Raw genomic sequence first — 57671 nt, 5'->3', positions numbered from 1 at the left:
ACTACATGAAGAGAGCGAACAGGGAGTAGGGAATAGCGAGTAGCCAGACGAAGATGGCCGATCGCTCGTCGGCAGAATCGGTAGTGCTTCCGCCTCTGGCGATCAGCGATCTGCGATCTGCGATAAGCCCCTCTCCTCCGGCTACTCGCTATTCCCTATTCCCTATTCGCCATTCCCCGTTCCCCAGCCGATAACAACGATAGTGCGGAATTGCAGGACGAGAGGCCGGCAGAATCTGCCGGTGGGCCATGCGGGAGAGGGATGCCTGCAAATGTATAAGCGGTACTGGTCACTCGCCGAACGACCTTTTCAGCGGACGCTCGATCGAGCGTGGTTCGTGAGCGGACCGACCGCCGACGAAGCGCTGTCGCGGCTGCTGTTTCTGGTCGAAGAGTCGCGCCGTTGCGGGCTTCTGGTCGGTGCGGCCGGGACCGGAAAAACCTGCCTGCTCGCCATGCTGCAGGATCGCGCCCGACGGATGGGGCGGCTGGTCGTCGGACTGAATTGCGCGGGAATGGACCGGGACGAACTGCTCGGGCAGTTGACCGATGCGCTCAGCCTGCCCGCCGCGGGGACGGACGGCGCGGGCCAGCTCTGGCGGATGCTGCAGCTGGACCTCGAAGGCCGCACCTTGACCGGTCCGCCGCTGGTCCTGTTACTCGACCAGTTCGATCAGGCTTCGCCCGGTTGCGAACTGATCGCCACGCGGTTGTTCTCGCTGGCGGAATCCCTGCCGGCGCCGCTGTGCATCATCGCCGCCGCCCGTCAGACGCAAGTCTCGAACCCCGCCGCCAGACTCGAAGAGTTCAGCGAACTGCGGATCGAACTGGGGCCGTGGACGCCGGCGGAGTGCAGCGAGTACATTCAGGAAACATTGCGGCGAGCCGGCGCCAGCCGGGACGTCTTTACCGCACCGGCGCTGTTTCGCGTCTGGGTCCAGTCGCGGGGAATCCCCGCGCGGGTCGCCCGGCTGTGCGATTTCGCTCTGCTCGCGGCGATGGACCACGAGCTGTCGCTGGTCGACTGCGACGTCGTCGATGCAGCGGCGATCGAGCTGGGGATCGCCGTGCCGGGGACAGGTGACGTGCAGCCGCTCGCGCGGCGGGCGTGAAGAGCGCGTACCCTGAGCCGAATTTCCACAGGGCCGACTCCCGCTTGCCGAATTGTGATTCAATGTGCAGGACGATGGGTGGCCGGGGCAGGAGCGTCTTCGCGATGCCCCGGAAATCCAGCTCCAGAGTTTCCTTGCGGCCCAGCTAACTGTTTTTGACCCCGGCAGGGGTCAAAAACAGTTAGCTGGGGGTTGAGGAGCGGAGCGACGACACCCCCGGAACGCGGCCCGATACGACGAGCCGACCCCGGACGGGGTCGCACATGCGTGTCTCGTCGAGTTCGCGAATCCTCCTGCGACCCCTCCGGAGTCGAAGAGCAACCGCAACTCTTCAACTCCGCAAGGGGCGGACCAATGTCGCCCAGCGGCGTAAGCTCTGGGCGACGAGTTTTTTGGCCTGTTTCGCCAACGACGTAAGCGACGATCCGGGAACGGTTTCCGAAAACACACGCACGGAGACCAGTGCCTTTGCAACCGTTGGCCCTGCCAAGAGTTGCGGAGACATGGGGCAAGACAAACGGTCCAGCCCCGGCCACCCGCCGCCAGAACGGGACGTGGACGATCGAGGACACGGAAGTCGGGCATGCGCTCCCTGCGTCAGGCCCACATGCGGCCGATCCGTTTGCGGATGTCGGCGGTCGTGACGTCCGAGACGGGACCAGTGGCGCCCTGATCGACTTTCTGCGGGCGCGCGATCACGCATTCCCAGTCGGCGATCAGCTCCTCGGGGAGGAAGCGGGTCCGCTGTGAGAACGAGTGCCGGTCACTCCGGTGGCGGGAGTGGAAGTAGTAGCGCTGCGGGTGGCAGACCGTCAGCCAGGTCTTTGCCCGGGTGAGGGCCACGTAGAACAACCGGCGTTCTTCTTCGATCTCCGCGGGCGATTCCGTCGCCATGTCCGACGGGATGTTGCCGTCGGCGGCGTGCAGCACGAAGACCGATTCCCACTCCAGCCCCTTCGCCGAGTGGATCGTGCTCAGCGTCAGATAGTCTTCGTCGAGCAGCGGATCGGCGGCGAAGTCCTGCGTCGACGACGGCGGATCGAGCGTCAGGTCGTTGAGAAAGACTGACCGGCTCTCGAAGCGCGACGCGAGCTGCTCGATCTGTTCGAGATCGCGCAGCCGGGCAGGGGCGTCGTCGTACTTCTGCTCGACGATCGGGGCGTAGAACGACCGGACGTGGTGGACTTCGACCTGCAGTTCGAGCTTTTTGCCCCCTTGGCCGGAAAGTATCCGAAGCAACGCCAGAAAGAGCGGCCAATGCAATGTCGTGGCCGCGGGCGGTTTAAAGCCGGCCCACGCGGTGAAATTCCCCTGGCTGGCCTGCAGGTCGTCGACGAGCTGCGAGGCTTTCTTGTGTCCGATGCCGGGCAGGAGGAGCAGGATGCGCAGGGCCGAGACGCTGTCGCGCGGGTTCTCCGCCAGTCGCAGAAAAGCGACCAGATCCTTCACGTGGGCGGCTTCCACGAATTTCAGCCCGCCGTACTTGTGAAAGAGGATATTCCGCCGGGCGAGTTCGACTTCGAGCGACAGGCTGTGATGCGAGGCGCGGAACAGGACCGCCTGCTTTTTGAGATCCAGCCCGGCTTCGCGATGGGCGAGGACCTGCTCGATGACGTACTCGGTCTGTTCGGTTTCGTCGAGACAGGTCACGAGTTTCGGCTTTGCGCCTTCGTTGCGCTGGGACCAGAGGGTCTTGCGGTGGCCTTCGGATGCCAGCGCAATCACGTGATTGGTTGCCTGCAGAATCGGCTGCGTGCTGCGGTAGTTCTGTTCGAGCGGGACGACGGCGACGCCGTCGAACTGCTGCGGAAAGTCGAGGATGTTGCGGACCGTCGCGGCGCGGAACGAATAGATCGACTGAGCGTCGTCGCCGACGACGGTCAGGCCTTCGCCGGTCGGGCAGAGACCGCGGACGATTTCCGACTGCAGCGTGTTGGTGTCCTGGTACTCGTCGACGAGGACGCAGTCGAACTTCTGTCGGACGATGTCGCCGCAGCCAGGTTCGGTCATCAGGGCGTGCCAGAAGAGGAGCAGATCGTCGTAATCGAGGACCTGCTGGCTCTCTTTGCGCTCGGTGAAGGCCTGGAACAGTTTCTTGAGGCCGCCGACCTGCTCGACCACCCATGGAAAGGCGTCCTTGACGACGTCTTCGATCGGCTTCTGCATATTGACGCAGCGGCTGTAAATGTCGAGACAGGTCCCTTTGAGGGGAAACCGCTTGTCGGTCTTGGCGAGCTCCAACTCTGCCCGAATCGCGCTCAACAGGTCCTCGGCGTCGCTGCGGTCGAGGATGGTGAACTCCGGCGAAAGGCCGATCATCTTGCCGTGCATGCGCAGGAGACGCGTGGCGACGGCGTGAAAGGTGCCGCCCCAGACATCGCGACCGACGACGCGGTGATGCAGCGACCCGGTCCGCTGCATCCGCAGCAGCAGGGCATCCACCCGGCGGATCATTTCCGCCGCGGCCCGGCGAGTAAAGGTGAGTAGCAGAATCCGGCCAGGGTCAATGCCGGTGGCGATCAGCGACGCGACTCGATGGGCCAGCGTCGTCGTTTTGCCGGTGCCGGCCCCGGCGATGATCAGCAGGGGACTGCGGCCGTGCTGCGCGGCGGCCCGCTGCTGCGGATTCAGATCCGCCAGCAACTGGTCGAGAACGGCAGGATCGGCGACGGTCATCCCTGACATGCGAGGCTCCGGAGAGAGAAACAGCCATCATGCCGACTCGCGGAGGGAATCGCCAGTTTCGGGGCCGGCTTGTACAGGTGCGCCCGATTTCACGCGACGGCGCAACGATAAGAAATGTCGAATGACGAAGCCGGAATGTCGAACGGAAGCGGGCTGATCGCGGATCGTCGGAACAGAGGCCGCAAGTGAAGTCTCATCTGGTCTGGCGATACGCGATCAGCGATATGCGATCAGCCGTCCTCCTCTGGCTATTCGCTATTCACTACTCCCTGTTCGCTTCCTTCGCTTCCCCACCCGGAATCGAGTTGCATCCGCGACTCAACTCCCGCACGCTGTGAGCGAATCAGGAAACGATCCCGCCACACGGAGTTTGTCCGGATGAATCGAGCACTCTACGTCGGCTTTGGCCTGGTCCTCGGGCTCTGCAGTTGGGCGAAGGGCCAGACGACCGAAACCGATCGCACTCAAGAATTCCCGGCCTTCATCAAAGCTCAGGCCGCTGCCTTGAGGGCAGCGGATCAACCGCCGACAACGGCCGAAGACTGGGCTTCGCGAAAGGCGAAGCTTCGCGAAAGTCTCCTCGCCGCTTGGGGCGGATTTCCCGCCGAGGCCTGTCCGCTGGAGCCGCGGAAACTCGGCGAGCTGAAGCGGGACGGATATCGCGTCGAGAAACTTGTTTTCCAGACGCTGCCGGGTTTGTGGATGACGGCTCTGGCCTACGTGCCGGATGGTCCGGGGCCGTTCCCGGCGATCCTGCAGGTCCACGGACACTGGAGCGGCGCCAAGCAGGACCCCGTCGTGCAGGCCCGCTGTATCGGAGCCGCGAAACACGGATTCTTCGTCCTGGCCGTCGACGCCCTCGGCGCCGGCGAGCGGGGAATCCAGAAGCCGCTCGGCGAGTACCACGGCGAAATGGTCGCCGCGACGCTGTTTCCCACAGGCCGGCCGCTGTCGGGCCTGCAGGTCTATGAAAACATGCGGGCGGTGGACTATCTGCAGTCGCGACCCGAAGTGATTGCGTCGAAGATCGGCATCACCGGCGCCAGCGGCGGCGGGAATCAGACGATGTACGCCGGGGCGTTCGACGAACGTTTCGGGGCCGTCGTGCCGGTTTGCTCGGTCGGCAACTACCAGGCGTATCTGGGGGCCGCCTGCTGCATGTGCGAGGTTGTGCCGGGGGCTTTAGAGTCCACGGAAGAAGCCGGCGTTCTGGGGCTCGTCGCCCCGCGCGGGCTGATGGTGATCAACGCGACCCGGGACGCGCCGCAGTTCTCGGTGGCCGAGGCGCAGAAGTCGATCACTGGCGCCACGCCGACCTTCGCTCTGCTGGAACGTCCGGAGCAGATCAAACACGCCATTTTCGAATCCCCGCACGACTACAACAAAGCCATGCGCGAAGCGATGTACGGCTGGATGACAAAGCAGCTCAAAGGAGTCGGAGCCGGCGAGCCACTCCCGGAACCCGACCTCAAGACCGAAGACCCCGAAACGATCCGCTGCTTCCCCGGAGACGCACGCCCCGACGACTGGCTGACGCTCCCCCAGTTTGCGGCTGCCGAAGGCCGCCGGCTCGTCGCGGCGATCGAGCCGGTGGCGTCGGCCGAAGCCTGGAAGCAGAGACGAACCGAACTCCGCGAACGACTCATCGGGAAGGTCCTGGGAGGCTTCCCGGAATCCTCCGACCTGAAGGCCCAGACCGTCGAGACCGCGGCCGGCGCGACCGAAGTGACCTTCCAGCCCGAACCGGGCATCACGCTCACGGCCCGCAAGGAAGGCCCCGGAACCCGGCCCGCCGTCTGGATTCTGCTCGATCTGGACGGGGCGGAATCGATGCGGCAGCGACCGTTCTACAACCGGTTAAAAACCAGCGGGGCCACCGTGGTCACGCTCGATCTACGGGCGACGGGGGCTCTCGCCCGGCCCGGCGACAAAATCGGTCGAGCGCCGGACCACAATACGGCGGAGTGGGCTCTCTGGATCGGCCGGCCCCTGCTCGGACAGTGGACGTACGATGTCCGCCGGCTGATCGACGCCCTCGGCAGTCCGGATCGCGTCCGCATTGCGGGTTTCGGACCCGCAGGACTCGTCGCTCTCTGCGATGCCGCGACCGACGACCGGATCAAAACCGTGACGACCTCCGACTCGCTCGTCAGCTACATTGACGATGGCCCGTACGAAGGGCAGCGCCTGGGAACCATCGCCCCCGGAATCCTGCGCGATGTCGGCGACATTCCGCACCTGGCGGCTCTGGTCGCGCCCCGCCCACTGGCGATCGCGGGCGGGATGACCGGCGGGAACCACCCGGTCCACGGTGCGCCGCTGCACGACGCCTACGCCGAAACGCGGAAAGTCTACGAACTGCTCGGGGCGACCGAGGGACTGCGGTTCTTTGGTGAAGCCGTGGAATCGCTCCGCCGAAATCAGCCGGTCAGATCCAGGTAGAGCGTCGATGGCGCACATCGGGCAGGAAATCTGGCGCATTTTGGGAAAGTGCGCCCCCGGCAGGCTGGATTTCCTTTCCCCAATGTGCGAAACAAATCGAAGGTTGGCGATGTGAAATTTGCGTAAGCTGGCTGCCGGCGACGCGAACGCGCCACCCCACTCCACCTGGGACAAACTGCCTTCGAAGGAATTCTCGATGACGTTGGTGCTGGGCTTGCGACGGGCCGCCTGTGCCGTATTGAGTTTCTGCTTCCTGTTGATCGGCAACTCAATTTCTCAAGCGGGCGAAGCCGATCTGGTCCTCCCGCAAGTCCGCACCGCAACCATCGACGCCCTGGGCGTCAGTCTCTCAGGCCAGGTGCTGTTATTTGGCGGGCTGCTGGTCTGCGCGGGAGGAGCCGCGTTCGGCCTGTGGCAGGCCCGCCGCCTCATGCAGCTCCCGACGCACGGCTCCATGCGCGAAGTTTCGGAGCTGATCTACACCACCTGCAAAACGTACCTGCTGACGCAGGCCCGGCTGCTGGCGATCCTCGAAGTCCTCATCGGCGCGGTGATCTTCATCTATTACTACGCCTTCGTGGGCCTGCCGCTCCCGACCGTGGCGATGATCCTCTTCTGGTCGGTCGTCGGCATCCTGGGCTCCTTCGGCGTCGCCTGGTTCGGCATGCGGATCAACACCTACGCCAACTCGCGCGCCGCCTTCGCCGCACTGCGCGGCAAACCCCTCCCCGTGCTGCAGATCCCCCTCCAGGCCGGTATGAGCATCGGCCTGCTCCTGATCAGCGTCGAACTGGCCCTCATGCTGATCATCCTCCTGTTCGTCCCCCCCGATAAAGCCGGCCCCTGCTTCCTCGGCTTCGCGGTCGGCGAATCGCTGGGCGCCAGCGTCCTCCGGATCTGCGGCGGCATCTTCACCAAAATTGCCGACATCGGCGCCGACCTCATGAAAATTGTCTTCAAAATCAAAGAAGACGACGCCCGCAACCCCGGCGTCATCGCCGACTGCGTCGGCGACAACGCCGGCGACAGCGTCGGCCCCACCGCCGACGGCTTCGAAACCTACGGCGTCACGGGCGTCGCGCTGATTACCTTCATCGCCCTGGCCATGACCGCCAACCCCGCCCTCCAGGCCACGCTGCTCATCTGGCTGTTCGTCATGCGCGCCATGATGATCGTCACCTCCCTCGGGTCCTACCTCGCCAACGAACGCTGGGCCACCCGGCAATTCGGCGCCGTCGACAAAATGGACTTCGAACACCCCCTCCACCGCCTCGTGGTGCTCACCTCCGCGGTCTCCGTCGTCGTCACCTACGTCATGTCGTACGTCCTCCTGGGAAGCCTCGAGGGCGCCTCGGCGGGCCTCTGGTGGAAACTGTCGACCATCATCAGTTGCGGCACCGTCGCCGGAGCGCTGATCCCCGTCCTGACCATGGTCTTCACCAGCCTCAGCAGCAAACACGTCGAAGAAATCGTCAGCAGCTCCGAACAGGGGGGAGCCTCGCTGACGATCCTCTCCGGCCTGGTCGCCGGCAACTTCGGCGCGTTCTGGACCGGAATGTCGATCGCCGGCCTGATGGGCGCCGCCTGGGCCATCGGCACGCTGATTCCCCCCGAACTGATGTCCGGCTACCAGTCGGTCTTTGCCTTCGGACTCGTCGCGTTCGGCTTCCTGGGGATGGGGCCGGTGACGATCGCGGTCGACTCCTACGGCCCCGTGACCGACAACGCTCAATCGGTCTTCGAACTCTCCATGATCGAATCGTCCCCGGGCATCAGCTCCGAAGTCCAGCGCGACTATGGATTCGAACCCCGCTTCGAGCACGCCAAAGATTTCCTCGAAGAAAACGACGGCGCCGGCAACACCTTCAAAGCGACCGCCAAACCCGTGCTGATCGGCACCGCCGTCGTCGGCGCCACGACGATGATCTTCTCGCTGGTCCTGATGCTCACCGGCGGCCACCCGGACGCCATGCAGCGACTCGCCATCACCGACCCCATGGTGCTGCTCGGCTTCCTGTGCGGCGGCGCCGTCGTCTACTGGTTCACCGGAGCCTCGACCCAGGCCGTCACCACCGGGGCCTACCGCGCCGTCGAATACATCAAGAAGCATATCCGACTGGATGTCGACGGCCCGGCGAAAGCCTCCGTCGAAGACAGCCAAAAAGTCGTGCAGATCTGCACCGAGTACGCTCAGACCGGCATGTTCAACATCTTCTGCGCGATCTGCCTGCTGACGCTCGGCTTCGCGTTCCTCGATTCGTATCTCTTCATCGCCTATCTGATGTCGATCGCGGTCTTCGGACTGTTCCAGGCGGTCTTCATGGCCAACGCCGGTGGCGCCTGGGACAACGCCAAAAAACTGGTCGAAGTCCGCTACAAGATGAAGGGGACGCCGCTGCACGACGCCGTGGTCGTCGGCGATACCGTGGGCGATCCGTTCAAGGACACCAGCTCGGTCTCGCTGAACCCGATCATCAAATTCACGACGCTGTTCGGGATTCTCGCCGTCGAACTGGCCGTCAAGATCAACCAGCCGACGCTGACCCCCGTCCTCGGAGCCGCCTTCCTCGCCGGCGCGTTCTACTTCGTCTGGCGCTCGTTCTACAAGATGCGGATCGTCGCTGCGGCGGAATGAAGTCAGTCCGGTGAATGTCGAGTCTGGGTAGGGTGAGTCGAGTCTTCGAGGCTCACCGTCAATCAAGGCAGTAGTGGTGAGCCTCGCGGACTCGACTCACCCTACATCCGAGCAAGCGTGAAGTACAGTGACGGGTGGCCGGGGCAGGAGCGTCTTCGCGATGCCCCGGTCTGGGCCGCTCAGCCAGACCGGGTCTCCGATGCCTCTACAGCCCATCGCCGCCGAATGCGGCAACCACGTCTAACCCATCTCGGAGTCGGCAGGCTACGCCTTCTGAGAGCAGGCGTGGCAGTGGCCTTTCAGAAGCACTTCCGTCACGTCGCCGATCCGCGACCAGCTCTTTTGCATCGTCTTGGGAACGTCGACTTCTTGCAGGCAGGTCACGCTGCCGCAGTCGACGCAGACGAAGTGCGGGTGATGGCCCCGATCGGGATGCGCCTGATCCCGCAGCTCGAAACGCCAGACGTGGTCTCCCAGTTCGGTGCGGGTGACCAGACCGGCGTCGACCAGATCCGTCAGATTCCGGAAGACGGTGGCTTTGTCGAACCCCAGCGGCACCAGTTCTTCCGCGACTTCGGCATGGCTGACGGGCGACGTGGCGCGCTGCAGGCGGCGGACCACCGCCAGCCGGGCCGCCGTCGTCCGCAGGCCGACCCCGCCCAGCAGGGCTCGGATCTGGGGGACCTGATCGATTTCGTTCTGTGGATTGCCGCCCATGGTGTCCCGCCGTCTTGCACGTGAGTTCGTCGGAAAGCGAAGGATTGCTCCCCAATCGAACCGTGACACTGAATGATAGCACCCCTGCAACTGCAGGTGCAATCGGGTCCGGCCGGCAATAGCCGGCAGGGCGGCGCCGTCGGCAATTGCCGGTCCGCCGGTGTTGACGCCAGGAGAACTCCTCCTCGATGGAAACGCCTGCCCGCGAAATCCCCGTACGATGGACGCCCGCGTCTGTCGTGATCGCAAGCGGCATGGCTCGTCCTACGCCGTCGAAGAACGAATGACGTCCATCATACTCGTACATCGGAGGCCTCTCCGCCAAACCTCGGTCTGACGCCGAAGAACTCCCCGGTCGCGGCCTTCCCACAATGATCGTCCGCCCGCACCCGCCCGCAGACGGCCAGTCCACCGGCCTCTGGACGAGCGAACCGGTCTGACCCCATCCGCCGCCAGCGGTCTTCACTCAGGAGGGACTTTCCCCCCCTGACAGTGGGGAATTCCCTGATTTTTTATTTGAATGTGGTTGGCCGCTAAGGTTACGATTCCCTTCTCTTTCGAAACCGCCGGTTTCTCGGCTTCGACTCCGTCGTTCTCCATTACTCTCCATGGATTCTCCAGGAAGCGCACCATGCTGACACTCCGTCGACCGAATCGTCCCTCGCCGTCGCGTCAACCGCGCGGCTTCACGCTGATTGAGCTCCTGGTGGTGATCGCCATCATCGCCATTCTCATCGCGCTGCTCCTCCCCGCCGTCCAGCAGGCGCGCGAAGCCGCCCGCCGGACGCAGTGCCGCAACAACCTGAAGCAGATGGGCCTGGCCCTCCACAATCACGAGTCGACATACGGCTCGATGCCGGCCTGGCAGAAGATCATTGCGACGGTCGATTATCCGACGCCGCCAAATCCGTATGGATCTGGCACGACGCAGCGAACCACGATGGGGACGCTGTTTCACCTGCTGCCGTTCATGGATCAGGCCGCGATCTACAACATGTTTGATCTGAAGCGATCGTATGTCGATCCCCGCAATATGCCGCCGGCCTACGGAACTCTCAGCATTGACGCCACGAAATCCATTCCGGGGTTTGTCTGCCCTTCCACCCCCGGCGGACTCCTGAGCGACTATGGTCCCTATTTCACTTCCGTTGGATTGCCGCTTGGCCCGATGATCATGCCCCGGACTGACTACGTTCCGCTCCGCGGACTCCACAGCAGCTTCGCCGTTTGCGCCGGCATGCCGAGCACGACGACGCACAACGCCATGCTGGGACTTCCCGATAAAGATCCGGATACCGATCCGGCTGGCAAGAAGTCGACGATCAAGTTCGCAGAGGTGACGGACGGACTCTCCACGACGCTCTGCTTCGTCGAACTGGCCGGCAAGCAGAATCTCTACTTCCGCGGCAAGGCGCTGCCGAACCAGACCTGGGGGCCGCCTCAGGGGAACGTTGCGTTGAATGTATTCTACGGAGACGTCAACGTCGCCCGTCACCTCCGGGGTTACAGCGGCGCCGACATCGCTAACCCGACGCAGGCCGGGTGCTCGGCAATCAATGTGATTAACGAGAATAACTTGTATTCGTTCCACGTTGGCGGCGCTCATGCGCTGCGGGGCGACGGATCCGTGGTGTTCCTCTCGGAAAACATGTCCGCCGCAGTCCTGGCAGCCATCGTTTCCCGCGATGGCGGTGAAGCTCTGGGGATCGACTGACAGGCTCCCCGCGGCGTCCGCTCGCTGCCATCGCCGGAACTCGGCCACGGGTCGTCGCGCCCCCCCCCCGTTCAGGCTCGATGGCAGCAGAATCGCTCGCCCCGGCTGCCGCACTATCTCTGGCTCCGCAGAGTGAGACGTTGAAACGATAACGATATCGACGCTTTCTTCCGCGGACCCATTTGTTCTTGCGAGAATCGCCCCGCATCCGGAAAGACTCCTATGCTTCATTGGTTTCTCGCGGGCCGCTGCTGCCGGGCCAGCGCCGTTGTCGTCGCCCTCCTCCTGACCGGAGGATGCTCCGCCGGAAAACCCGTTGTCCCCGTGACGGGGAGCGTGATGGTCGACGGGAAGCCGGCCGACGGAGCGACCATTCTCTTCTTCCCAAAAGACGACCCGGCCGGCGTGACGGCGTCAGGCGCCGTTGACCCGGATGGCAAGTTTGCCCTGGTCTCGGCCCTTGAAAAAGGCGTCGCCGTCGGAAGCTACGATGTGACCGTCGTCTGGCCGGATCCCTCCGTGCAGCCGACCCAGCAGCAAATCATGATGGGCAATGCCGAACCCGGCCCGGATCTGCTCAAAGGAAAGTACGTCGTGCGTGGAAAGTCCGGGCTGCAGGCGGAGATCACCGCCAGCACCAAGGAACTCCCTGCGTTTGAGTTGAAAACAGAGTAGTCGACGGCATCGGCCCGTCGCCACAGCCTCAACACCTGACTGGATTCTCCACGCATGAAATGCTTCTGCTCTCGAATTGTGCCGGTCGCAGCGGTCCTGCTCCTGCTGAGCGCCGCGCGGACTTGGGCCGAATCCCCCGCCCCCTCGATGGACGTCCCCAAAGCCATCTTCAACTACATGGAACGCCCCGAACCGGAGTTCCGCTGGGAGAACCTCGGCGAGAAAAAGTTCCCCGGTCTCGGCGTCGTCCAGCATCTGAAGCTCACCTCGCAAACCTGGCAGAATCTCACCTGGCAGCACGACCTGATGGTCTACGAGCCCGAGGGGCTGAAGATCACCGATCACATGCTCCTGTTCGTGACCGGAGGCGCAATCGGCAAGGAGCCCAAGGAAGGTGACATCCAGCAGGGACTCCTCCTGGCGAAACTGTGCGGCGCCCGCGTCGCCACGATCCACCAGGTCCCCAACCAGCCCCTGTTCGGCGATCGCTTCGAAGACGACCTGATCACCGAGACGTGGCTCAAGTATCTCGCCACCGGCGACGAAACCTGGCCCCTGCTCTTCCCGATGGTCAAAAGCGCCGTCAAAGCCATGGACGCCCTCCAGCAGTTCGCCGAACAGGACCGGAAGACGAAAGTCACCGGCTTCGTCATCACGGGAGCTTCCAAACGCGGCTGGACGAGCTGGCTCACCCCCGTCGTCGATCCACGGATCGTCGGCACCGCGCCGATCGTCATCGACACGCTCAACTTCCCGGCGCAGATGAAGTATCAGAAGGAAACCTGGGGCGCCTACAGCGAGCAGATCGCCGACTACACCAGCAAAGGACTGGTCAAGGAAGAAACCGAGCCGAAGACCGAGCGCGAAGACCGGCTCTGGCACATGATGGATCCTTACACCTACCGCAAGCAGCTCACGCTCCCCAAACTGCTGATCGTCGGGACCAACGACCGCTACTGGACGGTCGACGCCATGCGGATGTACTACGACGACCTCGTCGGCCCGCGGGCCGTGCTGGCCGCTCCGAACGTCGGCCACAACCTCGGAGACCGGAAAGCCTTCGCCCTGACGACGCTGGCCGTCTTCTTCCGTCACGCCGCCACCGGCCGGCCGCTGCCGGGAGTGACCTGGAAATTCGACAAGACCCCGGCGGAAGTCCGGCTGGACGTCGTCGCCGATCAGATGCCGGTCAACGTGCGACACTGGTCGGCGGAATCGCCTTCGTTCGACTTCCGCGAATCGAAGTGGTCTCCCACGGAGGTCGAGACGCCCACTCCAAAATTCCACGTGCTGCGGGCGATTCCCGCCGGCAAGAACGTGGCCACCTTCGTCGAACTGGAATACGAGCACGACGGCACGGTCTACTCGCTGACGACGCAGGTCTTCAGAAACTGAGCGATTCGTCGTCGACTGACAATGATGAAACGCCCCGCGTGGCACGCCGCGCGGGGTGTTTTCGTGTTCGACAGGGGTACGAGCCGAGTGACACGCCCGGAGGCTTTGCGGTGGGCGTGGCCTTCGACCAGTGTTGAAGACACGCCCTTCGAAGACTCAGAGCGTGCCACCCGATAGGATTCGAGGGCGCCACCACTCGCGTTGGTGCAAGGTTGGGACACGTGAAGGAGCGATCAGATGAAAGTCGGAATCGTCGGCAGCGGACTGGTCGGTTCGACCGCAGCATATGCACTCGTCATGCAGGGCGTCGGCCGCGAAGTCGTCCTGGTCGATCGGAATGCCTGTCGGGCAGACGCGGAAGCCGACGATCTGTTTCATGCCGTTCCGTTTTCGCATCCGCTCACGGTCCGGAGCGGCGACTATGACGCGCTGGCCGACAGCCGGGTCGTCATCATTTCCGCGGGAGTGAACCAGCAGCCCGGCGAAACCCGGCTGCAACTGCTGGAGCGGAACGCGGCCGTCTTTTCCGAAGTCGTGCCCGCCATTCTGAGGTACGCCCCCGAGGCGGTTCTGGTCGTCGCGACCAATCCCGTCGACGTGATGACGCACCTGACGGCCCATTTCGCCGGCAAGCTGGGCGTGCCGGCGCATCGCGTCATCGGTTCCGGGACGACGCTCGACACCGCCCGGTTCCGTACGCTGCTGGGAACGCATCTGGGAGTCGACTCGCATCACATCCACGGATACGTCATCGGCGAGCACGGCGATTCTGAAGTGCTGACGTGGTCGCTCACCGCAGTCGCCGGACTGCGACTCGACGAGTTCTGCCGGGTCCGTGGCATGACGCTCTCGGCCGAACAGCGGGCCAATGTCGATCAACGCGTCCGCCGGGCCGCCTACCACATCATTCAAGGGAAAGGCGCCACCTACTACGGCATCGGCAGCGCCCTGGCGCGCATCGTCGATGTGGTGCTGCACAATCAGCGGGCGGTCCTGACCGTCTGCTCGCCGACGGCGGAAGTCGCGGGCGTCCAGGACGTCACGCTCTCGTTGCCGCGGATCGTCGGCGGCCAGGGACTGATCGCCTCCATGCCGCTGACGCTGGACGACGCCGAGCAGGCCGCCCTGCAACGCAGCGCGGGCATCCTCCGCGAGGCCATCACGTCCCTGAAGCTGTGACCTGACAGAATCTGGTTCCCAGGCTCCGCCTGGGAACCCTCCACAGCGAGGCTCCGCCTCGCTCTTCGTTCGCGGCGGCGGACGCTATTGGCCGCGATGCAGAGCATCGCAAGAGGGCGTTCCCAGGCTCCGCCTGGGAACGAGTTCAAACATTAGACACAGTCAGCCCCCGTCCTGAGCCCCGAAAGGGGCGACGGGTTGTAGCCACGGGTGAAACGGAGTCCGCCGCCAGGCGGACGGAGTGCAACCCGTGGGCTCTACGCCGTACGATGCCCGCATGCGAGATTCCGGCCTGCAGCCCCGTTTTTCGGTGACACGGACGACGGCCGTCTTCGCGGTCGTGCTGGCCGGCGTCTTTGTCTACGGCGCCTGGCGCCCCCTGTGGCATACCGATCTCTGGGGTCACCTCGCCTACGGCCGACTGATCTGGGAAACCGGCGCCTTACCGAAAACGGAACCCCTGCTGCCGCTCGCCACAAATGTTCCCTTCATCGACACCGCCTGGCTGAGCCAGATCGTGGGTTACGCCGTCGAACGGTGGGAAGGCGTCGCCGGTCTGCAAATGCTGTTCGGCGGTCTGCTGACGTCGATTAGCGCCGCATGGCTGGCCCTGGCTCACCGGCGCGTCCGGGACTGGCGCTGGGGCATCGCCGGACTGTTGATCTACCTCTGGCTCGACTGGTTTCATCTCTACGTGATCCGACCGCAACTCGCGGGAACGGCCTGTTACGTCGTGCTGCTGTGGCGATTAACGGCGCGTCGCTCATCGCACCGGGACGGGTTCGGGATTCCGCTGCTGTTCGCGTTGTGGGCGAATCTGCACGGCTCGTTCCTGCTGGGACTGGCGCTGATCGCCGTGTTTCTGACGGGACGCTCCGTCGACATTCTCCGTCGAACTCGCTCGCCGATGGCCGTCCGTCACGATCGACGGGTGCGAACGCTGATTCTCTGGCTGGCGCTGGCGGCGGCCGGTTCGGCGATCAATCCCTACGGCCCCGCCCTCATCCCCGAAGTGCTCAACGTCGCACGATGTCCGAATCTGGCGGATCTGACGGAGTGGCAGCCGCTCGAACTGCAGTCGCAGCCAGGACGTTCCTTTGCAGCGGCGGCCATCGGTTTGCTCGTCCTGTCTGGCGTCACACCCCGTCGGATTCAGACCTGGGAAGGACTGTTGCTCGTCGGCCTGGCCCTGGGCGGGCTGTCGAGTGCGCGACTGCTGACCTGGTGGTCGCCCGCCGCCGCGTATCTGCTGATTCTGCACGCTCGGGCGACGTGGCGGAAATTCCGGCGGAAGCCGTACGAGGCCACTGCAGTACCCCGACGTCTCATCTGGACCGGAATCGTTTGCGTCGCCGTGGTTTCTGCGCTGGCGGCGAGCCCGCTCGGGCGGAGCCCGACAGCCGGGAAATCGGAGGTCAGCAACTCCGTCTCGTCCTTCACTCCCGTGAGTGCGACGGAATTCCTGCGCGAGCGACCGCCGGCGGGGCTGGTCTTCAACACCTACGAGTGGGGCGACTACCTGCTCTGGGCGGGTCCTCCCGGTCTGCAGGTGTTTGTGAACTCGCACGCCCACCTGATTCCGCCGGAAATCTGGCGCGACTACCTGCGCATGCTCCGGCAGGACGCGGGCTGGCGGGAACTGCTGGATCTCTACGACATCAACACCGTCGTCGTCGATCCCCTCAATCGCGGAGCCCTGATCGACAGCCTGCGCAACGATCCGGTCTGGCGCGTGGACTTCGAGGACCGCGTCGCAGTCATCCTCACCCGACGCTGAAAACACCGAAACCCGCGTCGACGCTGACGTCGACGCGGGTTCTGCAATTTCTCAAGTCGTCGTCCGCGGACGGTCTACTTCATGAAGAAGTCGGACGGCCCCTTGTGGGTGTAGTACGGGTAGGTGACCATCCCGGCGGGCACCTGGCTGGAGGGGTAGACGTAATTGTTGTCGTACCCCTTGTAGCGATACGTGTTGTAGTGGTGCGGCAGTCCGGTGCAGCCCGCGTTGCCGCAGGGGCAGTTCCCCTGACCGGAGACCTGGTACTGCGGATTCACCGGCGGGTGACCCGGGCGGTAGTAATCTTCGTGACCGCCGTAGTACCCGTTGCCGTAGCCGAAGCTATGGTTCTGCACGCCGTTGTACATGCGGAAGTCGTTATGCTTGCCCGGATGGCGCGGGCGTTCCCCATAGCCCGGAGCCGTGCCGATGATCGGGCCGGTCCCTTCGTCGACATAGACGGACGGTCCGCTGGACATTGCCGGGTCCGGCGTCTGTGCGCGGAAGATCTTCGGCAGCCCGGCCGTGGCCGTGTTCGCAGTGAAGGCCACGAGCGCCACCAGTCCCAAGGTCATCTTCTGCATCATCGGAATTCCCTCTCTCGCCCGCGTCTGGGCATCCTGCCCGGCGGTGCCGTGCACCATGAGGCCATCGCTTGCAGTTCTGTATCGACCGAATGCCGGTTAAAATGCGGACAATCCCTACAAAACGCAGCCGCGGATCGCACGGAGCGGATGATCGTCCTTGCAGAAACTGCCCAATCGCGATAAATTCTCGCGCTGTCGGACTGCACGTGTTGCGCCAGTTTTGGCTGTAACCTCTTATGCCTGCAGTTCTTGAACGTAACCTCCGTCCAAGGGAGTATGGGGAGTGTTCGTCGCGGCGTCTTCACGGTGTTTTTCAGATCTGCCATTCGGGGAAGCCTGCCAGGCTCTCACCGATCTCGAATACGACAAGTTCGAGGTCTGGATGTCCGAGAGCAGTCAGCACCTGAAGCCCTCGGAAGTGGTCGGGAATGCCGACCGCTTTATCGCCCAGCTTCGGGACGTCACCCGGCTCAGCCCCATTGCTCTGTGCCTGGGAGAAGATGTCTCCCAGGAAGTCTTCGAGGGGCTCTGTAAGCTGAGCAAAAACATCAAAGTTGCCCAGATTACCCTGCCTGCCGCCGAGCTGGGGACACCCTTTAACGAAGAGATTGACCGGCTGCGGAAGCGGCTGGCCGCCTCAAACGTGGCCGGCATCCGCCTGTCGCTGAAGACCGAGACAGGGCGTCTGACCGAAGACCCGCGAACCGCCGTGGAAATCTGCCAGGCCGTCCCCGGTCTGGGGCTGACGCTGGACCTCAGCCACTACATCGCCGGCAAGTTCGCCAACCAGCGGTACGAACAGGTCTACCCCTATGCCTATCACGTGCATCTCCGCGACTCGTCGCGGACCGATCTGCAGGTGCCGGTGGGTCTGGGCGAAATCGACTACGGCAAAGTGATCGCTCAATTGAAGCGCTGCGACTACAGCCGGGCGCTGTCGGTCGAGATCCTGCCGGAACTGCTGAAGGATTCAGACCGTTCGCTGGAGATGCGGAAGATCCGCATGCTGCTCGAGACGTTGCTGTAATCTGTCTGCGAGTTTCAGGCCCTTCACAAACAAAACGCCCGGGATTTCTCCCGGGCGTCGTCGTTGCTGGCAGTTGCCGGCGGAAATTATCGGCCGAAGTCCGTCGGATTGCCGAACAGACCCCCGCCGCCGTTTCCGCCCGTTCCGCCCCGGAGCGGCTCTTTCCGCTTCCGTTCGTACGGCACGACCGGCTCTTCTTCTTTCGGCTTCTCGCTCTCCGGCTTCTCTTTGAGCGCCTTGAGCGACAGGCTGATCCGCTGCCGGTCCGGAGCCACTTCGAGCACCTGCACCTGCACGTCCTGGCCCACGGTCAGCACGTCCGTCACCTTCTTGACCCGCCGGTGGTCCAGTTCGCTGATGTGAACCAGACCTTCGACTCCCGGTTCGAGCTCGATGAAAGCCCCGAAATCGGTCGCGCGGGAGACCTTGCCGGTCACCGTCCGCCCGACGGGGTACTTGTCGACGGCGCTGACCCAGGGGTTCTGGGCAAGCTGCCGCATGCCGAGGCCGATCTTCTCCTTCTCGCGGTCGAGGGAGAGGATCACCACGTCGACCTGCTGCCCCTCCTGTACGGCTTCGGACGGATGCTTGATCCGGGTCCAGCTCATCTCGCCGACGTGCAGAAATCCATCCACGCCGCCGAGGTCGATGAACGCGCCGTAGTCCTTGATCGTTTTCACGCGGCCCGGAAGCTGTTGTCCGACTTCCACCTTCTCCCAGAATCCCTGGGCCAGCTCTTTTCGCTCGGCGATGACGATCGCCCGGCGGCTGACGACGAGGTTCCGCTTGGCGGGGTTGACCTCGGTGATGAGGACGGTGAGCTTCTGCCCGACATAGGCATCCAGCGACGACACGAAGCCGACGTCGACCTGGCTGGCCGGCAGGAACCCGCGGAGGTTGCTGATGGTGACTTCGAGGCCGCCCTTGTTGGTGCGGTTGGCGAGGCACTCGACGATCTGGCCGACGGCCAGGTCTTCCCAGTTCCCCTTCGGACGACGGGTGGTCTTGGGCAGGTTGACCAGGATGACGCCGTTTTCCGGGTCGAACTTCTCGACGTGGACGAGGAACTCCTCGCCGACGCTGGGATGCTTCCCGCTGGGAAACTGCCGCAGGGGCAGCACTCCCGGGACGCGGAAGCCGACCTCGCAGAAAACATCCTCGGCGGTGACGCTCTGGACCTTCGCCTTGAGGCGCGTTCCCGGTTCGAGCTGGTCTTCCGACTGGGGCAGCGGGACAGCGTCTCGATCGCCGGCTGTTCCGGGCTCGGGGACGACGGGAACGGGAGCCGAAAGTTCGCCGGCCATGGCAGCCTCAAGTTCGGCCTCCAGCGACGCTTCCAGCTCGACCTTTTCCTCGGGCAGGGCGACGGGGCCGGAGGCCACCGTCGCCGACATCGGCATGGAGGACATCGCGTCCGCAGCGTCAGAGATTGCCGCTCCGGCGGCGTCGGCCGGGGGAGGCGCTGCGGGGGTCGTGCCCGCAAACATTGCCACCGGGCGGGGTGCGTTTTCTTGAGTGGGGTTGAGCTGAACCTTGCGTTTCGGGACTTCTTCGTCTTCCGCAGGAGCCGCGGCGACCGGTTCGCCTTCGGCGGGGGCCGAAGATTCGGGTCCCGGAGAAGCTTCCAAAGCGGGAGCGGCCGGGGCCGCTGCTTCCACAACGGGAGCTGTTTCCGCAGCGGGCGCAATGGCTTCCGGAGAGGACTGGGGCTCGGAGGAAAGGGTCTCGTCGGACGGCACCGCCTGTTCGCCGTTCATCTTCGCTGCATCCTTCACCGGGGGGCTCAGAGGTTCCGCAATTCGCTCTTGTGACGGAAGTGGTCGTTCGGGCCGTCAAAGACATCGGGAACCCGGGCATCGGACTTCCCCGAACGTGCCCGTCAGATTACTCAACCTCTTTACGGAATGCCACCTTCCGGCGACTCCCCGGCCAATGCCGTTTCAGGTTTCCCGATCACGGGTTTGCGGCGATCCGCGGACTGTGCGAAACTTCGTCGGTCAGGAGCGGATTTCTCACTCTCACGGCGGGGGGCGACGCATGGGCCGGACCAGTGCAGATCGAGCGATTTTCGGTCTTCTGGTCGGTTTTCTGGCTCTGTGGCATTCTACGGTCGTTGCAGATGAAGGTCTGAAGGGCGTCGCCTGTCGATCGGTCCATCTGGGCTTCGATGCTCCCGCGGGCACGGCGTTCTACAACGAAGTCACGATCGAGAAGTCGGCCCCGGGCTCGTTCTTCATGGTCTGCGGGTGGGATCAGGGATACTTCGGCCTCCAGGAACTGGCGGACGGTAAGAAACTGGCGATTTTTTCCGTCTGGGATTCCGAAAACAACGATCCGCAGGCGACGCCGGAAGAACGCCGGGTGCAGGTGGTCTACAACGATCCCGCCGTCCGGGCCGGGCGCTTTGGCAACGAAGGGAGCGGCGGACAGTCGTTCTTTCCGTTCGACTGGCAGACGGGCGTGACGTATCGCTGTCTGCTGACCAGCCGCATCGATGCTGCTCGGACGGAATACTCCGGGTTCCTGTACCTGCCCAAAGAGGAGACGTGGCGGCGGCTGGTGACGTTCTCGGCGCCAAACGGCGGCAAGCCATTGCGGGGCTGCTACTGTTTTCTCGAAGATTTCCGCCGGAACCGGGTCTCGGCGACGCAAATCCGCGAAGCTCGATTTGGCAACGGCTGGGTCCGCAGCACGAATGGAAACTGGCTGGCGATCGGGCGGGCTCGGTTTACGGCCGACGCCAACCCGGTCCTCAACATCGACGCCGGGCTGCGGCAAGAGGGATTTTTCCTCGCCACTGGGGGCGAGACGGTCAACAGCGGTGCGAAGCTGAAGGACTGGATCGAGCTGACAGAATCGGCTGACGAACGTCGGCTCCCCGCCGATCTCCCCGTGCTTCCCCGCTGAGCCAGCGGGTCCCCCTCCTGTTCACGGTCTGTTCGGTCCGTGCGTTTGCGATTCGCCTTCGTGTTCGGTCCGCACCTCCTTCCGGAAGTTGTGAACGTGTTTCTCACGGAACTGCTGGTCGTCTATACGGTTTCCGCGCTGGTGGTCTTCGCGTTTCATCGCTTTCGCGTGCCGTCGGTTGTCGGGCTGCTGGTTTCGGGAGTGCTGGTTGGTCCGCATGGGCTGAAGCTTGTCAGCGACCTGGAAGACGTGCACCTGCTCGCCGAGACCGGCGTGGTCGTGCTGCTGTTTACGGTCGGGCTGGAGTTCTCGCTCGGCAGGCTGCTGGCGATGTCTCGACTGATGCTGCAGATCGGTGCGCCGCAGGTGCTGGGGTGCGCGGCGGTTTCGGTGGCGGCCACCTGGTGGTATCTCGGGTCGCTCAATTCGGCCATCTTCGCCGGCATGCTGGTGGCGATGTCGAGCACCGCTGTCGTGTTCAAGCTGCTGGCGGACCGGGGCGAGATGGAATCGCCGCACGGCCGGGTGGCGGCAGCGGTTCTGCTCTTCCAGGATCTGCTGGTGGTGGTCTGCATGCTGATGATTCCGCTGCTCGCCGACGGCGCCGCGAATGTCGTCGGCGCATTGGGAAGCCTGTTGCTCGGCCTGGCGACCGTCGCCGGGATCCTGATCGCCGGTCGCACTCTGATTCCCGGACTGCTGCACCAGATCGTGCGGACGCGGAATCGCGAGCTGTTTCTGATTGCGATCTTCGTGGTCTGCATCGGCACGGCGACGCTGACGGCCTGGGCGGGGCTGTCCCTGGCGCTGGGGGCGTTTCTGGCGGGACTGTTGCTGGCGGAGTCTGAATACGGACATCAGACGCTGGCGGAGGTCCTGCCGTTTCGCGATACGCTGAGCAGTCTGTTTTTTGTGTCGGTCGGGATGCTGCTCGACGTGCGCTTCATGCTGGCCAATCTGGCGCTCGTGGTGCTCACGGTGCTGGCGCTGGTGGTTCTCAAGTTTGTCTGCGTCGCTCTGCCGACGAAACTGCTGGGTTACCCGTTGCGAACCGCCTGGCTGGCGGGGCTGGCGCTGGCGCAGGTGGGGGAATTCTCCTTCGTCCTGGCGGTGCGGGGGCTGGAGGCCGAATTGCTCGAACCCGGCGACTACCAGATCTTTCTGTCGGCGGCCGTGCTGACAATGGGGCTGACGCCGTTTTTGATCAATTCGGGCGCGCGAACCTGGAGCTGGCTGCAGACCTGGTGGGGCGAAGAGGCCGTCAAACAGGCCGAAGCCGCCCAGCTTGCCGATCAAGCGGGCCATCCGCACCTCCAGGACCATGTCGTGATCGCCGGCTACGGACTCAACGGCCGGAACCTGGCCCGCGTCCTCAACGAAACCGGCATCGAGTACGTGGTGCTGGAGATGAACCCCGAAACCGTCCGCCAGCGTCGCAAGACCGGCGAACACGTCCTCTACGGCGACTGCACGCGGACGGCGGTGCTGGAGCATGCCGGCATCGGCTCGGCCCGGGCGTATGTCGTGGTCGTCTCCGATCCGACGTCCATCCGGCAGACCGTCGCGCTGGCCCGGAAACTTCGTCCGGATCTGCGGATCATCGTCCGGACGCGATTTCTGACCGAGGTGGACGAGCTGCGGAAGCTGGGCGCCTCGGAGATTATCCCGGAAGATTTCGAAACGTCCGTCGAGATCTTTTCCCGGGTGCTGCGGGAATATGAAGTCCCCGGCAACGTCATCAGCCGGCTGACCTCTCAGATCCGGGCCGGGCAGTATCAGATTCTGCGCAGCGAGCGGCTGGGTCGGGATCTGTCGCCCCTGGCGACGGACCTGTTCGCGACGTCCGAACTGGAAACCGCCGTACTGTCGGCCGACTCCCCGCTGGCCGGGCGAACGCTGGCGGAAAGCGGCCTGCGGACGAAGACCGGCGCATCGATCGTGGCGGTGCGACGGGGTTCGGAGACGCACGCTAATCCCCCTGCAGATCTCCCGCTGGCCGCGGGCGACACACTGGTCCTGTTCGGTTCGCCGGAACAGTTGCAGGCGGCGCTGGAGGTCATTACCAGCAAGCTGTAGGGCAGGCTCCCGCCTGCCGGGTTGTGGTCGCTGGCCGTCGAACCCGTTGGCCCGTGCAACGGACTCGCCGAGTGCATGTCAACGCAGCATTCCGAGCATCAGCCTGTTTGCCCGCGATGCTTCCCGTCTCCCGTCACGTAACCCGCACCGACTTAACCACGGGTGGCGATCTGCTAAACTCAAAACTGCGATCACCGCCCCGTTGCGAGATTTTCCACCCCATGCCCCAGCTCCCCGCAAATCCTATTCTCGTCCTCGGCGGCGGCGTCCACGGCGTCGGCGTGGCCCGCGAGCTCGTGCATCAGGGACTTCCGGTCTGCCTCGTCGAGGCGCACGATCTGGCCGGCGGGGCGACCGCCAAGTCCTCCCGGCTGATTCACGGCGGGCTGCGGTATCTCGAATACGGCGACGTCGGACTCGTGCGGGAATCGCTTCGCGAGCGGCAGCAGATGCTCGATACCGCACCCCATTTCGTCCGGCCGCTCGAACTCTTTATCCCTGTCCGGCAGTCGTGGTCGGGACTGGTCCATGCCGCGGCGGGGTTCGTCGGACTGACGCGGACCGCCATCGGTTCGTGGCTGGGCCCCCGGCCCGAACGGGGGTTCTGGCCCGTCCGGCTGGGGCTGACCATGTACGACTGGCTGGCCGGCCGAGACCAGTTGCCCCCGAGCCGGGCAGCAGCGGTCGGCACGCCCGATGTCCCGCGGGTTAACCCGCAGCGCTTTCAGCAGTTGCTGGCCTATTACGACTCGCAAATGCCGTTTCCCGAGCGGTTTGTCGTGGCGCTGCTGGCCGACGCCGAGGCGACCGCCCGCGCTCAGGGGACCGACCTGACGGTCTTCACACACGCCTCGCTGCAGGCGATCGGGGATTCGTTACGGATTTCCGATCAGGCGACCGGCGACGAACTGCGAGTGATTCGGCCGTCCGCGATCGTCAATACGACCGGCGCCTGGGGCGATGCGACGCTCGGTCGGCTGACCGGGCAGCCGACGTCCTACTTCGGCGGGACGAAGGGGAGCCACTTCGTTAGCTGGAATCCGCAACTGGTCGCTGCTGTCGGGCCGCATGGCGTTTATGCCGAAGCGGGGGACGGCCGGCTGGTGTTCATCCTGCCGCTGGGCGACGCGGTCCTCGTCGGCACAACCGACGAGACCTTCGCGGGCGATCCAGGGACGGCGGTCGCCACAGAGGCCGAACTGTCCTACCTCCGCGGACTGGTCGAAGAAGTGATGGGGGTGACTCTGACGGCCGAGGACATCACGCTGCACTACAGCGGCGTGCGGCCGCTGCCCAGGGCCGACGAGTCGAGCAACGCCGCCGTCTCGCGCGAACACTTCATTCGCGACGACGTCTGGGCGGGAGTGCCGCTCTGGACGCTGGTGGGTGGGAAGCTGACGACGTGGCGACCGGTGGCGGAACAGCTTGCGGATCGCGTTCTCGAACGGCTCGCCCTGCCGCGACAGGCCTCGCTGGCGGACCTGCCGATTCCGGGGGCCGAGGACTACGCCGCTCTGCAACCCGATCCCGTTGCGACGCTGACCCGCGAACTGTCGCCGCTGGGAGTTTCTGCGGAAGAAGTCGCCGCCCTGTGGCCGCTCTTCGGTTCCCGGCTGCGCGCGGTCTTGCGTGATGCGGGCGATGATCGGACTCCCGTGGCCGGGACGGCGTTGTCTCGCGCCGTCGTCCGCTGGATGATTCGGCACGAACATGTGCAGACGCTGGAGGATCTGGTCGAACGCCGGCTGCTGCTGGTGTTCGGTCGGGAACTGACTCGTGCGACGCTGGTGGATCTGGCGGCCCTGCTGGTCGAGTGCGATCGGCTCTCGGCCGAGGAAGCGGACGCTGCCGTCGAGGAGACCGTCACGCGTCTGCGACTGCACTTCGGCCGTCGATTTGCGTAGGGTACGACTGGACGACGCACCTGCTCGAATCGAGCGAATTCCAATGTCGAGCCTCGCGGCTCGCCTTAGAGCTCGCGCAGCGCCCGGTAGTATCGGCCGATATCCTCGGGCGTGAGGACGTACAGGTCGATCGAACCGCCGATAGTCGTCACGGGCTCGAAGAACCGGAAGTAGCCGAATTCTTCGATGCCCGTCGGGCGGAATTTCCCCTCGGCGTCCCGCAGCACGTGCGGCCGACCCATGACGTAATTCACGCTGACGGCGTAGTAGCCCGGCTCGGGCGTCCGCCCCGGCGGCGGGCCACCCGGCAGCCCGGCCCAGGCGGGCGGTAACGCTCCGAAATACGCCACGCGGACGTCTTTCCAGCCGCGCCGGCGGACTTCGTCCCGCACGGCGAACAGGTCCTGTCCCCAGTCCAGGTTGGAGTCAATCAGCCACCAACGCCCGCCGGTGGTTCCGCCGGCAAGCTCGTTGAACGACGCCAGTTCGTGCGGATGATCCCTCAGACTGGCCAGCGCCCAGACGAGACAGACCACGGCGAGTCGCTGTCTCCAGGGTTTGACCGATTTCCAATCGGAGAATGCGGCGGCAGCCAGCAGAAACAGCGATGGAATCGCCGGCAGGACGTAGCGGACGCCGAGCTGATTTCGCGAGAGACTGGCCAGGCCGACGATCAGCACAACCGGAACCACGCCGAGGAACCAGACTGCCCGCGGAAAGGGTCGATGTCTGCGCAGCGTGAGGAGGCCGAGGAGCAGCAGTCCCCAGAGTCCGAGGGGCAGCTTTACCAGCAGCCCGAGCAGGTAGTAGGACCGGAAGCCGTCGAGGCTCCATTGTCCGAGCAGATAAACCGGCTGCGGCTGGTCCATGAATTTCAGCAACGTGTCGAGACCCTGCACATAGGCCGCAGGGAGCGGAGACGGCAGTACGCCGACATGGCGGCCGATCCAAACGCCGGGCGTGCTGACCAGCGACAGATGGACCAGCGATTGGCCGAGCCCCTGGAAGCCATAGCCGGTCGCGATCATCCCCCAGGCGGCGGCCAGAACCAGGCCCAGCCAGCCGGCACGTCGTATGAGATCGCCGCGAGACACGCCCCAGAGGCGGACGGCCGGATGGAGGAGCCAGAGCGCCAGAACCAGCGGCCCCAGCAGCAGGGCGGTGTACTTGGTGAGCTGGGCCAGTCCGAGGACGGCGCCCAGCAGCAGGGCGCGAACTGCGCCGGGGCGATCGAGGAAACGGAGCGCAGCCACGGCCGTCGCCACAAAGCCGCAGGTGACGGGGATATCGTGTGAGACCAGCGCCGCGTGGCCCAGCACGAGGGGGTTGAAACACCACATTGCGCAGGCGGCCAGAGCCGGGCCGTCGCCGAGAACGCGGCGGACGAGCGCCGTGAGCAGCAGCGCCGTCGCGATCGACCAGGCCGCCGCCATCAGCCGGCCGAGGAAATACCAGCGGGGAGCGGTCTCCGGGTTCGCCTGCCAGAAGGCGTCGCCATAGTCGATGGCATCATCGGCCTGTGACAAGTCGCCGGAGGGCGCTCCAGCCATAACCAGCGGCAGTGCCGCCCACAGGCGGGGCAGGGGAGGGTTGATCGGGTCGGCGTCCCAGGCCCCGGTTCGCCAGAGCGCGACGCCGATCGGCAGATGCCAGTACTCGTCGTGCGTCGTCGCCCACCGGCGGGCGCAGTCCGCCAGCAGCAACGTATGCGCGATCACGCAAATCGCGACCAGCCCTGCGAAGCGCCGGGAACGGCGAGGAGAAACGGTATCCGACACGTGCGGCCTGCTCCCCTGGAGTGTGTCGACGATTCTGTTCAATCCGGCGACTATGGTACGATTCCAGCCGACGGTTCATACCATTGCCAGGTCTCCTTTTCTCAGAAAGTCCGCCGCCGATGACGTCGCGCATTTCTCACTGGCCCTGGGCTGGTTTCGCCGCACTCGTTCTGCTCGCGGGCTGTGCGAAGCCGCCGGAAAAGGACGTTCCAGTTTCGACGGCGCCGGCGAAAAGTGGCGGAAGCGCCGCTCCGGTCGGCGAAGTCGTCCAGGTGAAGTTCGAAACGACGAAGGGGGACTTCGTCGTCGAAGTGCATCCCGAGTGGGCGCCGCTCGGGGCCGAGCGCTTTCTGGACCTCGTTCGCAACGGTTTCTACGACGGCTGCAAGTTCTTCCGCGTGGTTCCGGGGTTCGTCGTGCAGTGGGGCATCAATGGGGATCCGGAAGTCCAGGCGAAGTGGCGGGACGCGGGGATCGACGACGAGCCGGTCAAGCAGTCCAACACGCGCGGCATGATGACCTTCGCCAAGGGAGGCCCGAACTCCCGAACCAGCCAGGTTTTCATCAGTTTCGGCGACAACTCGCGGCTCGACGCCATGGGCTTCCCGGCGTTTGCGAAGGTGGTCTCCGGCATGGAAGTTGTCGAGCAGATCAACGCCGAGTACGGCGAATCCCCCAATCAGCAATCGATTCAATACGAGGGGAACCGCTACCTCGAAGCCAGTTTCCCGCGACTCGACGGGATCGTGAAAGCGACGATTCTGGAGTCGAAATCGGACAAGGGGCCGGTCGTCGATGACGAGCCGAAAGCTCCGGAAGGCGGGGAAGCGCAGTAACAGAGCTGAGGATGTGTTCCGGCAGTCGATGTGACGTCGGCGTGCGATCTCGCTCTTCTGCGGGCTCGAAGAATCGCCCGGCCATCGTCTCTGCAAGTCAGCGGCGCTATTTTGCCGGATTGAGACGATGGCTCCGGTGAGAAATCGTGCACGGGCACCGGCGCCTTGAGGACCTTCAAGCGGCTTCAGCCGTTCAGGCGAAGCCGAGGGAGGCGGGGCAGTTGGCTTCGGCGGCGATCTGGGCCTGCTGCTCGGCGAGGACCCGTTTGATGTGGCGATGGCAGGCCATGCAGCCGCCGCCGGCCCCGCAGGCTTGGGTGACGCCGCGAACGGTCTCGGCGTTGGAGACCGCGACGGCTTCGCGGACCTCCCCTTCGGTGACGCGGAGGCAGCGGCAGAGGTACTGCGGTTTGCTGTTGGTGAAGCCGAGTTGCATGGGTGGGACCAGCAGGGCGGCGGCCGGGGAGGGATTGAGACTGAGTCTCAACGTCAATCGATTTTACGCATCGAGAGATGCCGTTACAAGAGGCTGTCTTGATTTTTTTCCGACTGACCCGCAGTGTGACCGTTACGAATGTTGCCACCGGGTCCGGAGCTGCGGGCCGACGCGGCGGAGAATCGTCGTAACGCCTTTCCTCAGGAGAACTTCCCCGTGACGAGACTGCTGCTGACGACCTTCTGCGTGCTCGCTGCCGGAGTTGGCGTTCGGGCCGACGGGCCGGCCGACAACCAGTTTGAGAATGTCCGCCGGATTCCCAAAGTCGGGGTCGAGGTCTCCGATGCGGATCGGAAGGAACTGGAGGAGGGGCTGGCGAAGCTGGCCGCCAAGCTGGTGCAGCTCGAAAAGCTGCTGGAGATTGGCAAGGGACGCCCGACGTCTCCGAAATCCATGGATGACTCCACGCCGACGGTGATGGAAGACCCCATCGCCGACGACCTGTACGCCGACGTGGCGATCTACCACCGGGCGGTCGATCAGGCGCTGCGGTTCCGGGAGTTCTTCGACGCGAAGGAAATTCCGGTCGGCAAGAAGCTGCTGCAGACGGGACTGGAGCGGGCGGACCTGCTGCTGGAGCAGAAGCACCCCTGGACCGAGCAGAAGGGGCTGGTGGTCCGCGGCTACATTTCGAAACTCGACGGGACGCCGCAGCCGTATGGCGTGGTGATTCCGGAGTCGTACCAGATCGACGGCGACGTCACTCACCGGTGCGACCTGTGGTTCCACGGACGGGGCGAGACGCTGAGCGAGCTGAACTTCATTCAGCAGCGGGCGACGCAGGTGGGACAGATTTCGCCGGCGGACACGATCGTGCTGCATCCGTACGGGCGGTACTGCAACGCCGCCAAGCTGGCGGGCGAAGTCGATGCGCTGGAGGCCCTGGACGCGGTCGAGCGGAACTATCGCATCAACATGGGCAAGCTGGCGGTGCGGGGCTTCTCGATGGGGGGGGCGAGCGCGTGGCAGTTCGCGGTGCACTATCCGGCGATGTGGTTTGCGGCGAATCCGGGGGCGGGGTTCTCGGAGACGCCCGAGTTTCTGAAGGTCTTTCAGAACGAGACGCTGCAGCCGAGCTGGTTCGAGCAGAAGTTGTGGCACATGTACGACTGCACGGACTATGCGGCGAACTTCCACAACCTGCACGTGATCGCCTACAGCGGGGAGATCGACAAGCAGAAGCAGGCGGCGGACATCATGGCCGCGGCGATGAAGAAGGAAGGGCTGGAGCTGCAGCACATCATCGGCCCGATGGCGGCGCACAAGATTCTGCCGGAATCGCAGACGATCATCGAAGAGCAACTGGCGAAGTGGGCCGGGGAGGGTTCGCACGCTCTGCCGCAGAAGCTGGAATTCGTGACCTACTCGCTGAAATACAACACGAGCCACTGGGTGCAACTGCTGGGACTGAAGGAACACTGGGAGCAGGCGCGGATCAAGATCGAGCGGACGGGACCCGGCAGGCTGAAGGGGACGACGCAGAACATCACGGCGCTGGCGGTTGGCTATCCGGCGCCGGCGGACAGCGATGAGCTGGATCGGCCGGTGACGCTGGAGCTGGATGGTCAGACGGTGATGCTGCAATACGGCGAAGGGTGGCCGGTGGTCCGGCTGGTCGACGGCAAGTGGCAGGCGGCGGGGCGGCGGCGGGACTTCCTGGCGGACGAATCGGCGGGGCTGCAGAAGCGGCCGGGGCTGCAGGGTCCGATCGACGATGCGCTGATGGACTCATTCCTGTTTGTCCGTCCGTCGAACTACTGCCGGCACAAGGCGGTCGACACGTGGGTGCATGCAGAGATGCAGCATGCGGTGATGCACTGGCGGCAGCAGATGCGGGGGGATGCCCGGGTGAAGGACGACAAGGACCTGACCGACGAAGACATCGCCAATCACAATCTGATTTTGTGGGGGGACGCCCAGGCCAACAGCGTGCTGGCGAAGATTGTCGACAAGCTGCCGATCCGCTGGAGCGCGAAGGAGATCACGGCGGGGGACCGCCGGTGGGATGCGGCGCAGCACGCGGTGATCGCGGTCTATCCGAATCCGCTGAATCCGAAGAAGTACGTGGTGCTCAACAGCAGCTTTACGTATCGCGAGTACGACTATCTGAATAACGCCCGGCAGGTGCCGAAGCTCCCGGACTGGGCGATCGTGGACATTCGGACGAAGCCGAACAGCCGGTTCCCGGGGAAGATCGTGGATGCAGACTTCTTCGACGAGCAGTGGAAGCTGAAGCCGCCGCACGGGAAGTAAAGCCTGCGGAGGAAGAAAATCTCTCGCAAAGGCGCAAAACGGAACGCAGAGACGCCAGAACGAAAAAATGTCGAATGTCGAAGGTGGAAAGTCGAAAGAGGGCCAAGTGACCAGTGACGGAAAGAAGCCGCGGCTTGCGGCTCTAAATCACAGGCCACGAATCTGAGGCGCGCCGTCTGTTCTCCGTGGACGAACCCCGACATCTTCGAAGACCCTCACCCTGGCCCTCTCCCGCTGAAGACAGCGGGAGAGGGGACAAGACGAACAGACGCGTTGTTTCAGAATCGATGCCGGTGATTTGGCGACTGACAACTGACGACGGACGACTGGCCACTGACAACACTCCGGCGATGAGCGATCCGCGATAAGCGATCAGCTCTTCCTTCCGGCTATTCGCTACTCCCTGTTCGCTATTCGCTAATTTCCGATTTGCCTTGTTGGACGAGTTATGCGCAAGTACGTGGTGATGGGTGCTCAGGGTTGCGGCAAGGGGACGCAGGCGAAGCTGCTGAAGCAGGACTACAACCTGGTCCATATCAGCGTGGGAGACATTTTCCGCTGGCATATTCAGTCGCATACGAAGCTGGGGGCGCGGGTCAAGCGGCTGATCGCCGACGGCCATCTGGCGCCGGACGACATCGTCGAGGACATCATCCGCCAGCGGCTGGAGCAGCACGACTGGAATTATGGGTTCATCCTGGACGGCTTTCCGCGGAACAAGACTCAGGCGCAGTTCTTCCTGGAAAGCTACGACATCGACGCGGTGATCCATATCGACGTGCCGGATGAAGTGGTGTTCGAGCGGGTGCTGGCCCGGCGGCTGTGCAGTCAGTGCGGGCTGGACTACAACCTGATTTACCATCGCCCGGCGGTGGAAGACACGTGCGACGTGTGCGGCGGGAAGCTGCGGATGCGGGACGACGACACGGAAGGGGGCCTGCGGGCGCGGCTGAACGACTATCGGACGAAGACGGAGCCGGTGCTGGAGCTGTTCGGTCGGAAGGAGCTGGTGATCCAGGTCGACGGCCGGCTGGCGGCGGCGGAGATCCAGAGGGAGATCCGGTCCAAGCTGAATCTGCCGGCGCCTGTCGCGAAGAGTTGAGAGCTGAGAGTTGAGTGTTGAGAGGGAAGACGAGAAAGGGATTGTCGAGACGGAAGTCAAGAGACAAGACCCGGACAAGACGTTGTGGCGCCATCTTCGCAACTGACAACTGACAACTGACCAATCACCAATCTCGTCTGCTCAGTCCGTCACGAAGAACTGTTTGAGGTCGCGGATGACGAGTCGGGCGCGGTGCTGGAAGACGTCGGGGCTGCCGGCCCGTCCGACGGGGCGGACTTTGTAGACGAGATTTGAGCGTCTGGAGGCGGAGGCTCCGCGATCCTGGACGACCGCCCCCAGGAGGAGCTCCAGGTCGACGGGCTGTCGATCGGGCGACTTGCCCCAGCCGCCGAGCAGGTTGCGGCGTCCGATGCGGAGCCGGACGGATTCGGAGGTGACGCGTTTGATGCGGGCGCCGTGTTCGTCGATGAAGCCGCGGAGCTTGTGGACGATCATGTCGAAGGTGATGACGGCCACAAAGGCGCCGGTGTAGACGAAGGGTTCGGAATTGTTGCGGTCGGCTGCGGCGTCGAGGTCCTCGGACTGCCAATCGGCGGCGGTCAGGCGGCTGGAGCGGTCGCGACCGTCGGCTTTCGCGACGAGGAGGGCCCGGGCGGCGCGGCGAAAGAGGGATTCGGCGGAGTCGCCCGGTTCGACTTCCGCGATGCCGACGGAGACGGTTATGCGGAGCTGGTCGATGTCGGCGAGCGCGGAGCGGCGGATGACGTCGCGAACGCGTTCGGCCTGCTCCCAGGCCTGCTGCAGATCGTGGCCGGGGCAAAGGAGGACGAACTCTTCGCCGCCGTAGCGGCCGACGGTCGTCCCGGAGCCGGCTTCGCGCTGGAGGAGCCGGGCGAGGGCGACGAGGACCTGGTCGCCGACGTTGTGCCCGTGGGTTTCATTGATGCTGCGGAAGAAGTCGGGGTCGATGATGATGGTGCTGAAGATCTGCGAGGGATCGCGCTGGTATCGGGCGACGAGGTCGGTGAGTCGGATTTCGAGTTCGCCGCGATTGGCGACGGAGGTCAGGGCGTCGCGGCTGGCGGCGACGCGTTGATCGCGGAGTTCGAGGGGGTGCTGGCCGCTGCGGTTCTGGATGTCGCGGAAGATTTCGGTAATGCCGCGGAGCTGTCCGGCGGCGTCGAAGACGGGGAGGCACTGGACTTCCGCGGAGACGATCTCGCCGTCGGTGCGTTTGAGATGCATGACGCCGGTCGCGGCGACGCCGGTTTCGAGGACGCGGTAGGCGAGGGACTGGGTTTCGCGGAGTTCGACGCCGTTCTCGTTGCAGTAGCCGAGGAGATCGACGGACCAGGGTTGTCCCAGGGCGGCGGTCGCCGGGCGGCGGAGGAGTCGTTCGAGGCCGCGGTTCCAGACGATGACCTGGAGGCTGGAGTCGACGAGGGAGAAGCCGTCGTAGAGGCTTTCCAGGACGTGGAGGTAGCTGAAGATGCGGCAGAGGGAGTTGGCTTCGAGGGCTTGTTCGGAGGTGAGGGTGGCGGCCTGGGTGATGGCTTCTTCGGCGAAGTAGCCGACGTCGACGAGGGGGGCGCCGTCCTGTTTGAGCCAGCGGGCGAGGGCGTCGACGATAGTGCCATCGTAACGCCGGCCGGCGTGCTTCTGCAGATACTCCAGGATCTGGGGATGCGGAAGCGCGGCGCGGAAGGGCTGGTCGAAGCCGAGGGATTCGTAGGCGTCGGCGACGCTCAGAATCCGGGCGCCGAGGTGGAGCTCCTGGGGTTGAGCGACGTGTCCGTCGGGATCGGTGAGGTAGGCGTGCTGGGACTGTCCGATCATCTCCAGGACCTCGGGGGCGACGCGGCAGGCCTGGAGGACGTCGAGGCTGACGTTGTAGTGGAGAGCCAGGATTTCGCGTTCTTCGCGGGAGAGGCTGGCGGGCTTGAAGAGGATGTTGTCGGGGACGCCGAGCTTGCCGATGTCATGGAGCAGCGCGGCGACTTCGAGGAGTTTGAGCAGTCGCCCGTCCCAACCGAGATACCTGGCGAGGCCGGCGGCGAGAATGGAAACGCGGCGGCTGTGCCGGACGGTGTCGAGGTCGCGGTAACGGAGGGCGGAGAGAAGGCTTCTGAGGATTGGTCGCTGAATGGCGCCGTAGAGGGGGTCGTCGTGACCGGGCTGGGATTTGCCGAGTGCGGCGAGGTCAAGGAGGCCGAGGAGGCAGCGCGTGGATTCGAAGTCGCGACGGCTGCGGACCGGGCCTGCCCCGAGATGCGAAGGCTGCAGATCGGACGAATGCGAAGCGACGGACATTGCGGGCCTGCCAGGGTTTGCGTGTGGATTGGCCCCCAGACGCTCAGGTTGCAAAAAGACAACGACGGCAGGGAAAACCTAGCTCACGGGGGCCGGCTGTCCAAAGACTCCTCGCGGCGGAGGAGCCAGAAGGCCGCGGGGCGCGGGGGCGCGGGCGCCGATTGCAGGGGTTGTGCGGGGCGGGGAGCCCGGCGGATGGAAGAGGCAATGCAAAATGAAAAGTGAAAAATGCAAAGTGCAAAATCGAAGAGAGAGAGGGGGGGGGATGCAGGAGGGACGCGAGATCGCTGCGTAGAGCAGTGATGGAGTTCCTACTGCGCCGCGCGACTTCGAGAGTCAGTGGAGGAGGGCGAACTCGTTGGAGTTCAGCAGCGCCCAGAAGAGGTCTTCGTAGGCCTCGGTGCTGCGCGGGCCGGGTCGACTGGCGCGGGCCAGCAGGCGCTTCATGGAGGTCATTTCGCGCTGAGTCGGGGTGCGGGAGAGGGCCGCCTGGCAGAGACGGCGGATTTTCTCGGCCTCTGTGGATCGATCGCGAACGACATCTCCCAGGACGGTTCCCGGCGCTGCGGCGAGCGCGGTCTGGACGACGTCGCCGTTCATCATGGCGAGGGCCTGGGAGACGGTGCCGTCGAAGGTGTTGGCTTCGTCGTTTTCTTCGGTGCCGAAGGTGACGATGAACTGTTCCAGCCAGGCCTGGCGCTGCGATTCCGCGCGGGTCCAGTCGCCGGCCGCCTGCGTGGCGCGGGTGGCTGTGAGGAGGGAGTCGTAGAGCTGCTCGGCGGTCATCGAGCGGACGTAGATCCGGCTGAAGAGGGGGAGCTCTCCCAATTCGGGATCATCGCCGCGATTGGTGTCGTTGGGCCGGCTGCTGAGCTGATAGGCGTCCGACAGGCAGATCCAGCGGATGAGCTGCTTGACGTCGTAGCCGCTCTGGATGAACTCCCGGGAGAGGCCGGCCAGGAGCTGCGGATGGCTCGGGGGGTTGTGCGGGCCGAGATCGTCGACGCCGCGGGTGAAGCTGTGTCCGAAGAACTGCTCCCAGATGCGATTGATGAACGCGGCGGCCAGTTGGGGCTGATCGCCCGAGGTCATGAGTCGGGCGAGCTCGCGGCGGCGGTTGACTTCGGGGGCGGGGTCGACTTCGCTGCCGCCGTAACGAGGAAAGGCGACCTTCATCAGGCCGTTGCGGGTTTCGTAGTAGGTCGGGCCGCCGGCGGGTCGATTGACCAGCGACATGCCGACCGTCATTTCGCGACCCGACTTCGGATCGCGCTGGCGGTGCGCGACGGCTTCGGTCTGCTGGAAGAAGCTGTTGAACTCCCAGAAGGCGGTCTGTTCGACGTCGTTGAACGGATGCTTATGGCATTGCACGCACTGAAGCTGCTGTCCGAGGAACAGGCGGGCAGTGAGGGCCGTGGCGGGGAGGGCCTGGTTGTTGAGGTGGGCGAGCAGGAAGTTGGCGGCGCCGTTGTCGTGGCCGTTTCCCTCGGCGGAGACGAGGTCGAAGACCAGCTCGTTCCAGGGGCGGTTGGCGGCAAAGCCGGTCCGGAGGAATTTTTTCAGGGCGGGCAGATCGACTTCGGGGCCGCACGAACGACCGACAAGCAGATTGGCCCATTCGGTGGTGAGGTGTCGGGCGTATTCGGGGGAGTCGAGCAGGCGATCGACCGCATGCGCCCGGCGGTCGGTCGAGCGATCGGCGAGGAACTGTTCAAGTTCCGTGACCGAAGGGATGCGGCCGGCAATGTCGAGGGTCAGTCGACGGAGCCATTCGCCGTCTTCGGCGCGGGCGGAAGGCTGGATGCCGGCGAGGCGCCAGCCTGCGGCGAGTTCGGAGTTGATCAGGCTGACGGGGATCAGCTTCGCGGCGGCGGCCGTCGGGGAATCGACCGAGGCCGGCGTCTCAGCCGCTGCGACTCCCGGAAGTGCCGGCGTGACGGGAGTCGACGGGTCGTGGCCGGATGAAGCCGGTTCAGTCGCCGGATGCACGGCGATCAGAGGGACGCCAGGGTCGCGGTGGGGCGCCGCCGTGTTGATGTCGTCGACGACCGGTTGCGGTGCGACGGAATGGGCGTCCTTGTCGACGAGCGCGGCCGGTCCGGCGTGCCGACTGCCCCACCAGAGGGGCACGACTACGACGGTGAGGACGAGGGCCAGGGCCGTAGCGGCGATCGCCGCGGTGGAGCGTCGTCGGGCGGCGGGCGAAACGGGTTCGGACTGCGCGACGTGAGCCTCCGGCAATGGGGCCGCAAGGCCGCCGGCGGCGTCCCAATGGAGGGAACCGTGGAGCTCCATGTAGGTCAGGTAAAGCCAGCGGGCCTCCGCGGAATCGCGCAGCTCGGCTTCGAGACGCAGGGCGGCTTCTGGAGAGAGACTGTCCTCGCAGGCCGCTTCGAGGAGCGGCTGCAACCGGTCCATCAGGGAATGCGGGCTGTTCATCGGATGGTCTCCGCGGCCAGACGGCGTTGAATGCATTCCCAGAGGGTTCGTCGAATCCGCCCGAGTGACTGGTAGACGGAGTTGGCGGGGCGGCCCATTTCGGCGGCGACTTCTTTGCCGCTGTGTCCGGGGGCGTAGCGAGTCTGGATCAGCTCGCGATCGCGCGGTCTGAGCCGGTTGAGACAATCGGAGAGGGCGGCGCGGCGCAGTTCGAGTTCATCGGCGCGGGCGAGAGCTTCGGAGGCGACGAGTTCGAGGAGTTCGTCGTTGAAGACCAGTTTTTCGCGGCGGCGTTTGGCGCGGAATTTCAGGATTTCATAGTTGGCGATCTGGCAGGACCAGGCCAGGAAATTTGTGCCGAGCTGAAACTGCGAGTGCTTGGCGAGGATGATGACGTTGGTGTCCTGCAGAATCTCCTCGGCCTGCACCGGGGACTGGACCTGTGCGAGGATAAAGAGATAGAGGCGGCGCTGGGAGCGCGTAAAGAGCTGCACGAAGTCGGCGCCGAGGCCGCCGTGATCCTGGGCCGCGACGGCGTCGTCAGAGGGGGGCGGCGGTGCGGTCGTGGCTTCACCCACTGCGGAATCCTGCTGGCCCAGTGACACTTCTCAATCCCCGCGGCGGACCGATGGTGACAGCCGGGAGGAAAACGCGGGGGGCTGTCGCCAGCCCCCCGCCATTGCATTTCGTGCTGCCTGCAGCGGAGGCTTAGCCGATCAGTTCCTTGATGGGGGTGCCGCCGTTGGCGAGCTTCATCGGACGTCCGCGCTTCGAGGTGTGAACGGTATCGAGCGGAATGCCGAGGGCCTGGGCGGCGGTCGCCCAGATGTCGCCCGGCTGGTAGGTCTGACCACTGACGATGTCGTCGCCGTCCTTGTTGGTTTCGCCGACGGCGACGCCGCCCTTGAGACCGCCGCCGCCGATCATGACCGACCAGCTCTTGGCCCAGTGGTCGCGGCCGGTATCGCCGTTGATGCGCGGCGTACGACCGAACTCGCCCATCCAGACGAGGACGGTGTCGTCGAGCATCCCGCGGTCTTTGAGGTCCTGCGTGAGACCGGCGATGCCGGCGTCGAGCTGCGGCAGGCGCTGGTTCTTGAGGGTATTGAAGACGTCGGCGTGGAGATCCCAGCCGCCGAAATCGACTTCGACGAAGGGGACGCCGGTCTCGACCAGCCGCCGGGCCATGACGAGGCTGCGGCCGAACTGGCCGCCGCCGCCCATCATGCCGCCCTGGGCGGGAGCGCCGGTGTACTTCGCGAGCAGTTCGGCGGGTTCCTGATCGACCTTGAAGGCGTCCATCTGCTTGGAGGTCATCAGGTTGACGGCTTTGCCGTAGACATCCTTGTGGGCCTGGCCCGATTCGCCGCGCTGCGACTTGATGAAGTTATCTTCGACCTCTTCGAGCATGGCGAGGCGGCGCTGGAGGCGGTCGGGGGAGAGGTTGCCCATGTCCGAGTTGCTGATCCGACCGCTGGCGTCGACCAGGAACGGGGCGTGGGACATGCCGAGGAAACCGGGGCTGCTGCCGCCGCCGCCGATGGAGACGAAGGCGGGAATTTCGAGTTCGGAGCGTTTCGTGCCGAGCTCGTAGCTGACGACGGAGCCGAAGGCCGGGTGAACGACGGTCGGGTTCGGGACGTAGGTCGTGTGCATGTAGTAGCGGCCGCGGCCGTGGTCAGCTTCGCGGGTGCTCATGGCGCGGACGACGGAGAGGTTGTCCATGACCTGAGCGGTCCTGGGCATGTGCTCGGAGATCTGGAGGTCGCCCTTCGTGGCGATCGGGCTGAACTCGCCGCCATTCTTGCTGCCGGGCTTGAGGTCCCAGATGTCGATAGTGGGGGGGCCGCCGCTCATCCACATGAGGATGCAGGACTTCTGGTTCTTCTTGAGCTGTGCGGCATTGGCCTGCACGTGCGAGATGAAGTTGAGGGCGGGGATGGTGGCCGCACTGGCGGACAGGTGCCGCATGAAGTGACGGCGAGACATTCCGTCCGGAGTGATCAGGCTCATCGTACTGCTCCCGAGAATTGCTGGTTTGGGTTGCGGAGTTCAAATCAGGTCAGACGGAGGGGACGTTCCCAGGCACACCTGAGAACGAGGTGTTTCTAGTGGTTGAAGATGAATTCGTTGGAATTCAGCAGAGCCCAGAAGAAGTCCTGATAGAGGGCGACCGGATCGCGATTTCCCTTGGCGAGCTTTTGAAACCCGCTCAGTTCGGCCCGGCTGGGGAGACGACCGAGCGACGTCAGATAGAGCTGCTGGATCTTCTGAACTTCGTTGCCCTTGCCGGCAAGGATCTCGCCGAGGTGGCTGCCCGATTTGACGCTGACAGCGTCCTGAACGAGCTGGCCGTTCATCATCATCAAGGCCTGAGGGATCGAGCCGTCGAAGGAGTTGGACTCCTCGTTTTCGTCCGTGCCGAAGGTGCGGACGAACTGCTGGAGCCAGTCCTGGCGCTGTTTTTCCGAGGCTTCCCAGCCGGACCGGCCCGTTTTCTGGGCATTGGTGGCGACGATCAGGGAATCGAAGAGCTGTTCGGCGGTCATCGGCTTGACGTACATGTGCGCGAACTGCGGCGTTTCGCCGGCGGCGGGATTGTCGGATTCGTTTTTCTTGGTGGCCTTGCTGGTGAGTTGATAGGGTTCGCTGTTGGCGATCCAGCGCATGAGCTGCTTCATGTCGTAGCCGCTCTTGACGAACTCTTCGGCGAGGCGATCGAGGATGGCGGGGTGAGACGCGGGATTGTGAGGTCCCATGTCATCGACGGGGCGGGTGAAGGCGTAGCTGAAGAAGTGGCCCCAAATGCGATTGACGGTGGCCAGGGCGAGCTGCGGCTTATCGCCGGCGGTGATGAGATTGGCGAGTTCTTTGCGGCGTTCGGTTTCCGGACCGGGGTCGATTTCGTGGCCGTTGTAGATCGGGAAGGCGACCTGCATGAGACCGCTGCGCTTTTCGAAGTAAACCGGACCGGAGAAGTCTCTCCAGACGACTTCCGAGAAATCGTCGATGGGGCGACCGGTTTTGGGATCGGGTTTGCGGTGATCGCGTTTGCCGACCTGGCGGAAGAAGCTGTTGTACTGCCAGAACTGGTCCTGCTTCCATTCGTTGAAGGGATGGTTGTGGCACTGGGTGCACTGGACCTGAGTGGCGAGGAAGAGCCGGGTGGCCTTGGCGGTGAGCTGGACGCCGTCGTCCTGATCCTGCATCTGGGCGAGGATGAAGTTGACGGCGCCGTTTTCTTCGAAGTGCCCTTCGGCGGTGAGGATGTCGTGAACGACGTCCTTCCAGGGGCGGTTGCGGCCGAAGGCTTCGCGGTAGAACTTCTGCATGCCGTCGCGGGAGACGCGGCGGGGGGTCTGCTGGCCGATCGACAGATTGGTCCAGATGGTGGTCCAGTTGCGGGTGTAAGCGGGATCGTCGAGGAGGCGGTCGATGACTTTGGACCGCTTGAGCTTGTCCTTGTCGGCGACGAACGCTTCGACTTCGTCGCCCGACGGAATGTGTCCGACGATGTCGAGGTAGACCCGGCGCAGCCATTCGTAATCGTCGGCAACCGGCGAGGGGGTGATCTCGTTGTCCTTCCAGGACTGCCGGATCTGCTCGTTGATGAAGGCGACGATGTCGTCGGCCGAGCTGGCGACTGCGGGGGCCTCGGCTTTGGCGGGGGCCTCGGGTTCAGCGGCGCGGGCAATGCTCGCGCTGAGGAGCCCGGAGACTGCCAGAGCGATTGTCAGACTCAGCCAGGAGCGCCGCTCGGTCTTGGCGGTATCCTTTGTGATGGCTCCAACCGTTGTCATGGCCCAAACCCCTGTCATGGCCCTCACCCTTTCGAACTGATGCGGACGGGGAAGCATTGGGGCAGACAGGACCGTCAGGTCGGTCGCCGCAAAAATTTTCCCGTCAATGAATAACCTCGAACCGTGTGGAAACATTCGTATTGATCTTACCCAATTTTTCCAGAGGTGCACGACTGATTTCACTCAAGTCCAGACGATTTCAATGGTTAGGGGGGCCGTCGTCCGCCGGTCCAGGGCAGGATTTCCGGCTGACGGCCGGATATGGACAAGGGGGAGGTGAAATCTGGACGCAGGATTGCGTGTGGGGAGGGTGTCGGCCGGGAAATGACGCTTGCGGCGGCCCTTGGCGGGGCGGGCGGCGCCGGTTCTGGCGGACGGACTGTTTCGACTGGTGTGCAACATGTTGTGAGACAGTCTGTTACGGCGGTATTGAGTCGCGTACGGTCCGGGGGGAGGAGTTAGGGGTTTTAAGAGATAGAATTCAAGGATGCTTGGCGGGGGCCGTCATTTCCCCAAGTCCTCCAAACGTTCAACTTTCCACTTGTGTCGCGCGGGGTGGCGGCCGATCATGGATGGATTGAACGTAAGTGCAATGCTGGTCGTGAAGTGGGTCGTTTGTCATGGCTGATTTTGTCGCGTTGCTCTGGGACCGGACGGAGTGGACGGCCGCGGAAGCGTCGGTCACTGGCGGGACGGTGCGGCTGTTGAACACCTGTTCGGAGGCCTGGCCGGAGGGGTCGGCGGACTCGTCGCCTCCCGCGGTCCGGGGCTCGCGGCTGAAGGGGAGCCTGAACAAAGCGGGGATTCGATGCCGGTCGGTCTGGCTGATATTGGCCCGCGAAGACGTGATCCTGCGGCACCTGGAACTGCCGCATGCGACGGATGAAGAGCTGCCGGACCTGGTCCGGTTTCAGGCCTCAGCCCGGTCGTCGGTGGCGCTCGATCAGTTGCTGCTGGATTTTATTCCGATTGCGCATCGCGCGGGGCGGGAACAGCGGGACGCCCTGTGCGCGACGATCCCGACGTCGCTGCTGCTGCCAATCCGGGCGACGCTGGAAGCGGCGGGGCTGGAGCTGGAGGGGGTGACCGTCAGCTCGGTGGCTGTGGCGGAACTGTTGACGCATGTGGCCGCACAACGTCGATTGCCGGTCAATGACGGCACGCTGGGGATCGTGCGGGACGGACAGCGGGCGGAGATTGTCGTCCTGCAGCAGCGGCAGTTGATTTACGCGCACTCGGCACGCTTGTCCGCTGGCGATGCGGCGGGGCAACTGGCCGCGATGCAGTCTGAGACGAGTCGGGCGGTGGTGGCCGCGCAGCGGCTGGCGCCGGATCTGACCTTGAAGCATGGCTGGCTGGTCGCCGACCCGGCGGACGTTGAAGGCTGGGCGGCTGCGCTGACGCGGCGGGTGGATTGTCCGATCGAACTGCTGAATCCGGTTGCCGATTGTGGTCTGACGAGTCCGCATCCGCTGATTCCCGGCGAGATTGCGAAGCTGGCGGCGCCGATCGGGCTGGCGGTGGGGCGGACGGCGCATCCGGTTCCAGTGCTGGATTTTCTGCATCCGCGGAAGGCGCCGCCGAGGCGCGATCCGCGCAAGGCGCGGATCGCGGCCGGGGCTGCCGCGGCGCTGCTGCTGCTTGTCGGGGCGACGGCTTACACGCAGTTATCGTTGCAGTCGCTGTCGGAGCAGGTGCGTGAGCTGACGGACGAGGAGGGATCGCTGACGCGGCAGCTCAAGGCAGGCGAGCCGACGCTGGCGGCGGCCAGGGACGTGCAGAGCTGGCTGGATCACAGCACGCCGCAACTGGCGATGCTGGGCGAGCTGCGGGAGGAGATGGAGGGGACGGAGCGGCAGTATCTGACGCAATACGATTACACGGCGGGGTCGAACGAGGTGCTGGGGAAGGTGGCGGCGCAGGGGAACGCGCGGGACCGGCTGGCGATTCAGCAGTTCCAGGATCGGGTCGATTCGCGACTGGGGCGTCGAGTGAAGCCGAAGAACCTGACGCTGACGAGCCGGGATTCCGACTATCCGGCGAAGTTCGAACTGGATCTGGAGCTGATTGTGGAGGCCGAGAAGAAGCCGGCTGCCGCGAGCGGGGTTGCGAAGCCGGGAGTTCCGGCGACGACGACGCCGTGACGTTGAGAGTCGAGCGATTTCCGCGAGTCTGTGTTCCGAGTTTTTGATTTCGATTGCAGGTTGACCGATGCCCAACCGCCAACGAATTCTGCTGTTCGGCCTGATTGCCGCCGTGGTGGCTTGGCAGGGTTTCAGTCTGATCGGGTCTTGGATACTGGGACCGATTGAGGCGCGGCAGGCCGACGTCGACCGGTTGCAGGCCAATGTTACTACCAAAGACGACCAGGTGTTTGAGCTGCTGAAGACTGCGAAACGGTTAAAGGACTGGCAGGCGATGAGTCTGCCGCCCGATCCGCCGTCGGCGAACAAGCGGGCGATTGCGGGGGCGGTGCTGGCGCAGCGGTTGTATCAGGAGTGGGTGCTGGATCTGGCGAACATCTGCGGGTTCGAAGAGTTGAGCGTGAAGCCGGGGGCGACGCGTTCGAAGGGGAATGTTTACGTTTCGGTGTTTGTGAAGGTGGAGGCGGAGGCTCGGCACGAGCAGCTTTGCCGGTTTCTGGATCAGTTCGAGCGGACGGCGTTGTTACAGCGGGTCAGCCAACTGAAGATCGAGTCGCGGGAGTCCGAAGGCGATCCGGTGTTCAAGGTCGTGATCGATGTGGAGGGGCTGACGCTGATCAGTGCACCGCAGCGCAAGACGCTGTTTCCGCGGGGACGGCTGGTCAAGGCGCTCGACGATGCGGAGGAGACGCTGGAGGTTGCGGATGCGGGCGATTTCCCGAAGAAGCCGGGGTTCACGGTGCGAATGGGGACGGAGCTGGCGGAAGTGACTGGCATTGCGGGCGCCGTCTGGACGATCCGGCGGGGTCAGGAGCGGACGCAGGCGGCGGCGCATGCCGAGGGGCTGGTGGTCGAGTTGCAGCCGCGTCGAACAGATCGTCCGGCTCGGTCTGAGGAGCAGTGGAACGAGCTGCTGGCGAGTTCGATTTTTGTAAAGCCGGCTCCGCCGACGGAGTACCGGCTGAAGATTGCTCCGCCGGGCGAGAAGATTGCGATGCGGGGCAAGAGCGTGGATTTCACGCTGAGTGCGACGGGGTTCAATCTGTCGCAGGGGAGGCCGGAGTTTGTGCTGGCGGAGTCGAAGCTGGCGGGGCTGAGCGTGGAGAAGTCGACCGGCAAAGTGACGTGGAAGCCGGCGGACGATTTGAAGGCGGGAAAGTATTCGGCGAATGTGGAAGTGCGTCATCCTTCGGCGGCGGGGGGGAAGCTGCTGCAGAAGCTGGATCTGGTGTTGCGGGATCCGAACACGCCGCCCAGGCGGGATGGTTCGCCGACGCCGACGGTCTATCTGGGTCGGGCGTGGCGTTACAAGCCGCCGGTGACCGATGCGGAATCGGGGCGCGAGCAGTTGAAGGTTGTGCTCGGTGAGAATCCGCCGGAGGGGCTGACGTACGACGAGGCGACGGGGGAGATCGTGTGGACGCCGCCGGAGTCGATGAAGCCGGGCGACGTGACGGTGACGGTGGTGGTGACGGATGCGGGCGATCCGGCGGAGACGGCGACGGTGGCGTTGCCGGTGAAGGTGGCGGACGATTATGCACAGTTCACGTATCTGGTGGGCGTGGTGGCGCGGGATGATGCGAAGGAAGCTTGGCTGTATGACCGGTCGCGGGATCAGCGGACGATTCTGAGGGCGGGCGAGGGGTTTGACGTTTCGGGGATTGCGGGGACGGTGGAGTCGATTTCGGGCGGTGCAATTGCGGTGCGATTGCCTGGCGGGCGGAAGGAGCTGTTGCTGGGGCAGAATCTGCGGGACCTGGATGAGGCGCCGGTGCTGCCTGAGCCCCGGGATCCGATGTCTCCGGCCGATGCCGGGCAGCCGGCGAACGTGCCGGCGTCGGGGGCGTCGTTGCGGGCGGCGGCGTTGTAGCGGTGGCGTGCGTGGCGGAAAAGAGAAGAGTTGAGCCTCGAAGACTCGACTTGACCCTACGGCTGCCGCGGTTCCGGTTCGGGAGTCGGGATTGCGTTCGGGGGCGAACTCGGTGAAAATCAACGACTGTTGATGCCTGCCTGAATGCCTGCCTTTGAACCCCGCCGAATTCCAGATCGCCGCTCCCGATGCCGGGCGGGCTGATCTGCGTCGAAGGAACCCCGCCGATGATGCGTTGCGCGTCTGCTGTGATTGGCTTGTGGCTGTCGGCGATGGCTGCGGCGTCTGCCGCGGACGACGGGCGAACGCTGACGTTCGAGCAGGATATCCGTCCGATTCTGCGAGCGCATTGTCTGGACTGCCACGGTGCGGAGGAGTCGCCCCAGGGGGGGCTCGATCTGCGGCAGGCCCGATTTGCGGCGAAAGGGGGGGAGTCGGGGCCGGCCGTGGTGGCGGGAGATCCGGCAGCGAGTCATCTGCTGGCGAGGGTGCGATCGGGCGAGATGCCGCCGGGTGAGTTGAAGGTGACGCCTGCGGAGCTGGCGACGTTGACGGAGTGGGTTCGGCAGGGGGCGAAGACGGCTCGTCCGGAGCCGGACACGCTGCCGCCGGGGCTGGGGATCACGCCCGAAGAGAGATCGTGGTGGGCGTTCCAGCCGCTGCGTCGTCCGGAGGCGCCGCAGGTGCGGGCGCAGCAGCAGGTGCGGACGCCGATCGATGCGTTTCTGCTGCAGAAGCTGGAACAGAACGGGCTGACGTTTTCGCCGGAGGCGGATAAGGCGACGCTGGTGCGTCGGGCGTATCTGGATCTGCTGGGGTTGCCGCCGACGGTCGAGGAAGTCGATCAGTTTGTGCATGACGATTCGGCGGGGGCATGGGAGCGGCTGATCGAGCGGCTGCTGGAATCGCCGCGGTATGGGGAACGGTGGGGTCGACAGTGGCTGGACGTGGCGGGGTATGCGGACTCGGACGGTTACACGAACGACGATCCGGTCCGGCCGTACGCTTACAAGTATCGCGACTATGTCATCCGCTCGCTGAACGCGGACAAGCCATTCGATCGGTTTCTGGTCGAGCAGCTTGCCGGCGATGAGCTGGTGGCTCCGCCGTATCAGAATCTGACGCCCGAGCAGCAGGAGCTGCTGATTGCGACGGGCTATCTGCGGATGGCGGTGGATGGGACGAGCTCGGGGGGCGTGGATCAGGATGTGGCGCGGAACCAGGTGGTTTCGGACACGCTGAAGATTGTGTCGACGTCGCTGCTGGGGTTGTCGGTGGGTTGCGCACAGTGCCATGACCATCGCTACGATCCGGTGCCGCAGGCGGATTACTACGCTTTGCGGGCGGTGTTTGAACCGGCGTACGACTGGAAGAACTGGCGGAATCCGGGGCAGCGTCTGGTGTCGCTGTATACGGACGCCGATCGGGCCAAGGCGGCGGAAGTTGAAGCCGAGGTGCAGAAGATCGCCGCCGAGAAGAACGTGAAGCAGGCTGAGGCGATGGCGGCGGCGCTGGAGAAAGAGCTGGAGAAGCATCCCGCGGAGCTGCGTGAGGCGCTGAAGACGGCTTATCAGACGCCGGGGGACAAGCGGACGGAAGAGCAGCAGAAGCTGTTGAAGGAGCGTCCGAGCGTGAATATTACGCCTGGGGTGCTGTACCAGTACGACCAGAAGGCGGCGGACGAGTTGAAGAAGTTCGACGAGCGGATCGCCGAGACGCGGGGGAAGAAGCCGGTCGAGGATTTTCTGAGCCCGCTGACGGAGGTTCCGGGGACGATTCCGGCGACGCTGCTGTTCCATCGGGGAGATTACCGGCAACCGAAGTCGGAGATTGCGCCGGCGGATCTGTCGGTGAGCTCGCCGGAAGGGGAACGGTTCGCGATTGCCGTCGATGATCCGGCGTTGCCGACGTCCGGTCGACGGCTGGCGTACGCGAAGTGGCTGACGAGCGGTCGGCATCCGCTGGTGACGCGGGTGCTGGTGAACCGGTTCTGGCTGGGGCATTTCGGGCAGGGGATTGTGGGAACGCCATCGGACTTTGGCCGGTTGGGCGATCGTCCCAGCCATCCGGAATTGCTGGACTGGCTCGCGGACGAGTTTGTGGCGCAGGGGTGGAGTCTGAAGTCGTTTCATCGGCTGGTGATGACGTCGACAGCGTATCGGCAGTCGTCGCGTCGGAATCCGCAGGCGGAGCAGCTCGATGCTGACAATCGGTGGCTGTGGCGGATGCCGGTCCGGCGGCTGGAAGCGGAAGTGCTGCGGGACAGCGTGCTGGCGGCGGCGGGGGTGCTGGATCTGACGATGTTCGGGCCTGCGGCGCCGGTCGCGGCGGACGATGCGGGTCAGGTGCTGGTGGCGAACGAGACGCCGCGGCGGAGCATTTACATTCAAGCCCGGCGGTCGCAGCCGGTGGCGTTGCTGACGGCGTTCGATGCGCCGGTGATGGAAGTGAACTGCGAGCGGCGGACATCGTCGACGGTAGCGGGGCAGTCGCTGATGCTGATGAACAGCGAATTCGCGTTGAAGCATGCGCGACTGGTGGCGGAACGGGCGCGTCGGGAGGCGACAGCGGAGTTATCGCCGGGGCTGGCGGCCGTGGCGGCGAAGCATGCGTTCCAGCAGACGTCGCCGTGGTCGTACGGCTCTGGCGCGTTCGACGCGAACACGGGTCGGACCAGCAGTTTCGCGGAGCTGCCGCACTGGACGGGAACCGGCTGGCAGGGTAGCGCGCAGCTGCCCGATGCGAAGCTGGGTTGGGCGTTGCTGCACGCAACGGGAGGGCACACGGGAGAGACGGGCTTCTCGCCGATTCGGCGGTGGAAGGCTCCGCGAGATGGGGTGGTGCAGGTGCGTGGCGTGCTCAAGCACGGTTCCCCGAACGGGGACGGCGTGCATGGCGTGATCGCTTCCAGCCGGCTGGGGAGCCTGGGGGGCTGGGACGCGCACAATGGCGAAGCGGCGACGAGCGCGACGGTCGAAGTCGCGAAGGGGGATACGATCGACTTTGTGACCGAGTGCCGGGCGAATGTGACTTCGGATTCATTCGAGTGGGTTGTGACGGTGGCCTATGACGGGTCGCCGACGAACGTCCGCGGCGCGTGGGACTCGCGCGGGGATTTTCACGGACCGAATCCGCCGGCGATCGGACCGCAGATCGCACGGGCCTGGCGGGTGCTGCTGCTGCGGGAAATCACCCCAGAAGAACTGGAGCTGTCGTTACAGTTTGCGGGGCGACAGTTGGAGACGCTGGAAAGCCGGCCGAGCGACGGCGGTTTTCCGGACAGTCAGTTGCAGGCGCTGACGAATCTTTGCCAGGCGCTGCTGGGATCGAACGAGTTCCTGTATGCGGATTGAGCTTGGCGGGGAGAGATGGAGGAGGAAGATCTCTCGCTGAGACGCTGAGAAAGACGAGAGCCAGAAAGTTGGAGTGAACGCTACCGTCCGTCTCTGGCGATCACCGATCCGCAGCGAGCGACCAGCCTCTTCTCAGGCGATTCGCTACTCGCCAATCCCTATTCGCCTCATTCTGCGAAGCCTGGTTTCCAGTAGATGGCTTTGTCGGGGATGCCGGCTGCCTTCAGCGCGTCCTGGAGCTCGATTTCCGTCGAGGGTCGGGAGGAGGCGGTTCTGGCGATTTTGAGGCGATGGCCGTCTTCGTCGCCCGGAGCTGCGCTGGCCAACTGCAGAATCCGTTGCAGGGTGACGGGTTGATCGCCGGTTTCGGTGCGCAAGAAGAACGCCCGGTCGTTGATGATCAGGGAGACGGCTTTCGGGGCGGGGGCGGATGGTGAGAACGCTTCTGCATCCTGCAGCGACGCTGCTGCACCGGCGGGCATGGTCGCGGAACTGGCGCCGGGTTCGTCCGAAGCCGCGGGTACGGTGGCGACGCCCCGCTGGCCGATGCCGATTCCGTCTCCGGAGCCGAGGCCTTTGAACCAGTCGGCGAGCCAGACTCCGACCGCGATGCCTGCCACAAGTGCAATCGCGGCAATGTTTCGCAGTCGTTTCATGCGGTTCCCTCAATTTACGGACAGGAGTCGGAGCCCTCTGAAGTGTTGCGGGGGCCTTCGATGGTGTCCAGAGCATTCAGCGGCCCGTTGCGAAATCAATGGTCCGCAAGTTGCATGGATGCGGTCTCTGTTCGGGACTGTGAATTGCGACGCGAGGGGTCTCGGGTTGAAGAGACATTGAGTCACGCACTCCGGGACATGGCGCCGAGAACTTCAGAATTCTGATGAGACGCGCGAATCGTTTTCATGAGTTGCGGGTTCTAAGAACAGAGGTCAATCGCCGCAGCTCGCGCGGCGACAACGACTGTCTGGAAACGAGAAAGGCCGAAAGACGATGACCCCATTGCTCGCATATATGGACCCTGGAACCGGCAGCATGCTGTTGCAGCTTCTCGTTGGCGGAACGGCGGGGCTGGCTGTCGTCGGTCGTCATCTGTGGCAGTCGGTCGTGGAGCGACTGCACCGGCACCCGACGAAGCCGTCCAAACACGTTTCCGCCTGAGACGGCGTTTCCCGCACCGCTGAGCGATGGGCCATGCCGCCGGCGAACGACGACGAGCTCTGCATGACGTCGAGATCGACAGCAACTGTCTCCTCCACCGAATTTCCGTCGATGGCGCCGTCCGCGTTTCATCAATCCAGCGCAGGATCCGCGATCGCCCCGGTTCTGGACGGTCGCGAGATCTGCGCACCTGTGTTCGACCCCGGTTCGTTTCGCGACCGGGATGGTCGGGTCTTCGTGCAGGGCGGAGGCGTCTTCCGGTTGATTTCGAAGGAAGCACTGCTCGACTGGCGAGCTCTGCGCGAGACCACTTTTTTTCGCCGCTCTGTGGAGCGGGGCGAATTGATTGCGACGAGCGAGGCCGAGGGTCTCGCGGAAGTGGTGATCGGAGGCGCGTGGGGGGGCGTGCTGCAGCATGCGAAGGTCTCGTTCATCAGTTATCCGTACGAGTGGTCGTTCGGGATGCTGCGCGACGCGGCGCTGCTGCAGCTCGATCTGCTGGGGGCGGCGCTGGAGGAGGGGCTGAATCTCAAGGATGGTTCGGCGTACAACGTTCAATGGCGCGGCGCGAAGCCGGTGTTCATCGACATCCTTTCGTTCCAGCGATTCGACGGGCGGCCATTCTGGCCCGGCTACCGGCAGTTCTGTCAGATGTTTCTGAACCCGCTGATGGTGCAGGCGTGGCGCAGCATTGCGTTTCAGCCGCTGCTGCGAGGATCACTGGAAGGGATCACGCCCCGGCAGTGCCGCCGGATGCTGTCGACGCGTGATCTCCTGCGGCGCGGCGTGCTGACGCATGTGGTGCTGCATTCGCAACTGGAGGGGATGACCGGCAGCGGGCTGCGGGTCGATGGCCCGCGGCAGGGGCCGCAGGCCATTCAGCACAATGTGCGGGGGCTGCAGCGGATCGTGCGGGGGCTGGAGTGGCGACCTGGGCGGTCTGCATGGTCGGACTACGCACAAAGCAACAGCTACTCGGGCGACGATCACGCTGCGAAGCGCCGGTTCGTCGAGGAGGTTGCGTCGGCCCGTCGACGGCACCTGGTGTTCGACCTGGGATCCAACACGGGCGAATACGCGCGGCTGGCAGCGGACCATGCGGACCTGGTGGTTGCGATGGATGCCGACGCTGTTGCCGTGGATCGGATGTATCAGGATCTGGTGAAGTCGGGTGTCGCCAATGTGCAGCCGCTGGTGTTTGATCTGGCGGATCCTTCTCCCGGACTGGGCTGGCGAAACCGCGAACGTCGTCCGTTGGAAGAGCGCGGGAGGCCGGATCTGGTGTTGAGTCTGGCGGTGCTGCACCACCTGGTGCTGGGGCGGAATCTTCCGCTGGTCGAGGTCCTGGACTGGTTTGCCGGACTGACGCAGGAACTGGTGATCGAGTTCGTGAATCTGGACGATCCGATGGTCCGGCTGATGCTGGCCAATCGGCGCGATCGGGATCCGGACTACACGCTGGAGCAGTTTGAGAAGCTGGTGCAGGAGCGGTTTCGCGTGGTGCGGCGCCTGACGCTGCCTTCGGGGACTCGGACGCTGTTTCATGTTGTCACACCGAAGCGCTGATCCCCTTGAGCCGATCCCCTTCGTCGCTGGCCGACCGGCGGGCGCGGTCTGCCGGGCGATCTTCGGCGACGTCTGCGAGTTGTGGACGCTGTTTGCGTTTGCGGTGGCGGAGCCGGTTTACAGCCGGCTGGTGAATCGCCCGATGTATCTGGAGCGTCAGTTCGACAGTTCGCTGTGGCTGCTGATCGGGCTGCTGTCGCTGGCGGGGCCGGTGCTGCTGGCGGCGATGAGCTGCGGGCTGGCGTACATGAACCGGCGGGCGTACCGAGTCTGGCACGCCGGAGCGTGGGCGGTCATGGCGGGGCTGCTGGTCCTGTTTTCCTTCCGGTACAGCAGGCTCGAGCTGTCGTTCTACATCGTGGGGGTCGTCGCGGTCTGTCTGACTGCTGCGCTGGTCTACGTTCGTCAGCGAATCGCGGCGACAGGATCGCTGCTGCGGCTGGCCTCGGTGGGGACGCTGCTGTTTCCGGCGATCTTTGCGATCGAAGTGTTCGGCCGGGGAAGCGATGCGCGGATAGGCGGCGCGGCGGAGATCCGCCGGCCGATTCCGGTGGTGCTGATCGTTCTCGATGAGTTCTGCGGCGTGACGTTGATGGACGCGAATCGGGAGGTGAATGCTGCGCGTTTTCCGGGATTCGCCGAGCTGGGTGCGACGGCGACCTGGTATCGGAACGCGACCTCGGTTCATCCGCGAACGGACCACGCCGTCCCGGCGATTCTGTCGGGGAAGTTTCCGGACCGGGTCTCCGAACCGCTGGCGCAGGATTATCCGCAGAATCTGTTTTCGCTGCTGTTGCGCGGGCGGACCTATGCCCCCGTAGTCTTCGAACCATTCACGCGGCTGTATCCCGTCGGGGAGCTGAAGGGGCTACTCAGGTCTGAGACTCTGTATCACGACACCGCTGCGAGTTTCTTCAAGACGCTGCCGGCGGCGTATCTGCAGGAGGTTCTGCCGGATGATCAGCCGCTGGTGAACATCGATCTGCCTCTGGCCTGGTTCAATCTGCGCAATCCAGTTGAGGAATGGAATCGGCGCGGCGGCTTGATCATGCATATGTGGGACAGCGACCGAGTTCAGCAGTTCGACCAGTTTCTGGAGTGCGTTGTTCCGCGACCGCAGCCGGCGCTGTATTTCGCGCATTTTTGTCTGCCGCATTATCCGTGGTGCTACTTGCCGTCCGGTCGGAGGTACGAGGCGGATAAGGGCATTTTCGCAACGACGCGGATTCCCGGGGCGCTGGGAGAGATCCGGGAAGACTGGGGGCCGGATGAGCTGGCGGCGGACCAGGCATGCGTGCGGTACATTCTGCAGGCGCAGTTTGCCGATCGGCAGGTGTCACGGGTAATTGCGAGACTGAAGGAAGCGGGACTGTTTGACGAATGCCTGATGATCGTCGTTGCAGATCACGGGGTCTCGTTCCGGCCGAATCGTTCGCGACGGTCGCCGGCTGCGGATTCGCTGGCGGACATCATGTCGGTTCCGCTGTTCGTCAAGCTGCCGAAGCAGACGGCGGGGGAGATCAGCGATCGGAATGTCGAGACGATTGACGTGCTGCCGACGATCGCCGACGTGCTCGGAATCGACCTGGCGGAGCCTGTGGACGGCGTCTCCTTCCTGGATCCCGCCGTCGCCGAGAAGCCGATCAAGCGATTCAACAGCCAGCAGGAGGTGATCGAAGTTGAGCCGGGGTTTGAGGAAAAGTACGCCGTCCTGGCTCATCTGATCGGCAAGTTCGGGGGCGGTCAGTCTCCGGAGCGGATGTATCGACTCGGGCCGCACTCCGAGTGGATTGGACGGTCGGTCGAGGAACTGCGAGTCAGTCTGTCGGAGGGCTGGAAACCCGTCGTTGATACCCCGCGGGACTTCCGGATGGAAAAGGATTTCGTTCCCTGCCATCTGACGGGGCATGTGGAAGGGTCGGACGAACTGCCTCCGCGACCGGTGGCGCTGGCGGTGGCCGTGAATGGAGTGATTCGCGGCACGACGCGGACCTATACGACGCCGGGGTTTCGCGACCGGTGGTCGCTGCTGCTGCCCGAGGAGGATTTTCGAGCGGGGGAGAATATGGTCGAAGTGTTTGTGATCCCGGGCGCTGACGTCGGCGCCAACTCGCGTTGAGCCGGAGGGCCGGGCCGTCTGTGGCGTTGCGTTTCGCAGATCCGACGGAGAAACTACGTGCGACGGCATTCTTCTCCACAGAAACACGAAGCGGGGTCTGAGAGCATGCGACGCAATCCGGTCAAGGCGGCACTTAAGGCGGGGCAGCCGCAGGTCGGGACGTGGCTGTCCCTGGGGGACGTGTTTGCCGCCCGGCTGATGGCGCGGATCGGGTTCAACTGGCTGACGGTGGATCTGGAGCATTCTCCGATCGGCTGGAACAACGCGGGGCTGCTGTTCGGGGCGATCGCCGATGCCGGATGCACGTGCCTGGCGCGGGTACCGCGCGGCGACCACGACTACATCAAGCGGGTGCTGGATGCCGGAGCGCACGGGATCGTCGTGCCGATGATTAATACGGTGGAAGAGGCGAAGATCGCGATCGCCGCCGCCAAGTACCCGCCGACGGGGAACCGGTCGGTGGGTGGGGCGATGCATGCGATGAACTTCGACGCGACTGCGGGGGACTATTACAAGCACGCGAACGACGAGATTCTCGTCGTCCTGCAGACGGAGTCTCCGGAGGGGGTCGCCAACGCGGAAGAGATTTACAGTCTGCCGGGGGTGGATGCGATTTTCGTCGGTCCGAACGATCTGGCGGCGCAGATGCGGGCGCCGGATGGCACCGAAGCGACGCCCGAAGAATTCAACGCCATGCTGGGGCGGATATTGGCGGCGGGGAAGAAGTGCGGGACGCCGGTGGGGATTCACGTGCAGACGGAGGTGCAGGTTCAGCAGCGAATCGCCGAAGGGTGGCAGTTCATCGCGCTCGGGAGCGAGCTGCGGTTCATGGTGACGGAGGCTCAGCGGCTGGTGAGTGCGCTGAATCTGAAGACGGGCGGGGATCTGGCGCGATATTAAAGGGGCCGAAAGCTGAAAGCGGAGAGCTGAAAGCCAGAGAATGCCAGAGTTTGGTGAGCCTCGCGGACTCGACTCGCCTTACTTTCCTGCTTGTGGGGGGAGGGGGCAGGCGAGTTCGAGGTAGTCGATGCGGTCGCCGGAGGTTTTGTGGCGATGGGCGCGGACGATTTCTCCGCGGTCGACGAGGAAGACGCCAGCTTTCTGGAGGCCGTTGCCTTCCAGCGGGCCGGCGCCGTATTTCCAGAAGACCCCTTCGGCTCCGCCGCCGCGCCACCAGACTGAGGGTGAAAAGAGCTCTCCGAGCGTTCCGAGCGACAGATCGAAGGCGTGATACAGGCGGCGTGCGGGGTCGCTGATGAAGTCGATTCCTTCGGCGCCGTAGGTCGTGGCCATCTTCCGGGCGTCTTCGAAGTCGCTCATGTGGATGAAGACCGGCTTTACGCCCCGGCGTTCCAGTTCGGCCTTCTGCCGGCCGACCTCGGCGACGGCTTCGCGGCAGAAGGTGCAGCCGCTGTGTCGCAGGAAGACGACGAGCAGGGGCTGCGTGTGCGAGGCGTCCCACAACGACTGGCCGTCGGCCAGTTTGTAGTTCCGCAGTTCTTCCGCGAGCGGCCGGGCCTGTTCGGCGAGCCGGCGGGCGTCGTGAATGCGGACGGCGTGCAGCAGAATTGCGGTGAACGGCAGCCACCAGACGAGATCGTTGGCGAGGATGGTCCAGCCCATCGACCAGGGGAATTCGCCCCACAGGGCCGACCAGACGAAGCCGATGGGGCCGAAGATTTTGCCGAGCAGTCCGACGAGGACGATCGGCCAGTGGGTGGCGGGATCATTGGCGGCGATCCAGTAGCCGACGCCGTAGACGCCAATGACCATGCCGAGGCATTGCCAGAGGGCCGGGTAGTTGGGGGGCTCGATGCCCAGGGAGAGAAAGAAGGCGGAGGGGAACAGGATGGCGGCGAGCCCCCAGACGACGTTGTAGACCGCGGCGATGCGGAGGCACCAGAAGGTCCAGGGGGGGGCCGGAGGGATGGGCATGGGAAGAAGTGGCTAGCGATAAGTGGTTAGTGGCGGGTGAAGAAGACGGCGAGTTCGGTGATCGGCTGCGGCTTCGCGTTCAACGCTCGACGGATTTCTGGTGGCCGGCGAGCCAGTCGATGGCGGCGGCCATGTCCCCTTCGTGACCTCCTTCGAAGAGGGTGACGCGGGCGGGGCCAGCGGAGCGCTGCAGCAGGATTTTGTGCTTGCGGACGGCGGGGGACTCTCCACGAAAGGCGAGGGACTCCGGAACGCGTTGCTCCTGCACGATGCACCGGATTTCGGCGTCGGCGAACTGGAGATCGGGTTTGCCGACGGCGACGGCGAGGACGTTGAAGGCGTTCAGCGAATGGGAGACGGGGACGGAGCCGGTGTGGCCGTCGTGGATTCCGGCTTCGATGTCGAGGGGGACGTTTTTGGCGCGCGGGAGCCAGGTCAGGGGAGAGCGATTGCGATATTCGGCGTCGACTTGGGCCGAGGCTCCTGGAACGCCTCCGCAGAGTTTTTGGACGTCTTCGGCGTAGCGCTGTTTGCGGGCGACGGACTCGGCGTGCCAGGCGGCGAGGTCGGCGATGGGGACCCAGGCGGAGGCGGCGGCCCAGCGTTCGGGATGGCGGCCGGCCATGAGGAGGGTCATGTGCCCGCCGCCTGATGCGCCAACGAGGTAGATCCGGCGGGGATCGATGCGCGTCTGCCGGCTGATCCAGTCGACCGCGTCGAGGACGTCCTGGACGGCGAGGTTGGAGCCACCTGCTTCGGGGCGGATGTTGGGTCCGCGGAACTGGGGATGAATCAGCGCCCAGCCGCGGCTGACGGACTGCTGGAGGCAGTCTTCGATGAAGCCGGCCTGGCGGTAGTCGCCGCTCCAGGTGTGCAAGACGACAAGGAGCGGGATGGGAGTCTCGGGATTTTCCGGAGCGAAGTAGCGGAGGGGCTGGAGGGTCTGGTCGAGCGAGCTGGTGATTTCCGTCTGCTGCAGATCGGCGGCCCTGGCTGGAGCCTGCGCTGAAAGCGAAGCGGTGGCGACAAGCAGCAGGAGGACGCGGGCCCAGGGAGCTGGCATGTGTGATGATCCTCGGTGGAGGGTGGCGACTTTGTCACCAGACCATGCCGAGGGATGAAACGCAAGCCAATTGCTGACGGGGGAGGCGTTCCCGGGGCGGTTCGTCGCTGGCGGCGGCAAATCTGCGGCCGGGGAGGGCTCTCTCTGGCGACAATACCTGCGGACCGCCGATTGCCGACGGCATCCGGCGGTCGGTCGGTCAGGAGAAAGAGAACGGGGAGGAGTTGCCGACGGGGAAGCGGAGGGCGCCGCTGAAGGGCTGGTCCTTCGACCAAGCTTCGAAGGCGGCGGGGGTCAGGGGCTGGCTGACGATGAAGCCCTGGATCAGGTCGCAGCCCATTTCCATGAGGCATTCGTACTGGGGGGAGGTTTCGACTCCTTCGGCGACGACGCTCAATCCGCGGCCCTTGGCGAGGGAGACGATCGAACGGGCGATGGCGAGGGCGGACTCGTCATCGGGGAGATCGCTGACGAACGACTTGTCGATTTTGAGGCAATGGATGTTGAATGACTTGAGGTAGCTGAGGGACGAGTAGCCGGTGCCGAAGTCGTCGATCGCGAGCCGGATGCCCATGGCGGCCAGGCGGTCCATGACGCGCATGGACTGCTGGACGTCTTCCATCACGGCGTTTTCGGTGATTTCGAGTTCCAGCCATTCGGGTCGGACGCCGGTTTCGGCGAGGATCTCTTCCATGCGCTCCACGAAGCGCGGATGGCGGAGCTGTCGGGGGGAGAGATTGATGGCGACGCGGTCAGGGAGGCAACCGGCCAGCCGCCAGGCGACGGCCTGACGGCAGGTGGTGGCGAGGACGAAGTCTCCGAGCGCGGTGATGAGGCCAGTCTGCTCGGCGATGGGGATGAACTTGGTCGGCGAGATGATCTGGCCGGCGGAATTGCGCCAGCGGGCCAGGGCTTCGCAGCCGGCGAGCCGGCCGGTGGTCGTCCAGACTTGCGGCTGGTATTCGATGGAGATCTGGTTGTCGCCCAGTGCGCGGCGCAGGGCGCTCTGGGTGTGGTGTCGATCTTCGGCGACGGCGCGGAGGTCGTCGGAGAAGATGCAGACCTGGTTCTTGCCGGAATCCTTGGCGGAGTACATGGCGACGTCGGCGTTCTGGAGCAGGGTGTCGACGTTTCCCGCGTGCGTGGGGTAGATGGTGACGCCCATGCTGATGCCGACGAAGGCCTGGGTACCGGCGAGCCGGAACGGGCGTCTGAGCGACTTGAGGACGGCGTCGGCGACTTCGGCGATGCGGATGCGGAGCGGGTCGATGTCGGGGATCAGAATGGCGAATTCATCGCCGCCGAAACGGGCGACGAAGACTCCCTGGCTGACGGCCTTCTTGAGCCGGCGGGCGACGATCTGGAGGAGCTGATCGCCGGCTTTGTGACCGAGCGAGTCGTTGACGTGTTTGAAGTCATCGAGGTCGAGGAAGCAGACGGCGAAGGCGGAGCCGGCGTCGGCGGAGTGCTGGATGAGGCACTGAATCTGTTCGCGGCAATATCGGCGGTTCGGCAGGCCGGTCAGGGGATCGTGCAGGACCTGCCGACGGAGGCGGCGCTGAGTGCGCTCGATTCGCGTGACGTCGGAGAAGAGGGCGATGACGCTGCCATCGCCGCGCGCATCGAGCGAGGGGCTGAAGGAGACGAGGAACGATTTCGGCCTTCGGCAGGGGTCGCCGATGCGCATCCGTCCGGCCCAGGGTTCGCCGGCGATGACGGATTCGAGGACGCGCGGAAGGTCTTCGAACGACCAGTTGACGACTTCCTGCAGCGGGCGGTCGGTGATTTCCTCGGGGGGGCGTCCGGAAACGCGTTCGAAGGCGGGATTGGCTTCACGGATGATGCCGCGCCGGTCGAGAATGGCGACGCCTTCCTGAATGTTGTCGAAGACGCCGGCGAAGAGCCGCAACTGCTCCTCGACCTGTTTTCGGCGCGTGATGTCTTTGACGACTGCGAGCAGATGGTCCTGGCCGCGGACGCGAAACGCCGAGAGGGTGATCTCGCACCAGAAGACTTCGCCGTTCTTTCTGCGGCGGATCGATTCCTCGCAGAAGTGTCCGTGAAGCATGGCGGCTTCGTAGCCGAAGATGGCGCCGGGGGCGTCTTCTCCGCGGGGGTCGGCGGTGAAGAGAAAGCCGGGATATTGGCCGATGACTTCGTCGCGGGAGACGCCGAACAGTCGCAGGGCGTTGCGATTGCAGGCGATGCAGGCTCGTTCTTTGAGGACGAACAGCGCGCTGCAGGTTCGTTCGAAGATGGTATTTGCGAGGAGTTCAGTGTCCTGGGCGGTCTGCTCGGCGGTCTGATGAGCCCGTTCGAGTTCGCAGCGCGTTCGTTCGAGTTCCTCGATCATTTCCGCCGAGCGGACGATGGCGTCCGCCTGGGAAGCGACCAGCCCGCTGGACTGCAGGGAGGATCGGGCCTGGACTGCGGAGGCCGATCGGGCGACATCCTGCAGATTGGCCAGCAGGTCGTCCGGGAGTCGATCGCGAAGTTCCGAGAGGGCGGCGTTGATGCAGGCCAGCACCGAGACCGCATCGCCTTCGCCAGTCCACGATTCCCGTCGGCTTTCGTCGGCGGGCGTGCGCGGTGTCGGTTCAGCGGAGTGGGAAGTAGCAGTCACCGTTCCGTCTCAAGTCTCTGTGTAAGTTCTGGAA

Annotated in this window: 38 protein-coding genes (1 of these 38 only partly in view); 23 read left to right on the top strand and 15 right to left on the bottom strand. The window is 64.5% G+C overall.

Going from position 1 to position 57671, the window contains the following annotated elements; genetic code table 11:
• Nucleotides 1–29: the 3' end of a hypothetical protein gene (locus SH412_RS02465; RefSeq protein WP_336521924.1), read on the top strand. Its footprint begins 460 nt before the window's first position; only the last 29 of its 489 coding nucleotides appear in the window; its start codon lies off the left edge, out of view; the stop codon is at nt 27–29.
• 242 nt (nt 30–271) lie between these two features.
• Complete coding sequence (locus SH412_RS02460) at nt 272–1111, top strand: ExeA family protein (protein ID WP_336521923.1); 840 nt, start codon at nt 272–274, stop codon at nt 1109–1111.
• A gap of 597 nt (nt 1112–1708) precedes the next feature.
• On the opposite strand, the gene SH412_RS02455 is transcribed toward SH412_RS02460, so the two are convergent.
• Entirely contained in the window at nt 1709–3796 is a 2088-nt protein-coding gene (locus tag SH412_RS02455; RefSeq protein ID WP_336521922.1) for an ATP-dependent helicase, read from the bottom strand.
• Nucleotides 3797–4174: 378 nt separating this feature from the next.
• On the opposite strand from SH412_RS02455, the gene SH412_RS02450 reads away from it, so the two are divergent.
• Entirely contained in the window at nt 4175–6238 is a 2064-nt protein-coding gene (locus SH412_RS02450) for an alpha/beta hydrolase family protein (RefSeq protein WP_336521921.1), read from the top strand.
• Between the two features lie 196 nt (nt 6239–6434).
• A complete protein-coding gene (locus tag SH412_RS02445) occupies nt 6435–8873 on the top strand; it encodes a sodium-translocating pyrophosphatase (protein ID WP_336521920.1) in 2439 nt (812 codons plus the stop codon).
• 264 nt (nt 8874–9137) lie between these two features.
• On the opposite strand, the gene SH412_RS02440 is transcribed toward SH412_RS02445, so the two are convergent.
• Nucleotides 9138–9590 carry a Fur family transcriptional regulator gene (locus SH412_RS02440; protein WP_336521919.1) on the bottom strand — a complete coding sequence of 151 codons (453 nt, stop codon included), beginning with the start codon at nt 9588–9590 and terminating at the stop codon, nt 9138–9140.
• Between the two features lie 631 nt (nt 9591–10221).
• Here SH412_RS02440 and SH412_RS02435 point away from each other — a divergent pair.
• The 5 genes from SH412_RS02435 (at nt 10222) to SH412_RS02415 (ending at nt 16330) form a co-directional block, all read left to right on the top strand.
• Nucleotides 10222–11304, top strand: a complete 1083-nt coding sequence (locus tag SH412_RS02435; RefSeq protein WP_336521918.1) for a DUF1559 domain-containing protein — start codon at nt 10222–10224, stop codon at nt 11302–11304.
• 222 nt (nt 11305–11526) lie between these two features.
• Entirely contained in the window at nt 11527–11979 is a 453-nt protein-coding gene (locus SH412_RS02430; protein ID WP_336521917.1) for a hypothetical protein, read from the top strand.
• 54 nt (nt 11980–12033) lie between these two features.
• Nucleotides 12034–13374 carry a PhoPQ-activated pathogenicity-related family protein gene (locus SH412_RS02425; RefSeq protein ID WP_336521916.1) on the top strand — a complete coding sequence of 447 codons (1341 nt, stop codon included), beginning with the start codon at nt 12034–12036 and terminating at the stop codon, nt 13372–13374.
• Nucleotides 13375–13611: 237 nt separating this feature from the next.
• Nucleotides 13612–14553, top strand: a complete 942-nt coding sequence (locus tag SH412_RS02420; protein ID WP_336521915.1) for an L-lactate dehydrogenase — start codon at nt 13612–13614, stop codon at nt 14551–14553.
• A gap of 250 nt (nt 14554–14803) precedes the next feature.
• Complete coding sequence (locus tag SH412_RS02415; RefSeq protein ID WP_336521914.1) at nt 14804–16330, top strand: hypothetical protein; 1527 nt, start codon at nt 14804–14806, stop codon at nt 16328–16330.
• Between the two features lie 74 nt (nt 16331–16404).
• Here the strand turns inward: SH412_RS02415 and SH412_RS02410 are convergent, their stop codons facing one another.
• A complete protein-coding gene (locus SH412_RS02410; RefSeq protein ID WP_336521913.1) occupies nt 16405–16974 on the bottom strand; it encodes a hypothetical protein in 570 nt (189 codons plus the stop codon).
• Nucleotides 16975–17200: 226 nt separating this feature from the next.
• On the opposite strand from SH412_RS02410, the gene SH412_RS02405 reads away from it, so the two are divergent.
• Nucleotides 17201–17944 carry a sugar phosphate isomerase/epimerase family protein gene (locus SH412_RS02405; RefSeq protein WP_336521912.1) on the top strand — a complete coding sequence of 248 codons (744 nt, stop codon included), beginning with the start codon at nt 17201–17203 and terminating at the stop codon, nt 17942–17944.
• A gap of 86 nt (nt 17945–18030) precedes the next feature.
• On the opposite strand, the gene SH412_RS02400 is transcribed toward SH412_RS02405, so the two are convergent.
• A complete protein-coding gene (locus tag SH412_RS02400; protein WP_336521911.1) occupies nt 18031–19701 on the bottom strand; it encodes a 30S ribosomal protein S1 in 1671 nt (556 codons plus the stop codon).
• 280 nt (nt 19702–19981) lie between these two features.
• Between SH412_RS02400 and SH412_RS02395 the strand changes: the two genes are divergently transcribed.
• The 3 genes from SH412_RS02395 to SH412_RS02385 all read left to right on the top strand — a co-directional run bounded on the left by SH412_RS02395 (nt 19982) and on the right by SH412_RS02385 (nt 24831).
• A complete protein-coding gene (locus SH412_RS02395) occupies nt 19982–20851 on the top strand; it encodes a DUF3472 domain-containing protein (RefSeq protein WP_336521910.1) in 870 nt (289 codons plus the stop codon).
• Nucleotides 20852–20947: 96 nt separating this feature from the next.
• Nucleotides 20948–22927 (top strand): cation:proton antiporter domain-containing protein, encoded by a 1980-nt coding sequence (locus tag SH412_RS02390; protein WP_336521909.1) that lies wholly within the window; start codon nt 20948–20950, stop codon nt 22925–22927.
• A 221-nt stretch (nt 22928–23148) separates the two neighbouring features.
• The gene (locus SH412_RS02385) at nt 23149–24831 is read left to right on the top strand and encodes a glycerol-3-phosphate dehydrogenase/oxidase (RefSeq protein ID WP_336521908.1); all 1683 of its coding nucleotides are present in this window, start codon (nt 23149–23151) and stop codon (nt 24829–24831) included.
• Nucleotides 24832–24896: 65 nt separating this feature from the next.
• On the opposite strand, the gene SH412_RS02380 is transcribed toward SH412_RS02385, so the two are convergent.
• A complete protein-coding gene (locus tag SH412_RS02380; protein ID WP_336521907.1) occupies nt 24897–26609 on the bottom strand; it encodes a glycosyltransferase family 39 protein in 1713 nt (570 codons plus the stop codon).
• A 119-nt stretch (nt 26610–26728) separates the two neighbouring features.
• Between SH412_RS02380 and SH412_RS02375 the strand changes: the two genes are divergently transcribed.
• Nucleotides 26729–27445 (top strand): peptidylprolyl isomerase, encoded by a 717-nt coding sequence (locus SH412_RS02375; RefSeq protein WP_336521906.1) that lies wholly within the window; start codon nt 26729–26731, stop codon nt 27443–27445.
• A 193-nt stretch (nt 27446–27638) separates the two neighbouring features.
• Here the strand turns inward: SH412_RS02375 and SH412_RS02370 are convergent, their stop codons facing one another.
• Nucleotides 27639–27932 (bottom strand): (2Fe-2S)-binding protein, encoded by a 294-nt coding sequence (locus SH412_RS02370; RefSeq protein ID WP_336521905.1) that lies wholly within the window; start codon nt 27930–27932, stop codon nt 27639–27641.
• Between the two features lie 165 nt (nt 27933–28097).
• Here SH412_RS02370 and SH412_RS02365 point away from each other — a divergent pair, with 165 nt between their 5' ends.
• Complete coding sequence (locus tag SH412_RS02365) at nt 28098–30194, top strand: prolyl oligopeptidase family serine peptidase (protein WP_336521904.1); 2097 nt, start codon at nt 28098–28100, stop codon at nt 30192–30194.
• Nucleotides 30195–30642: 448 nt separating this feature from the next.
• Nucleotides 30643–31296, top strand: coding sequence for an adenylate kinase family protein (locus tag SH412_RS02360; protein WP_336521903.1), 654 nt, complete (start codon nt 30643–30645; stop codon nt 31294–31296).
• 141 nt (nt 31297–31437) lie between these two features.
• Here the strand turns inward: SH412_RS02360 and SH412_RS02355 are convergent, their stop codons facing one another.
• The 5 genes from SH412_RS02355 to SH412_RS02335 form a co-directional block, all read right to left on the bottom strand.
• Nucleotides 31438–33567, bottom strand: coding sequence for a diguanylate cyclase (locus SH412_RS02355; RefSeq protein ID WP_336521902.1), 2130 nt, complete (start codon nt 33565–33567; stop codon nt 31438–31440).
• Nucleotides 33568–33903: 336 nt separating this feature from the next.
• The gene (locus SH412_RS02350; protein WP_336521901.1) at nt 33904–36006 is read right to left on the bottom strand and encodes a DUF1549 domain-containing protein; all 2103 of its coding nucleotides are present in this window, start codon (nt 36004–36006) and stop codon (nt 33904–33906) included.
• Entirely contained in the window at nt 36003–36611 is a 609-nt protein-coding gene (locus SH412_RS02345; protein ID WP_336521900.1) for a sigma-70 family RNA polymerase sigma factor, read from the bottom strand. Before SH412_RS02345 ends, SH412_RS02350 begins: the two co-directional genes overlap by 4 nt.
• Nucleotides 36612–36714: 103 nt before the next feature.
• Nucleotides 36715–38019: a DUF1501 domain-containing protein gene (locus tag SH412_RS02340; protein WP_336521899.1), complete on the bottom strand. Its 1305-nt coding sequence runs from the start codon at nt 38017–38019 to the stop codon at nt 36715–36717.
• Between the two features lie 95 nt (nt 38020–38114).
• On the bottom strand, nt 38115–39806 hold the full coding sequence (locus SH412_RS02335) for a DUF1549 and DUF1553 domain-containing protein (protein WP_336521898.1): 1692 nt from the start codon (nt 39804–39806) through the stop codon (nt 38115–38117).
• Nucleotides 39807–40426: 620 nt separating this feature from the next.
• On the opposite strand from SH412_RS02335, the gene pilM reads away from it, so the two are divergent.
• The 3 genes from pilM to SH412_RS02320 all read left to right on the top strand — a co-directional run bounded on the left by pilM (nt 40427) and on the right by SH412_RS02320 (nt 47173).
• A complete protein-coding gene (gene pilM, locus SH412_RS02330; RefSeq protein ID WP_336521897.1) occupies nt 40427–41950 on the top strand; it encodes a type IV pilus biogenesis protein PilM in 1524 nt (507 codons plus the stop codon).
• Nucleotides 41951–42017: 67 nt separating this feature from the next.
• Nucleotides 42018–43820 (top strand): putative Ig domain-containing protein, encoded by a 1803-nt coding sequence (locus SH412_RS02325; RefSeq protein ID WP_336521896.1) that lies wholly within the window; start codon nt 42018–42020, stop codon nt 43818–43820.
• 227 nt (nt 43821–44047) lie between these two features.
• Entirely contained in the window at nt 44048–47173 is a 3126-nt protein-coding gene (locus SH412_RS02320) for a DUF1553 domain-containing protein (protein ID WP_336521895.1), read from the top strand.
• A 167-nt stretch (nt 47174–47340) separates the two neighbouring features.
• On the opposite strand, the gene SH412_RS02315 is transcribed toward SH412_RS02320, so the two are convergent.
• Entirely contained in the window at nt 47341–47829 is a 489-nt protein-coding gene (locus SH412_RS02315) for a hypothetical protein (protein ID WP_336521894.1), read from the bottom strand.
• A gap of 376 nt (nt 47830–48205) precedes the next feature.
• Between SH412_RS02315 and SH412_RS02310 the strand changes: the two genes are divergently transcribed.
• The 4 genes from SH412_RS02310 to SH412_RS02295 all read left to right on the top strand — a co-directional run bounded on the left by SH412_RS02310 (nt 48206) and on the right by SH412_RS02295 (nt 52916).
• Nucleotides 48206–48331: a hypothetical protein gene (locus SH412_RS02310; RefSeq protein WP_336521893.1), complete on the top strand. Its 126-nt coding sequence runs from the start codon at nt 48206–48208 to the stop codon at nt 48329–48331.
• Between the two features lie 111 nt (nt 48332–48442).
• A complete protein-coding gene (locus SH412_RS02305) occupies nt 48443–49897 on the top strand; it encodes a methyltransferase domain-containing protein (protein ID WP_336521892.1) in 1455 nt (484 codons plus the stop codon).
• Nucleotides 49875–52016: a sulfatase-like hydrolase/transferase gene (locus SH412_RS02300; protein WP_336521891.1), complete on the top strand. Its 2142-nt coding sequence runs from the start codon at nt 49875–49877 to the stop codon at nt 52014–52016. Before SH412_RS02305 ends, SH412_RS02300 begins: the two co-directional genes overlap by 23 nt.
• A 105-nt stretch (nt 52017–52121) precedes the next feature.
• Nucleotides 52122–52916, top strand: a complete 795-nt coding sequence (locus tag SH412_RS02295; protein WP_336521890.1) for an HpcH/HpaI aldolase family protein — start codon at nt 52122–52124, stop codon at nt 52914–52916.
• Between the two features lie 78 nt (nt 52917–52994).
• On the opposite strand, the gene SH412_RS02290 is transcribed toward SH412_RS02295, so the two are convergent.
• The 3 genes from SH412_RS02290 to SH412_RS02280 all read right to left on the bottom strand — a co-directional run bounded on the left by SH412_RS02290 (nt 52995) and on the right by SH412_RS02280 (nt 57637).
• Nucleotides 52995–53951, bottom strand: a complete 957-nt coding sequence (locus tag SH412_RS02290; RefSeq protein ID WP_336521889.1) for a SelL-related redox protein — start codon at nt 53949–53951, stop codon at nt 52995–52997.
• A gap of 79 nt (nt 53952–54030) precedes the next feature.
• Nucleotides 54031–55014: an alpha/beta hydrolase family protein gene (locus SH412_RS02285; protein ID WP_336521888.1), complete on the bottom strand. Its 984-nt coding sequence runs from the start codon at nt 55012–55014 to the stop codon at nt 54031–54033.
• A 199-nt stretch (nt 55015–55213) separates the two neighbouring features.
• Nucleotides 55214–57637 (bottom strand): EAL domain-containing protein, encoded by a 2424-nt coding sequence (locus SH412_RS02280; protein WP_336521887.1) that lies wholly within the window; start codon nt 57635–57637, stop codon nt 55214–55216.
• Nucleotides 57638–57671 lie beyond the last annotated feature (34 nt).

The organism is Planctellipticum variicoloris, from assembly GCF_030622045.1.
GTDB lineage: Bacteria > Planctomycetota > Planctomycetia > Planctomycetales > Planctomycetaceae > Planctellipticum > Planctellipticum variicoloris.
This window is presented reverse-complemented; position numbering and strand designations above follow the sequence as displayed.

What these genes read in the sequence shown, in the direction of transcription:
- SH412_RS02460 (WP_336521923.1), top strand. Translation starts at nt 272, where the DNA reads ATGTATAAGCGGTACTGGTCACTCGCCGAACGACCTTTTCAGCGGACG.
- SH412_RS02455 (WP_336521922.1), bottom strand. Translation starts at nt 3,796, where the DNA reads ATGTCAGGGATGACCGTCGCCGATCCTGCCGTTCTCGACCAGTTGCTG.
- SH412_RS02450 (WP_336521921.1), top strand. Translation starts at nt 4,175, where the DNA reads ATGAATCGAGCACTCTACGTCGGCTTTGGCCTGGTCCTCGGGCTCTGC.
- SH412_RS02445 (WP_336521920.1), top strand. Translation starts at nt 6,435, where the DNA reads ATGACGTTGGTGCTGGGCTTGCGACGGGCCGCCTGTGCCGTATTGAGT.
- SH412_RS02440 (WP_336521919.1), bottom strand. Translation starts at nt 9,590, where the DNA reads ATGGGCGGCAATCCACAGAACGAAATCGATCAGGTCCCCCAGATCCGA.
- SH412_RS02435 (WP_336521918.1), top strand. Translation starts at nt 10,222, where the DNA reads ATGCTGACACTCCGTCGACCGAATCGTCCCTCGCCGTCGCGTCAACCG.
- SH412_RS02430 (WP_336521917.1), top strand. Translation starts at nt 11,527, where the DNA reads ATGCTTCATTGGTTTCTCGCGGGCCGCTGCTGCCGGGCCAGCGCCGTT.
- SH412_RS02425 (WP_336521916.1), top strand. Translation starts at nt 12,034, where the DNA reads ATGAAATGCTTCTGCTCTCGAATTGTGCCGGTCGCAGCGGTCCTGCTC.
- SH412_RS02420 (WP_336521915.1), top strand. Translation starts at nt 13,612, where the DNA reads ATGAAAGTCGGAATCGTCGGCAGCGGACTGGTCGGTTCGACCGCAGCA.
- SH412_RS02410 (WP_336521913.1), bottom strand. Translation starts at nt 16,974, where the DNA reads ATGGTGCACGGCACCGCCGGGCAGGATGCCCAGACGCGGGCGAGAGAG.
- SH412_RS02400 (WP_336521911.1), bottom strand. Translation starts at nt 19,701, where the DNA reads ATGAACGGCGAACAGGCGGTGCCGTCCGACGAGACCCTTTCCTCCGAG.
- SH412_RS02395 (WP_336521910.1), top strand. Translation starts at nt 19,982, where the DNA reads ATGGGCCGGACCAGTGCAGATCGAGCGATTTTCGGTCTTCTGGTCGGT.
- SH412_RS02385 (WP_336521908.1), top strand. Translation starts at nt 23,149, where the DNA reads ATGCCCCAGCTCCCCGCAAATCCTATTCTCGTCCTCGGCGGCGGCGTC.
- SH412_RS02375 (WP_336521906.1), top strand. Translation starts at nt 26,729, where the DNA reads ATGACGTCGCGCATTTCTCACTGGCCCTGGGCTGGTTTCGCCGCACTC.
- SH412_RS02360 (WP_336521903.1), top strand. Translation starts at nt 30,643, where the DNA reads ATGCGCAAGTACGTGGTGATGGGTGCTCAGGGTTGCGGCAAGGGGACG.
- SH412_RS02355 (WP_336521902.1), bottom strand. Translation starts at nt 33,567, where the DNA reads ATGTCCGTCGCTTCGCATTCGTCCGATCTGCAGCCTTCGCATCTCGGG.
- SH412_RS02350 (WP_336521901.1), bottom strand. Translation starts at nt 36,006, where the DNA reads ATGAACAGCCCGCATTCCCTGATGGACCGGTTGCAGCCGCTCCTCGAA.
- SH412_RS02340 (WP_336521899.1), bottom strand. Translation starts at nt 38,019, where the DNA reads ATGAGCCTGATCACTCCGGACGGAATGTCTCGCCGTCACTTCATGCGG.
- SH412_RS02335 (WP_336521898.1), bottom strand. Translation starts at nt 39,806, where the DNA reads ATGACAACGGTTGGAGCCATCACAAAGGATACCGCCAAGACCGAGCGG.
- pilM (WP_336521897.1), top strand. Translation starts at nt 40,427, where the DNA reads ATGGCTGATTTTGTCGCGTTGCTCTGGGACCGGACGGAGTGGACGGCC.
- SH412_RS02325 (WP_336521896.1), top strand. Translation starts at nt 42,018, where the DNA reads ATGCCCAACCGCCAACGAATTCTGCTGTTCGGCCTGATTGCCGCCGTG.
- SH412_RS02320 (WP_336521895.1), top strand. Translation starts at nt 44,048, where the DNA reads ATGATGCGTTGCGCGTCTGCTGTGATTGGCTTGTGGCTGTCGGCGATG.
- SH412_RS02315 (WP_336521894.1), bottom strand. Translation starts at nt 47,829, where the DNA reads ATGAAACGACTGCGAAACATTGCCGCGATTGCACTTGTGGCAGGCATC.
- SH412_RS02310 (WP_336521893.1), top strand. Translation starts at nt 48,206, where the DNA reads ATGCTGTTGCAGCTTCTCGTTGGCGGAACGGCGGGGCTGGCTGTCGTC.
- SH412_RS02305 (WP_336521892.1), top strand. Translation starts at nt 48,443, where the DNA reads ATGGCGCCGTCCGCGTTTCATCAATCCAGCGCAGGATCCGCGATCGCC.
- SH412_RS02300 (WP_336521891.1), top strand. Translation starts at nt 49,875, where the DNA reads ATGTTGTCACACCGAAGCGCTGATCCCCTTGAGCCGATCCCCTTCGTC.
- SH412_RS02295 (WP_336521890.1), top strand. Translation starts at nt 52,122, where the DNA reads ATGCGACGCAATCCGGTCAAGGCGGCACTTAAGGCGGGGCAGCCGCAG.
- SH412_RS02290 (WP_336521889.1), bottom strand. Translation starts at nt 53,951, where the DNA reads ATGCCCATCCCTCCGGCCCCCCCCTGGACCTTCTGGTGCCTCCGCATC.
- SH412_RS02285 (WP_336521888.1), bottom strand. Translation starts at nt 55,014, where the DNA reads ATGCCAGCTCCCTGGGCCCGCGTCCTCCTGCTGCTTGTCGCCACCGCT.